Origin of the sequence: Paenibacillus sp. 102, from assembly GCF_039549175.1 — a bacterium.
Taxonomy (GTDB): Bacteria; Bacillota; Bacilli; order Bacillales; family Bacillaceae_G; genus Bacillus_A.
The window spans coordinates 57,672-115,342 of sequence record NZ_JBCGHT010000002.1; the positions used below are offsets into that span (position 1 = coordinate 57,672).

The 57,671-nt window shown below is 33.4% G+C and carries 33 protein-coding genes and 1 other annotated feature (2 of these 34 cut by a window edge); of the genes, 8 read left to right on the forward strand and 25 right to left on the reverse strand.

Features of this window, described 5'->3' with window-relative positions; genetic code table 11:
* Both AAIE21_RS06255 and AAIE21_RS06260 read left to right on the forward strand, forming a co-directional pair.
* Positions 1–154: the 3' end of a response regulator transcription factor gene (locus AAIE21_RS06255; protein ID WP_343265969.1), read on the forward strand. Its footprint begins 566 nt before the window's first position; only the last 154 of its 720 coding nucleotides appear in the window; its start codon lies off the left edge, out of view; the stop codon is at positions 152–154.
* On the forward strand, positions 151–1,242 hold the full coding sequence (locus tag AAIE21_RS06260) for a sensor histidine kinase (RefSeq protein ID WP_343265970.1): 1,092 nt from the start codon (positions 151–153) through the stop codon (positions 1,240–1,242). Before AAIE21_RS06255 ends, AAIE21_RS06260 begins: the two co-directional genes overlap by 4 nt.
* 216 nt (positions 1,243–1,458) lie before the next feature.
* On the opposite strand, the gene AAIE21_RS06265 is transcribed toward AAIE21_RS06260, so the two are convergent.
* The 7 genes from AAIE21_RS06265 to AAIE21_RS06295 form a co-directional block, all read right to left on the reverse strand.
* On the reverse strand, positions 1,459–2,268 hold the full coding sequence (locus AAIE21_RS06265; protein ID WP_343265971.1) for a DUF4097 family beta strand repeat-containing protein: 810 nt from the start codon (positions 2,266–2,268) through the stop codon (positions 1,459–1,461).
* 40 nt (positions 2,269–2,308) lie between these two features.
* Positions 2,309–3,889 carry a hypothetical protein gene (locus AAIE21_RS06270; protein WP_343265972.1) on the reverse strand — a complete coding sequence of 527 codons (1,581 nt, stop codon included), beginning with the start codon at positions 3,887–3,889 and terminating at the stop codon, positions 2,309–2,311.
* Complete coding sequence (locus AAIE21_RS06275) at positions 3,873–4,763, reverse strand: ABC transporter ATP-binding protein (protein WP_343265973.1); 891 nt, start codon at positions 4,761–4,763, stop codon at positions 3,873–3,875. Before AAIE21_RS06275 ends, AAIE21_RS06270 begins: the two co-directional genes overlap by 17 nt.
* A gap of 239 nt (positions 4,764–5,002) precedes the next feature.
* The gene (locus tag AAIE21_RS06280; RefSeq protein WP_343265974.1) at positions 5,003–5,764 is read right to left on the reverse strand and encodes a thioesterase II family protein; all 762 of its coding nucleotides are present in this window, start codon (positions 5,762–5,764) and stop codon (positions 5,003–5,005) included.
* 388 nt (positions 5,765–6,152) lie between these two features.
* The gene (locus AAIE21_RS06285; protein WP_343265975.1) at positions 6,153–13,718 is read right to left on the reverse strand and encodes an amino acid adenylation domain-containing protein; all 7,566 of its coding nucleotides are present in this window, start codon (positions 13,716–13,718) and stop codon (positions 6,153–6,155) included.
* A gap of 34 nt (positions 13,719–13,752) precedes the next feature.
* Entirely contained in the window at positions 13,753–21,399 is a 7,647-nt protein-coding gene (locus AAIE21_RS06290; protein ID WP_343265976.1) for an amino acid adenylation domain-containing protein, read from the reverse strand.
* Positions 21,400–21,546: 147 nt separating this feature from the next.
* Positions 21,547–29,040 carry an amino acid adenylation domain-containing protein gene (locus tag AAIE21_RS06295; RefSeq protein ID WP_343265977.1) on the reverse strand — a complete coding sequence of 2,498 codons (7,494 nt, stop codon included), beginning with the start codon at positions 29,038–29,040 and terminating at the stop codon, positions 21,547–21,549.
* Positions 29,041–29,719: 679 nt separating this feature from the next.
* On the opposite strand from AAIE21_RS06295, the gene AAIE21_RS06300 reads away from it, so the two are divergent.
* A complete protein-coding gene (locus AAIE21_RS06300) occupies positions 29,720–30,982 on the forward strand; it encodes an MFS transporter (protein ID WP_343265978.1) in 1,263 nt (420 codons plus the stop codon).
* A 299-nt stretch (positions 30,983–31,281) separates the two neighbouring features.
* Here the strand turns inward: AAIE21_RS06300 and cyoE are convergent, their stop codons facing one another.
* A complete protein-coding gene (gene cyoE / locus AAIE21_RS06305) occupies positions 31,282–32,199 on the reverse strand; it encodes a heme o synthase (protein WP_343265979.1) in 918 nt (305 codons plus the stop codon).
* 169 nt (positions 32,200–32,368) lie between these two features.
* On the opposite strand from cyoE, the gene AAIE21_RS06310 reads away from it, so the two are divergent.
* Positions 32,369–32,983 carry a TetR/AcrR family transcriptional regulator gene (locus tag AAIE21_RS06310; RefSeq protein WP_343265980.1) on the forward strand — a complete coding sequence of 205 codons (615 nt, stop codon included), beginning with the start codon at positions 32,369–32,371 and terminating at the stop codon, positions 32,981–32,983.
* Between the two features lie 137 nt (positions 32,984–33,120).
* On the opposite strand, the gene AAIE21_RS06315 is transcribed toward AAIE21_RS06310, so the two are convergent.
* The 3 genes from AAIE21_RS06315 to asnA all read right to left on the reverse strand — a co-directional run bounded on the left by AAIE21_RS06315 (position 33,121) and on the right by asnA (position 35,299).
* Entirely contained in the window at positions 33,121–33,279 is a 159-nt protein-coding gene (locus AAIE21_RS06315; protein WP_343265981.1) for a hypothetical protein, read from the reverse strand.
* Between the two features lie 74 nt (positions 33,280–33,353).
* Positions 33,354–34,061: a 4'-phosphopantetheinyl transferase family protein gene (locus AAIE21_RS06320; RefSeq protein WP_343265982.1), complete on the reverse strand. Its 708-nt coding sequence runs from the start codon at positions 34,059–34,061 to the stop codon at positions 33,354–33,356.
* Positions 34,062–34,315: 254 nt separating this feature from the next.
* Positions 34,316–35,299: an aspartate--ammonia ligase gene (asnA, locus tag AAIE21_RS06325; RefSeq protein WP_343265983.1), complete on the reverse strand. Its 984-nt coding sequence runs from the start codon at positions 35,297–35,299 to the stop codon at positions 34,316–34,318.
* A 71-nt stretch (positions 35,300–35,370) separates the two neighbouring features.
* Positions 35,371–35,631, reverse strand: a binding site (T-box leader).
* Between the two features lie 483 nt (positions 35,632–36,114).
* Here asnA and AAIE21_RS06330 point away from each other — a divergent pair.
* A complete protein-coding gene (locus AAIE21_RS06330; protein WP_017152329.1) occupies positions 36,115–36,249 on the forward strand; it encodes a DUF3934 family protein in 135 nt (44 codons plus the stop codon).
* Positions 36,250–36,346: 97 nt separating this feature from the next.
* Here the strand turns inward: AAIE21_RS06330 and AAIE21_RS06335 are convergent, their stop codons facing one another.
* Positions 36,347–39,562 carry an SNF2 helicase associated domain-containing protein gene (locus AAIE21_RS06335; protein WP_343265984.1) on the reverse strand — a complete coding sequence of 1,072 codons (3,216 nt, stop codon included), beginning with the start codon at positions 39,560–39,562 and terminating at the stop codon, positions 36,347–36,349.
* Positions 39,563–39,721: 159 nt separating this feature from the next.
* Entirely contained in the window at positions 39,722–41,395 is a 1,674-nt protein-coding gene (locus AAIE21_RS06340) for a ribonuclease J (protein WP_343265985.1), read from the reverse strand.
* A 247-nt stretch (positions 41,396–41,642) separates the two neighbouring features.
* On the opposite strand from AAIE21_RS06340, the gene AAIE21_RS06345 reads away from it, so the two are divergent.
* Positions 41,643–42,140, forward strand: a complete 498-nt coding sequence (locus AAIE21_RS06345) for a YndM family protein (protein WP_343265986.1) — start codon at positions 41,643–41,645, stop codon at positions 42,138–42,140.
* Positions 42,141–42,324: 184 nt separating this feature from the next.
* On the opposite strand, the gene AAIE21_RS06350 is transcribed toward AAIE21_RS06345, so the two are convergent.
* The 6 genes from AAIE21_RS06350 to AAIE21_RS06375 form a co-directional block, all read right to left on the reverse strand.
* Positions 42,325–42,660, reverse strand: coding sequence for a LysE family transporter (locus AAIE21_RS06350; RefSeq protein WP_343265987.1), 336 nt, complete (start codon positions 42,658–42,660; stop codon positions 42,325–42,327).
* Between the two features lie 135 nt (positions 42,661–42,795).
* Positions 42,796–43,728, reverse strand: a complete 933-nt coding sequence (locus AAIE21_RS06355) for a response regulator (RefSeq protein WP_343265988.1) — start codon at positions 43,726–43,728, stop codon at positions 42,796–42,798.
* 4 nt (positions 43,729–43,732) lie between these two features.
* A complete protein-coding gene (locus AAIE21_RS06360; protein ID WP_343265989.1) occupies positions 43,733–45,034 on the reverse strand; it encodes an ATP-binding protein in 1,302 nt (433 codons plus the stop codon).
* An 82-nt stretch (positions 45,035–45,116) separates the two neighbouring features.
* A complete protein-coding gene (gene malS, locus AAIE21_RS06365; RefSeq protein ID WP_343266466.1) occupies positions 45,117–46,850 on the reverse strand; it encodes an oxaloacetate-decarboxylating malate dehydrogenase in 1,734 nt (577 codons plus the stop codon).
* Positions 46,851–46,902: 52 nt separating this feature from the next.
* Positions 46,903–48,342: an aspartate ammonia-lyase gene (gene aspA / locus AAIE21_RS06370; RefSeq protein WP_343265990.1), complete on the reverse strand. Its 1,440-nt coding sequence runs from the start codon at positions 48,340–48,342 to the stop codon at positions 46,903–46,905.
* Between the two features lie 23 nt (positions 48,343–48,365).
* Positions 48,366–49,637: a cation:dicarboxylate symporter family transporter gene (locus AAIE21_RS06375; protein WP_343265991.1), complete on the reverse strand. Its 1,272-nt coding sequence runs from the start codon at positions 49,635–49,637 to the stop codon at positions 48,366–48,368.
* A 516-nt stretch (positions 49,638–50,153) separates the two neighbouring features.
* On the opposite strand from AAIE21_RS06375, the gene pyrH reads away from it, so the two are divergent.
* The gene (gene pyrH / locus AAIE21_RS06380; RefSeq protein WP_343265992.1) at positions 50,154–50,897 is read left to right on the forward strand and encodes a UMP kinase; all 744 of its coding nucleotides are present in this window, start codon (positions 50,154–50,156) and stop codon (positions 50,895–50,897) included.
* A 225-nt stretch (positions 50,898–51,122) separates the two neighbouring features.
* On the opposite strand, the gene AAIE21_RS06385 is transcribed toward pyrH, so the two are convergent.
* Positions 51,123–51,791, reverse strand: coding sequence for a nucleoside/nucleotide kinase family protein (locus tag AAIE21_RS06385; protein WP_343265993.1), 669 nt, complete (start codon positions 51,789–51,791; stop codon positions 51,123–51,125).
* 293 nt (positions 51,792–52,084) lie between these two features.
* On the opposite strand from AAIE21_RS06385, the gene AAIE21_RS06390 reads away from it, so the two are divergent.
* Entirely contained in the window at positions 52,085–52,507 is a 423-nt protein-coding gene (locus AAIE21_RS06390) for a GNAT family N-acetyltransferase (RefSeq protein ID WP_343265994.1), read from the forward strand.
* A 155-nt stretch (positions 52,508–52,662) separates the two neighbouring features.
* On the opposite strand, the gene AAIE21_RS06395 is transcribed toward AAIE21_RS06390, so the two are convergent.
* The 5 genes from AAIE21_RS06395 to AAIE21_RS06415 all read right to left on the reverse strand — a co-directional run.
* Positions 52,663–53,874, reverse strand: coding sequence for a phospholipase D-like domain-containing protein (locus AAIE21_RS06395; protein WP_343265995.1), 1,212 nt, complete (start codon positions 53,872–53,874; stop codon positions 52,663–52,665).
* A gap of 112 nt (positions 53,875–53,986) precedes the next feature.
* Complete coding sequence (locus AAIE21_RS06400; RefSeq protein ID WP_343265996.1) at positions 53,987–55,132, reverse strand: ABC transporter permease; 1,146 nt, start codon at positions 55,130–55,132, stop codon at positions 53,987–53,989.
* 1 nt (position 55,133) lies between these two features.
* Positions 55,134–56,243, reverse strand: a complete 1,110-nt coding sequence (locus AAIE21_RS06405) for an ABC transporter permease (protein WP_343265997.1) — start codon at positions 56,241–56,243, stop codon at positions 55,134–55,136.
* A 36-nt stretch (positions 56,244–56,279) separates the two neighbouring features.
* Positions 56,280–57,218: an ABC transporter ATP-binding protein gene (locus AAIE21_RS06410; RefSeq protein ID WP_343265998.1), complete on the reverse strand. Its 939-nt coding sequence runs from the start codon at positions 57,216–57,218 to the stop codon at positions 56,280–56,282.
* 133 nt (positions 57,219–57,351) lie between these two features.
* Positions 57,352–57,671 carry the 3' portion of a sensor histidine kinase gene (locus AAIE21_RS06415; RefSeq protein ID WP_343265999.1) on the reverse strand. It continues 784 nt past the right edge of the window, so 320 of the gene's 1,104 nt are visible here — the last part of the coding sequence; its start codon lies beyond the right edge, outside the window — the gene reads right to left on this strand; it ends in the stop codon at positions 57,352–57,354.

The following is a 57,671-nucleotide window of genomic DNA, read 5'->3' on the forward strand; positions in this document are numbered from 1 at the left end:
AACCTCTTCTATCGGAGATGATAAAACAGTCGTAATGCACATTTCTAAATTACGAAAAAAAATAGAAGAAGACCCAAAGCACCCAAAATTCATTCTTAATTTAAGAGGGATTGGTTACAAATTTATACCACCAAATAAGGAGCAAATAAAATGAAAATCAACATACGTCTAAGCCTTCATTTCATCCTTAGCTTGTTTATTTGCCTCATATTTATGGGCATTACTTTAATGATAACATTTGAACTCATCTTCCCCCTCGTTGGAATGACGGAAAAAAATAATGCATATGATGTAATTGTAATACTTATATTCATATGTACTCTTATTTTAGGTAGTATTGTGTATGGATGGTATATTGGAAAACCATTATTTATTATCATTTCTTGGATTTCCACCTTAGCAAAAGGACATTATGATGAAAAACCCACAAAAACGCATCATATTTATAACAAAAAATCTAACACATTAAAGGGACCTTACCGTTTGTATAAAGATGTTATTTTAAATATTGAATATTTGGCAAGCAAATTAAGAGAAATTGAAATCGAAAGAAATCGCTTGGACAATATGAAACAAGAATGGATAGCTGGAATCTCACATGACTTAAAAACACCGCTTACTTACATCACTGGATATTCCACACTTATGCTATCCCGTGAACATCAGTGGAGTGAAGAGGAAAAACAAAAATTCCTACAAGAAATTAAGGAAAAAGGAGCACATATGGAAGAATTAATTGCAGACTTAAATCTGTCTTTTCGTCTTAACGACTCTCAAATACCGCTCGTCGAAGAACAAACAAATATTGTTGAATTTACAAGAAGAATCGTGGCAGATATTACAAACAATCCCTGTTCTTCACAGTATCATTTTCATTTCCACACCGATGTAACAAATATAGTAATTCCTATTGATACAAAATTATTATACCGATCCTTACAAAACTTACTTATGAACTGTGTTTTACATAACCCTATTGGAACACATATTAAAACATCTATTTATTTAGACGAGAATGTACAGATTATAATCGAAGACAATGGTATTGGTATGGATGAAGTGACTGTTCGAAACATATTTAAGCAATACTATCGAGGAACGACGACACATGTTTCTAGTGAAGGAACTGGTTTAGGAATGACCATTGCCCACAAAATCATTAGTGCACACGGTGGCTCGATTCAGGTAGAAAGTAAAGTGAACCTAGGAACTTCTCTTTATATTACACTTCCAATTACATAATCTATACTTGTCATAGTACTAAAAAAGCCCCTTGATTTTGAATTGAATCTGAACTTGATACTTAGACATCCCGCTTCTTCTGGGGAATTTACTCTTTTCTTCAAATGAAAAACACCTCCGTTTAATCCGCATTTTTAGCACGCGAATTAAGGAGGTGTTTTTCATTGCTCATTATCACAGCCCACTTCAAGTCTCTAACGATATTTTTCTATACCTTTATTCTCCACTCTTTAAGTTAATCGTTCCTGTTGATGATTCTACTATTAATTTTGCACCATCCGATTTTTCAGATCCAATGTTCCCTTTTACTTTATTATCATTCCCTTTTTCACCAGAAGAAAGAGGATACTCGTTTTTAATTTTACCTGCCCGTGTTGAGAAATCAACCGCTAGACCTTTCGGTTCCTTTGTAAAACTAATGTCCACACTTCCTGATTCTGTTTTGATTTTACCTTCATTTTTTAAATCTTTCACCATAGATACATTAACGTCTCCAGTATTATTTTGAATATCAAAATCACTTTCAATCCCTTTAAAGGTAATTACTCCTGATTTAGAAGTACTTGTAATATTTTCACCTTTATAATTCTCAAGTGTAGTATCACCTGAATCGTTAGATAACTTCAGTTGTTTAGCACTTATATCTTCTGCCGTAACCTTTCCTGATACTGTTGTTGCTTCTATTTTATCATATGTTTTTTTAGGAACATATATATGCATTGTTGCTGTTTTGAAATTAATCCCTGCTGAAGATTCTCCTGCATCGATCTCTAATTTGTTTCCCTCTTCTTTAATTTTTGGATTCTTTATTTTCCCCGAATCCACTTTAATTTCACTTTCATTCGTAGAATGGAATTCTATATTTTGTCCGTCAGTTTTCACATAAACTTCACTAATATTTTGAGATCCAACCTTTTTACTTGCTCCTACATCTGCACCACTTTCTGCCGAATCACACGCTACCAATCCTGCAGCTAGCATACCAGTTAATGAAATTAAACATAATTTACTCTTTATATTTTTCATATAATCGCTCCTTAATATAAACTTTTAATTATCTCATTTTTCAAACTGAAAATAATTTCCCCGTTTTCTGTTGTTGTCCTATAATAGCGACACATAATAAAATAACAGATAGGGCTAAATACACCATTGGCTGTGCTGTTGATAATCCTAAAAAGTCTAAATATGGAATATCATTAACTGGACCTAAATACCACCATAACATATAAATAACTTCAAACAATTTACGGGAACCACTCCATATTCCTAGTGCCAGTGCTAAGGTTGGAATAAATACAATGCCACAAAGCCATGAGATAAGAAATTCAGTTTCCCCAGATAAGATAAACTTAACCAAAAGACCACTTGAAATCATAAAACTAACAATAATTCCCGAAATCCAAGTTGAAAAAAACTTATAAAAAGGAGAACAGCTAGAAATAATAATTTGATCGGTATGATAAAATTTTTCTCTAGTTATCATTTGTGACCAAATTGCAATTGGCCAAATCATAATTAATGGTAACCAGTTTTTTGAAATATGCAAAGGAACCAGTAAACCAAACGCAATAAGTCCAATAGCAATTACATACCACCAAATCGTAAAACCTTTCAACATAAGTAACAATTCAGCTTTCAACATTCTTAGCATACTAACGCGATTACTTCTCGTAATAGAAGTTAATATAAGTTGCTTATTGTTCTGCTTCGTTTCAAGAACTACTTCACTTCTTTTACCAAATTCATTTACCTTTGCTAATAAACCATTTTGAGAATGAGATGTATTGAATCTCTTAAATAAAAAGGCAGTAATTATGATAAATAAAATTGCTACACCAAACCACATAAAACGAGTCAACAAAATTTCACTATTCCAATCGACCCCATCCCATTGAAATGTTTGTATTTTTCCATCTACTGGATAATACCCAAAACTTCCACCTTCTTCGCTTGTCTTTAAAAATTCGTATTTACTTGCCGCATCATGAAGCATATCCGATCTTATGACATCTAAACCAAATACGTCCCAATAACTGTTTGGGCTTGCAATTGCAATAATCCCCAAAAAAACCCAAAGGAAGAAGAATACAATATTTCCAATTACTCCTTTTAATCCCGGGCAAACATCAAAGAAAGTAGTAAGTGCCGCAAGAAGAGCAAGTGAAGGAAAAACAATATAAAGGATGGGATATAAATATCCACCTATTTGGAAGGAAAGATCCTCCCCACGTATAAATTGCATGATAATAAATGCAACAATTAATACTGTCTCAATAGCAAGTAATACAACAAAATTTGAAATAGTTTTACTAAAAATGTACCGTAAATTACTAATTGGTGATGAAGCAATTAGTTGCCCTACTCCTAATCGCTGATCATCAGTAACTTGACTTCTTAGCATATAAAATCCAAATAGCCATAAAAGTAAGGAAGAAAGCATTGCTCCCATTCCGCCAAGCCAATATGAATTATATTCGCCTCTTACTCCACCAATATAAAACACTTCGTATCCTGAAGAAGCTGCTGGTACACAAGCATATCCTAAAAATATCGTTAATCCAATAACAATTAAGAAAGGATAGCTTCTCATTTGCCTTATTAAATTATTTTTAATTAAATAGTATAGATTAAATACATTGTTCAATTTGACCCTCTCCTAACGCAGAAACGTAATATAAGTATGCATCTTCAAGAGATGCAGGTATCCTACGAGCTGTAGAATGAGGTGCCTTATTTGAAACAATACGTGCATGAATACCGTCGCTACGATGAATCGCAGTACTTACCGTATATTTCTTTTGAACATGTATTAACTCTGAAACCGGTATTACCCACTCCCAAACTTTCCCTTCAACATGCTTTAAAAGCTGTTCTGGATGCATATGAGCTAGTAAGTTTCCTTTTGACAATAATGCAATGTCTGTTGCAATAGATTCAATATCTGTAACGATATGCGTAGATAAAATAACAATTCTATCAGAAGATAAGCTAGATAATAAGTTTCTGAATCTAATTCTTTCTTCAGGGTCTAATCCAACTGTTGGTTCGTCTACAATGAGCAATTTAGGATCGTTCAGTAAAGCTTGTGCGATTCCTACTCTTTGCCTCATTCCACCAGAATATCCACCTAATAAGCGCTTTCTGTCATTTGTTAAGTTCAATGCCTCGAGCAACTCATGGATACGTTTTTTGGAGGATCGTGCTGATAAGCCTTTCATTGCAGCCATATATTCTAAAAATTCCACAGCATTCATATTTGGATATACACCAAAATCTTGCGGTAAATATCCAAGTTGCGCTCGTAATTGATTTGGTTTTTTTTGAATATTAACTCCATCCCATGTTACATTACCACTCGTCGGTTGTTCAATTGTTGCTAAAATGCGCATCAATGTAGATTTTCCAGCACCATTTGGACCTAGTAAGCCCAAAACTCCTGGTTTCAAATGTAAACTACAATCATTCAGCGCTATTTTTTTATCATAAGCCTTTGTTACATGATCAATAATTAGTTCCATATCTTAACCTCCTCACCTTATAAAGCAAAGAATTGTTTCTACGATTGCATTTAATAAAGGTTTATTTGTAATCAGTATAGTCGATGAAAGTAAAATCTAAGTAAATTCCATACAAAATCCTCTTAAATTATATAAAAAAGGCCTATGAAGTAGCACTTTCATTAGTAATAGCAAACCCTCCAACTCTCTTAAATTTGAGATGGAGGTTCGCTTTTCTCTCCTATAGAAAATACATATTCCTATATGTAGTAATCTTTCACTTCATTTTCTATTGTTTGTAAGATCCCTTTTTTTTGTTTATGTAAAAAGAAATGATTTCCTGGAAACATCTCCACATTACATGATTTTATAGTCTGCTTCTTCCAGCTCGTAAGTTCATTCATAGAAACCTCCGTATCATCCATCCCCGAAAAAACAACAATTGAAGAACTTAAAGGTTGTTCTTCAATGTATTCATACGTTTCAACCGCTTGGAAGTCAGCACGAATCATAGGAAGAAAGAGTTGCATAAGTTCCTCATTTTCTAGCACTTCTTCTGGTGTTCCATTTAATTTTCTTAATTTACTTATAAATTCTTCTTCTCTTAAATTATGGATAGGTAGATTCACATTAGCGATTTGAGGAGCATGTCTTCCTGATACAAAAAGTTTTATCGGTTGCGGGCAGTTTCTACGCCTTAATTCTCTGGCCACCTCAAAACTAACAAGGGCTCCCATGCTATGTCCAAAAAAAGAAAAGGGATATTCTAATAAAGGTTCTATTTCATCAGCTATATTCCGGGCTAATTCAAACAAATCACAAATTGGTTCTTCTAATAACCGTTGTTCACGGCCTGGTAATTGGACAGGCCAGAGGCCAATTTCAGGCGACAAGCTCTCTCTCCAATTTCTATAAACTGACGTATTTCCACCAGCATAAGGAAAACAAAATAATCTTGTGCGAATTTTTGTTTTATCCTCTAGAGGAATAAACCACTTATTTTGAAGCGATACGATAGACATAAATTTTTCCTCCTTAAAATAAATAGTAATATAAAGTGGAACTTTTTAAAGTAGCGAGTTTTCTTCATCTTCTATTTCAAGCAAGCACTTGCGTATCCAGGATCTTACAAGCATTTCATTCTCGACCTAAATCCTTCACGAATTCTTAATCACGAGCATTACTATTAATTAGTACAGCATAAGAATAATTTAACTTTTATTCTTCTTTATATAAAATTTACGTGCTTTTTATTTTCATATTGTATATTTGTTCTATCTCACTTATATATAATTTATTAATCGAAACTACTATAGGTTGAGAATACTTTTGCTGCTCATTAGAGCAAGATAAAAGAATGACCTTCAACTTTAAAAAATTGAAGGCCTTGATATGGTGTGCTACTGTCAATCAATACTGTAGTAGTTCCTTATTTTCACAATGTTGAATGATTTCTTTTAAATAATATTTATAGCGCTTCACTAAATTTTCTATTGTCACGTAAGAGAATAGATGTTTATTAAATCGAAAAGTAAATTCTAGCTTACCATCTACAACATAACCATTAATATCTAATTTGTAATTCCAATTCATCATAGGATCTATTAAGTCTCCTAAAGGCATGGATGATGATTGAATTTCTTCTTGCTCTAAACCATTTTGAAATTGCCCTAGATAATTAAACATAATTTCAGGCTGTAAATTAAATTCTATTGATTCTTTTTTCTCCTGTGGAGTTAAAAATCTCAAGATACTATAACCAATACCTTTATTAGGTACTTGACGTAACGTTTCTTTTACACTTGGAATAATTTGTGATAGATTATTCGTTTCCAAGTTGAAAATGATTGGAGAAAATGATGTAAACCACCCTACAGTGCGCGTAACATCTACATTATCTATTACTTCTTCTCTTCCATGCCCCTCCATATCGAAAGAAACTTTACTACTATTCGTCCATTCTTTAATGGTAAGTGCTAAAGCAGCTAATAATATATCATTAATTTCCGTATTATACGTTGCATGAACTTGTGTAAGTAACGGTGTGGTTTCTGCTTCGGTTAACCGTAAATCAATCATGTCCATTTCTTTAAACATATGGCTGTAATCTAATGAGGCATTTTCGACTGGCAACTTGTCCACACTCTCATTTAATAATCTCTTCCAATATGGAAGTTCTTTTAAAAACATATCACTACTTGCGTATTTTTCTAACTCTCGACTCCACATTTGAAAAGATGTAGTCTTATCCGGAAGAATGTATTCTTCTTTATTAAGTTCGGCCATATATAAATTCTCGAAATCTTCCATAATTACTCGCCATGAAACAGCATCAATAACAAGATGATTAATAATAATTAGTAAATGATCCTCTTGTTTCGTTTGGAAGATTGCAGTCTTTACTAAAGGACCTTCGCTTAAATCAATACTTCTTTGTAAAAGATTTGCTTCTTGTTGAATTTTATTTTCTACATGCTCTTCATTTGTCAAATCTAAAATTTTCATCGTAAAGTGACTTCCACTTATTCCTTGATTCACTTGCGTAATACAATCTTTGCCGTTGACATATACCATTCTAAGTGCATCATGATGCTCAGTAATTTTCCGAATAGCATTTTGAACAGCTTGTATATTCCACCCTTTTTCATTCATTAACATTACTGCTTGATTCCAATGAGAGGGATTACTAGTAAGCTCAAAAACCCAATTTTGAATAGGTGTCAAAGTTGTTTCTCCTGTCACTATTTCATTTTCTGTTTGAGCATGATGCTGTTGTACATAGTGAGCTAATTCATAGATTGTTGGATATTCAAATATATTTTTAATTTGCAATTTCAAATTATATTGTTTAAGCTTTGCAGCTATTTGTATAGCTTTAATAGAATCTCCACCAATTTCAAAAAAATTATCATGGATACTAACTTGCGTTACTTCTAAAACCGCTGTCCAAATCTCTTCTAAAATTCGCTCTTCCTCTGTTGTTGGTAAAACGCACAAAGAATGATCAACAACAGGTTTTGGTAAAGCCTTCACATCTAATTTTCCATTAGCTGTTAGTGGAATATCTGCTATCTCAATAAAATAGGACGGAATCATATAGTTTGGTAAGTCCATACTTAAATATCGGCGAATTAAAGACACCGAACATGCTTTATCAAAAACAATATATGCATACAAAGACTTATTCTTATTTTCTTCCTCAACTGGAATAACTACGGCCTCTTTAATATTTTCATGCTGTAATAACCTTTCGGTAATCTCATTTATTTCAATTCGATGTCCCCTTATTTTTACTTGATTATCGATTCTACCTAAGTATTCAATATTTCCATCAGAAAGCCATCTTGCTAAATCACCTGTTTTGTACATTTTTGTCCCAGGCTCAAATGGATTATCTATAAATTGTTCCTCTGTTAATTGTGAACGATTTAAATATCCTCTAGCTAGTCCCTCTCCACTTACGCACAATTGTCCTGGTACACCAATTGGTTGCAATTGGTTGTTTTTATCTACAATATATACTTTGGTATTATGAATAGGTTTTCCAATTGAAATAGATCTTACTTCTGGGTTTAAATGTCCAAGCGTAGCACATACTGTTGTCTCAGTAGGGCCATAGGCATTTATAAAATTATACTTCCTTCCCCATACTTGGACTAAATCTAACGAACACGGTTCTCCCGCTGTGACAATTGTAACTAAATCAGGAAAATCTTCATAAGGCAAGGACCTTAATACGGATGGCGGGAGTGTTACTGTCGTAATTTTATTCTCCTTTAACCATTCAGTAAAACCTGTACCTAACAATTGCTGCTTATCTTCTATATATAGTGTAGCACCCGAGATAATAGCAGGGAATATTTCCCAAACCGATGCATCAAAACTAAATGATGCAAATTGCAATACTCGGCTATCCTTATCAATCTTTAATTCTTGTGCAATCAAGCACAGATTATTAACACTATGATGTTTGATCATTACTCCCTTAGGTTTTCCAGTCGATCCTGATGTATAAATAACGTATGCTAAATCATCAGCAGCGTTTATTGTCTCTATGTTTTCTCCGTTTTCTTCATATAGCTGCTCATTATTTACATTTATAATCTCTCCATCAAACACGGTCGGTTTAGAAGTCTGCTCTTGTACCAACAAGAATTTTGTCTTACTATCTTCTAATAAATAATGAACCCTCTTCATTGGATAAGTAGCATCAATTGGCAAATAAGCGCCCCCAGCTTTTAAAATACCAAGTACTCCGACAAGCATATCAAGTGAAGGATAGGTCATAATTGCAGCTATCTCATTTCTCTTTAAACCTTTTTTTCGTAATACACGAGCTAATTGATTTGCACGCTTGTTCAGTTCATAATACGTATATTTTTTTTCTCCACTTATAGCTGCAATACGGTGAGGCGATTTTTCTACCCGTTCTTCAAACAATTCTATAATTGTTTTTTCCTTCGCATAGTTAGCAGTTGTATTATTAAACTCCAATAATAGATTTCTTTTTTCTAAAACAGTCAACATGTCTATTTCTTTAATCGCGACACTTGGATTATCAATAATTCGCAATAAAATTTGTGTGAAATGTTCAACCATCCTCTCAATAGTCTCATCTTTAAACAAATGTTTATTATAAGTGAGATTACATCGAATTACTTCCCCGTTATCGTTTAATTCCCAAGCTAAATCAAATTTAGATGCTTGATCTTCCATTTCAAAACTGGAAATAGCTAATGCCGGTATTTCCAGACTCGCTTTTCCTCCTGTATCTTGTAGAGTAAATATTGTTTCAAATAATGGATTCCTGCTTATATCTCTTTGAATATCTAATTTTTCTAACAGTCTCTCTAATGGATATTCAGAATGTTCATATGCATTAAATAGGTTTTCCTTTATTTCAGCAATTAATTCTTTGAAGGTTGTATCTCCATCTACCTTCGTTCTTAATGGTAAAACATTCGCAAACATTCCTACTGTATTTTCTATATCCCCATTCAATCTTCCAGAAAGTGGTGATCCGATTATTACATCCTCTTGCCCTGTATATTTGGACAACAATATATTGTATGCAGCTATTAAAGATATATAAAGCGTCGTTCCAGTATCTATTGCTAATTTCTTTAAATTTACAACAACTTCTTTATCTAACTCAAACAGCAAATTACGGCCATCAAATTTTTGAATAGATGGTCTGACGTAATCAGTTGGTAAATCTAAAATTGGTAACTCTCCCGAAAATCTTTCTATCCAATAAGCTTCCACTTCTTTAAACTCTTCAGATTGAAACCATTCTTGTTGCCACATTGCATAATCAATATATTGAATTTGTAGAACTGGCAATAACTTATTTTGATAAAGTAAGGATAAGTCTTGCATAAGTATGTTAATTGAGATGCCATCAACTATAATATGATGAATATCAAATAATAAAATATGATGTTGATTACTTATTTTAACTATCCTAGCACGGAATAAACTATCTTTTGCAAAGTTAAAAGGTTTGATAAAATCATTTAACATTTCTTCAAAATTTAGATTCTGAGCTTCTATATACGGTATATTAATATCTATATCGGCATGTATTTTTTGAACTAGCTCTCCATCCATAAGATAAAAAGAAGTACAAAGAACTTGATGCCTTTCTATTAGTAAATGTATAGCATTACGCAATTGCTCTACATCTAGATCTCCTTTTACATCAAAAGCAAAAGGAACATTATAACTTAGACCTGTATTATCAAATTCTTGTATTGCATAAATTCTTTTTTGTTGAGAAGTAACAGGATAATATTCTTGTTGTATTGCTGGTCGCATTCTTTCACTTGTATGAGACTCTAATTCTTGTATATAAGCAGCCATTTCTTTTATCGTCGGACGTAAAAATACTTCTTTAAGCGGAACTGCTACCTCTAATGTTTTGTTGATTCTAGAAACTAGCATAGTAGCTTTTAAAGAGTGACCGCCTAGTTCTAAAAAGTTATCGTGGACTCCAATTTGTTCAATATCCAAAAGTTCTTGATAAATTTGCGATAATGCAAATTCAATTGCTGTTCCCGGAGCTACATATTCCACCTCTGTACTTCTATAGTTCATCGGTTCTGGTAAAGCTTTACGATTTACTTTTCCATTCGAAGTTACCGGTATCAATTGTAATTCAATGAAATAAGATGGCACCATATATTCCGGTAAATTTCCAATCATATACTGACGAATTTTTGATACATTACATGTTTCATCACTTGTAAAGTAAGCACATAAATAACTCATTCCTTTATTATCTTTACGTGCTACAACAATACCCTCTTTTATTCCTTCATATGTGAGTAATTTACCTGTAACTTCTCCTAATTCAATTCTGTGGCCACGTATTTTCACTTGATCATCTATTCTTCCTAAATACTCCATCTCTCCATTTGGCAGCCACCGTGCAAGATCTCCAGATTTATACATCCGTTCGCCCGGTAAAAATGGATTTTCAATAAAGCGCTCCCTCGTTAATTCCGATCGATTTAAATATCCCCTACCTACCCCTTCTCCACTAACATACAGTTCACCTGGTACACCAAGAGGTAGTAGTTTTTTATTTCTATCCAAAATATACGCTTTTAATGTCGGAATAGGAGTTCCTATATTGCTGACATTTCTCTCAATTTCCTTAGTATTTATTTCCTTATACGTAACATGAACCGTTGTTTCAGTTATTCCATACATATTAATTAATTTTGTTGCAGGATATTTTCCTTTCCATTCCTTCAGTTGGCTTGGAACTAATGCTTCTCCTCCAAATATAATATTTCGGACACATACATCTTTTTCATTCTCACATAACATTTCCTCATTTGATAGTACATAAAAAGCTGATGGTGTTTGATTTAAGACTGTTACTCTATGTTCTTTTAAAAGTTGAAGGAATGCTGTAGTATCTCTTGCTACATTAGGTGGAACAATAATTAATTTCCCTCCATATAATAAAGCACCGTACATTTCCCAAACAGAAAAATCGAAACACATCGAATGAAACATCGTCCAAATATCATTTGCATTAAAATCAAACAAATTATTATCATTAAATAGCAACCGTACTACATTACGATGTTCTATCATTACTCCTTTTGGATTTCCAGTAGATCCAGATGTATATATAATATAGGCTAAATCAGAAGGCTCATTCAAATTCAAAAGATTTGTAGTATTTTCCTCATCCCAGTTTATCTCTTCCATCACTATAACTTTCCCATTATAATGTTCTGGAATAATTTCACTTTTACAAACTAATAATATATCAGTTTCACTATCTTCTAATGTATATTGAATACGTTCTGTAGGATATGACGGATCAATCGGGAGATACGATCCTCCAGCTTTTAATACACCTAAAATACCAGCTATTAACTCTAAAGAGCGATCCATTAGGATTCCTACTATTACTTCTCTTCCTACCCCATTCCGTTGTAATACTCTTGCGACTTGATTAGCTCTACTATTTAATTGTTTATATGTCCAATTTTCATTGTTATATACTAATGCCACATTTTCAGGATTCTGTCTTACCTGTTCTTCAAATAGATCTTGAATAGTCTTGTCTTCTGGATAGTTCGCATCCGTTTGATTAAAGTCAATCATAAGAAGATTTTTTTCTTTCTCAGGTAAAATCTCTATATCACGAATAAGAGTATATGGATTCTCTAAAATACTAACTATTATCTTTTTCAAATGCTGAGATATATTTTCTATAAATTCTTGTGAATATACTTCCTGATTAAATTCAAAACTAACTGTTAATTTTGAATTTGGATGAACAATAACACTCAAGTCATAATTATTCGGTTCAAATGATCCCCCTTCTACAAACGAGAAGCCATTTTTCTCACTTTTCTGTTTCACTGTATCCATAGTAGATAAATAATTTTCAAACACTATAATATGATTAATGAGCTGCCCGAAGCAGTCTGAATCCACTTGAATATCAGACAAAGAAATATACTCATAATCCTTTGCCTCTATATTCATTTGATGCACTTTGTATAATAAATCAACGAATGAATCCTGTTTTTCGTTTTTCACTCGTACGGGTAGCGTATTAATAAATAATCCCACAATACTTTCAATATTATGAATTTGTGTAGGGCGCCCTGATACAACCGCACCAAAGACAACATCATCTGTTTGGTTATATTTTTGTAATAACACTCCCCATATCGTTTGAAATACGCTATTCAATGTAACTTTATGCTGCTTTGCAAATTGTTCTAACAAATATGTTATTTCTTCATCTAACTGAAATTTCACTTCACCAAATGTATATTTATGACCATTTCCTTCTATTTGTTGAGGCACTACAACGCTTTGTTCATATCCACTCAAATATCTTTTCCAAAATCCACGTCCTTGATCATAATCTTGGTTATTGAGCCATTTAATATATTCACTATAAGGCATTACACTTTGAATTTCGATTTCTTGTCCATTCATACGTTGTTGATACATGGTAAGTAAATCATCAAACACTAACCCCCAGCACCAACCATCCATTAAAATATGATGGAAGTCCCAAATCAATTGATATTGATTTGGGACGACCTTTATAAGTGATAAACGAATTAATATATCACGTGTTAAGTTAAATCCTTGTCTATAACTATTCTCTCTAAAATTTTCAAGATATTGTATTTTCTCCTCTTCCTTCAAGTGAGAAATATCTTCAAAGTGTAATGATGCTTTTCTTTCTTTTAATACAACCTGAATCGGTTTATTTAATTTCTCGTAAAGAAACACAGTACGCAAAACATCATATTTTTGTATAATTCCATTAAAGCTTTCTTCTAAAATATTAGGATCAACTACCCCATATAAATTTGCATATCCCTGTACAAAATGTGAAGGAGCCTCTTCGTCTTTTAGTGCATGAAATAACATTCCTTTTTGCATTGGAGAAAGCTCATATAAATCTTTTATATTTCTTTTATCAAACATCGGATTTCACCTCATAAAATATAAATATAGTATTTTATTTTTGTAGTGATTCGAAAATATCGTCTAGCTCTTCTAATGTAAGATCATTTACACTAAAGTCACTCGGTGTTGCCTCTGATTCCGTTTGATTCATACAATGATGTATAAAACAAAGAAGATTATTCTTAAAAGATTCGCTTAGATTTTGAATTGTTTTATTGTGATAATGTTCTTTACTGTAAGCAAAAATAATCTCCATCTCTCCATTTATAACCGCACAATTTATGTCTAATTTATATACCTCTTTAGATGAAGCACTATTGGCTTCTCCTGTTGAAATATTTGACATAATAAACTCTTCTGCTTTTTCACCCTGTTGATCAAATTCTCCTAAGTAATTAAACATAATCTCCGGTTGTAACGAAAACGTATAGTTGTCCTTTCGTTCTGCGTTAGATAAATATCTTAAAATCCCATATCCAATTCCTTTATCGGGAACCTTCCTTAATGTCTCTTTTACTGTTTTAATAACTTGTGATACACTTAATCCCTCTAAATTACATATAACAGGATACATAGAAGTAAACCAACCAACTGTTCTCGTTAAATTTACCCCTTCAATAATCTCTTCACGACCATGTCCCTCAAGCATAATTGCCATTCTCTTTTCCTTCGTCCAGTCATGGATTGTGAATGCAAGCACCGCTAATAAAATATCATTTATTTCTGTTTGATAAGCCGAATGTACTTGTGTAAGTAAAGATTTTGTATTTATTTCATCAATAACCAGCTTTACATGGTTTCCATGCCCAGTTACATCTGAATCAACCGGTAATGGAGCAATATGTGTTTGATCCATTTCTCTCCAATAAGGCAATTGACTTATTAACTTTTTACTATCCGCATACTCCTTTAATTCTCTACTCCACGCCTGATAAGACGTTGTTTTTAACGGTAAGTCAATTTCTTGTTTCCTCATAATTTGTTGATAACAATGAGAAAAATCCTCCATAATAATTCTCCAAGAAACACCGTCAACAATTAAGTGGTGAATAATAATGAGTAAATAGTCACCTTTTTGGGATTTAAAAAGCGCTAACTGAACAAGTGGCCCTTCTTCTAGCGTAAAACTTTGATGCAAACGATTTGCTTCTTGCTCAATTCGACTTTCAATATCTTCTTCGGTTGTCAAATCAAACATATGAAATAAAAAGTCCGTCTTACGTATACTACGATTTATTTGTGATCTTCCCTCTTTAGTATGCTTAAATACCATTCTTAGTGCATCATGGTGCTCCATTATTTTACAAAACGTTCTTTGAATTATATTACTATCCCATTCTTTTGGATGATGTAATAATACAGCTTGATTCCAATGATTCTCATCTATCATTTTTTGTTCAAAAAACCAGTGCTGTATAGGCGATAATGCCACTTCACCTTCTACTGAATCCTGACTTATTTTCATTTGGCTCATTCGAATAAAAGGAATTATCTCGCTAATAGTCGGGTGTTTAAATACTTTATTCATTTCTACCTTTAAACCATGTTGATTCAATTGTGCTACAACGTGAATCGCCTTAATTGAATCCCCCCCTAATTCAAAGAAATTATCTTCAACACCTATCCGCTCAAGCCCTAATACTTTTTTCCAAATTTCCGCTAGAAGAATTTCCATTTCACTATTAGGAGCAATGGATGTTTCAGATACTCTTATTTGTGTTTCAGGTGCCGGAAGCTTGCCACGATCCAGTTTTCCATTATGTGTTAACGGCATAGATTGTAACTCTACAAAATAAGAAGGAATCATATAATCCGGCAATCCTTGCGCAAAATGTTGACGCATCTCAGTAATATTCCATGTGCCACTAGAAGTAAAGTACGCACAAAGATATGAAGATTCTGAATGATCATTACGTGCTATTACAACACCATCCTTGACTTTTTCGTGTTTAAGTAATTGACCTGTTACCTCATCTAATTCAATCCTATAACCTCTTATTTTCACTTGATTATCTATTCTACCCAAATATTCAATATCCCCATCAGGCAGCCATCTTGCTAAATCTCCTGTTTTATATAATTTTTCATTTGGTACGAAAGGGTTTGTTATAAATTTTTCTTTTGTTAAATCTTCTCGTCCCATATACCCACGAGCTAAACATTTCCCACCAATACATAATTCTCCTGGAACGCCTACAGGCTGCAGCTTCCCGATAGAATCCATAATATATAACGTAACATTATGAATTGGTTTACCAATTGGAACAATGTCTAGTTCTTTGTTCATCGGACAATTAAAATAAGAAACGTCAACAGTTGCTTCCGTAGGACCATACAAATTATAAAGCAGTGTTTGGTTTACATTATTCATTGTGCTTCGAAAGCGAGAAACTTGATCAGCAGTTAATGCCTCTCCACTTGTAAAAACTCGTTTTAAGGTAGTTAATCTTTTTAATCCTTCATTTTCCTCCAGATACTCTAAAAACACATTAAACATAGATGGGACAAAATGAATTGTTGATACTTTATGCTCGTGGACCGCCTTAATAATTTGTTCAGGTGACTTTTCACCATCAGGTACTAATACATGCACGCGTGCCCCAACAAAAAACCACATAAACAACTCCCATACAGAAACATCAAATACAATTGGTGTTTTCTGCAGTAACACATCATCTTCATGAATGTCATACTCATGAACCATCCATTGAACTCTATTTAAAACAGTGTGATGCTCAATCATTACTCCCTTTGGTTTCCCGGTTGATCCTGATGTATATAATACATATGCTAAATCAGCACCTTCATTTATGTGCTCTAGATTTTCTGCACTTCCTACGATTCCATTCTTCTCATCTAAACAAATATGTTCTTCTACTAAATGATTGATATGTTGAGATAAATGTGTTTGCGTTAATATAAGATCAACATCACTATTCCTAACCATATATTGAATTCTCTCTTCAGGATAAGCTGGCGAGATTGGCATATATGCTCCGCCCGCTTTTAACACACCTAATATTCCTATCATCATTTCCAAAGAACGTTCCATAAAAATACCAACAATATGATTTCTATTAATTCCTTTATCACGCAACATATGTGCCAATTGATTAGCAAGCTTATTGACCTCTTGATATGTTAATTTATCATTACCAAACTCAATAGCTATATGATTTGGTGTCTTTTCTGCCTGTTCTTCAAATATAGAATGAATTGTTTTATATCTTGGATATTCGTGTTTAGTGTTGTTAAATACTGTTAGTATTTGTTCCTTTTCACCAACAGTTGCTAGTTCAATATCTTGTATTAACATATCAGGACTTCGCATCACCTGTGACAAAATATGAGAAAATTGATTTGTCATACGTGCTATGGTATCTTCACTAAATAAATCTGTACTATACTCTACTAAGATTTCAATTTTTTCTTCCTCTTTCACATACCATGTCAAGTCAAATTTAGAGTTTTTCCACTCCATATTATGCACTTTGTAAGTGACACCTTCAAATTCATGCTCCATTTCTTTTTGGGCATTCTCTAAAACAAACATTGTATCAAATAGAGGATTTCTACTTAAGTTACGTTGTACATTTAATCTCTCCACTAATTTCTCAAACGGATAGTTTGCATTCTCAGAAGCCTGAATCACACATTTCTTTACTTTTTCTAAGAAACCTCCAAACCGTTCTGTTCCTATTGGGTAATTGCGCAACGCTAATGTGTTAGCAAACATCCCTATAATAGGTTCTAAATCCAAGTGAAAACGCCCAGCAATTGGGGAACCAATAACTATATCCTCCTGCCTTGTATACTTAGATAAAAGCACATTGTAGGAAGCAAGCAACATCATATAAAGCGAAACGTTATTATGCTTTATAAATCGATTTAATTCTTTCCCAACTTCCTCTTGTAATGTAAAACTAAATACATCTCCCTTATATGTTTTAGTCGCAGGACGCGGATAATCTGTAGGTATTTCTAAAACAGGAATTTCTTCCTCAAACTGATTTAGCCAATATTCTTCCTGTTTTTTCATCTCATCTGTATCCATAATCTCTTTTTCCCATGCGGCGTAGTCTTTGTATTGAATTCGCAACTCTGTCAGTTGATTTCCTTTATATAGTTCTATCATTTCTCTCATCAAAATATCAGCTGACATTCCATCAGAAATAATATGATGCATATCGATTAATAATATATATTTTGTATGAGTAAGTTGAACGAGCTCCACTCTTAATAAAGGAGCGGATTCTAATCGAAACGGTTGCAAGAATGATTGCATTATGCTTTTCCATTCCAAATCAGCAGCTTTTCTATATTTTATTGTAAATGGAACTTCATCAACTATTTTTTGCACCAACTCTCCTTCCATCAAATGAAAAGAGGTACGAAAAGCCTCATGTCGTACTACTAATTGTTGAAAGACTGTTTGTAAACGCTCAATATTAAGCTCACCAGTTAATTCAAATACAAGAGGCATGTTATAAGTTGTTCCTTCTCCCTCTAATTGCTGAATCGCATACATTCGTTTTTGAGAAGATGACACAGGGTACACATCACGTTTCTCTACAAGTGAGATTGGTTTATATTCATTTTTCTCCATTCCCTTTATATAATTTGCAAGTTCTTTAATGGTAGGACGTGCGAATATTTCACGCAATGGAACTTCTATATGAAACAATTTATGAATGCGCGAATGTAGCATCATCGCTTTTAATGAATGTCCCCCTATTTGAAAAAAATGCTCTGTTGTTCCGAGCTGTGTTCTCCCGAGAACTTCCCTCCAAATTTGCAAGAGCCCCTCTTCTACATCATTTGTAGGTAGCACCAGCTGATTTTCATTTCCTTTATAATTTTGTGGTGCTGGCAATGCTTTCTTATCCACCTTTCCACTAGGTGTAAGAGGCATATAATCAACTTCTATAAAATAGGATGGTACCATATAATCTGGTAATCTAGCTGTTATATACCGTTTTATATCAGAAGCTGTATATCCTGTGTGTGTCACAAAGTATACACAAAGTTCCGTAGCATTTTGTTCATTTTGATAAGTAGTAACAATCGCTTCTTTTATAAAATCACAGTTGGATAAAGTTAACTCTATTTCCCCTAATTCAATACGATACCCTCTTATTTTCACTTGATCATCGATTCTTCCAAGGTATTCAATATTCCCATCTGGAAGAAATCTTGCTAAATCTCCTGTTTTATACATTTTTTCTCCAGGTATAAAAGGATTATCTATAAATTTTTCTTCTGTTAAATCTTGACGATTCCAATAACCTTGAGCTAATCCTTCTCCTCCGATACATAATTCACCAGCAATTCCAACTGGCTGAAGTTGTAAGTCTTCGTTGACAATGTAAGCTTTTTTATTACATATTGGTTTTCCGATATGAATTTTCTCAGTATCATTTTGAAATACTGCAACTGTCGCATCTACGGTAGTCTCAGTAGGTCCATATGCATTGACAAATGTACGGCCCTTTCCCCATTTCTCGATTAAATCTTTTGTTAATGCTTCTCCTCCTGTACGAATCGTTTGTAATTGCGGTAAGTCTTCATAAGGTAATACTCGTAGCATAGATGGAATAAATTCAATAGTTGTAATGGCCTCTTGTTTTAACCATTTCACAAACTTCTCACCAGATAGAAGAAATTCTTTTGTTATCAGATATAATGTTGCACCATTTAATAATGAACCAAAAATCTCACTTACTGATGTATCAAAACTAAAAGATGCTACTTGTACAGTACGAGCTCCAGCACTGATTCCATATAATTCTGCCATCAAACTTAGATTACATACTGATTTATGCTCAATCATTACACCCTTTGGTTTCCCGGTAGAACCTGATGTATAAATCATATAAATTAAATCTTTAGAATCATTAATATGATCTAAGTTATCAGAATCATAATCTTCTAGCGAAAGTGTATCTATTTCAATCGTTTCTCCTTTATATCCCGAAATAGACCTTAAGCCACTTTGTGTTAGCAAAATTTTAGATTTACTATCTTCCAACATATGTTCAATTCTATCTATTGGATAAGAATAATCAATAGGTACATAAGCAGCTCCAGCTTTTATAATTGCTAACACACCAACTATCATTTCAATAGACCGATCTACCATGATAGCAACAAATTCATTTCTCGTTATTCCTTTTTCTCTCAATAAATTTGCTAGCTGATTTGCCTTTTCATTTAGTTCTCGATACGTAAGCTTTGTTTCTTGAAATACTAAGGCTATATTTTCTGGAGTTTTGCTTACCTGCTCTTCAAATAATTCATGAACTGTTTTTTGCTGTGAGTAATTCTTTTCCGTATAATTAAACGTTTCTAATATTTCATTTTTTTCTAGATCAGAAATAATTTCAATATTTTGCAGACTTATATTAGGCGTAGCAGTTACTTGTTCAATAATCATTTGAAGATGACTAGCCATTCTTTGAACAAACTCTTCAGCATAAACTTCTTGATTAAAATTGAATACAACCTCTAATTTTTCACCCGGATAAATCGTGATATCAAAATCATAATTCGTCTGTTCAAAAGCCTCTATATTTACAATCTTAAATCCATGTGTAGCAGTTTTATCTAATGCTTCTAAATCTAACGGATAATTTTCGAACACTAACACATGATTTAACAATTCCTGATGTCCCAAAGCATTTCCTTGAATCTCTGATAAAGACATATAGTCATACTTATTAGATGCAATAGCAGACTGCTGCATTTCTCTTATTACATCAATAAAACAATCTGTTTTATTGGTATTTACACGTACAGGAACTGTATTAATAAATAGCCCTACCATTTCTTCGATACCTTTGATTTCTGATGGCCTTCCAGATACAACTGTACCAAATACAACATCATTTGTTCTGTTATATTTTTGGAGTAAAATACCCCAGACCACTTGAAAAGCCGTACTTAAAGTCACTTGATTTTCTTTTGCTAATTGGGATAACTTAGCAGTTAAAACCTTTCCTAAATCAAATTTATAATTTGCTCCCTTATAATTAGCATTTTGTTTTATGATATTTTGCTGTGGGACACCACATAGTTCTTCATATCCTTCTAAATAATGATTCCAATATTCACATGCCGCTTCATTATTTTGCTTTTTTAACCATTTTATATACCTACTGTATGGTAAACTTGCATCTATCGAGAGCTTTTCACCATTTTTTCTTTGGTAATAAAATGTAAATAAATCTTCTAGAATAAGGCCTAAACACCATCCATCCATCAAGATATGATGATGACTCCAAATCAGCCTATATTTTTGTTGTCCTACCTTAAATAATGAAAAACGAATTAATACATCTTGTGTTATATCAAACCCTTTATTACGATCCTCTTGCTTAAACGTTTCAATATAATTATTTATTTCGTTTTCATGTAATTGAGACAAATCTTCAAATTGAAGTGTCACTGTACGTTCTTTTAAAACTACTTGGACAGGCTGTTGAAAGTTTTTATGAATAAAAACAGTACGTAAAATATCATATTTTTGAATCAAACCATTCAAACTATCTTCCAGGTAAGAACAATTCAGCTCACCTTCAATCGTTAATTCCATTTGTTCAAAATAAGCATGCGAATCTTTGTCCTTTAAATAGTGAAACAAAATACCTTGCTGAAGCGGAGACAATTCATACAAGTCTTTAATATTCTTCTTTTGTATCATACATATATCACCTCAACTAATAAAATATTTTTAATATCAAAAACTATTTCAACTAACATTGCATATTTTATATTTAATATCTCTGTGAAGATTATTGAACAAAGCAGGGAAAGATCCCTAGCTTTGTCTCAATACCTTCTACAAACTTTAATTTAATGATTCTAAAAAGGAACCTAGTTCTTCTAAATCTATATCAGTTGTACTAAAATCACTAGGAGTCAATACTTCATCTTCTCGTCCTTCGCAATGGTGTACAATCTGTATTAAATAATGAATATACATATTTGCTATATTTTCAATCGTTTCTTTATAATACATATTGGGATTATATCGGAAAATAAAGTTTACTTCTCCATTTACAACCATCCCATTTATTTCTATTGCAGCTGTGATTTTTGTACAAGGATCCATACATTTCCCTATCGGTATAGAAGTAAAGGCTAATCCTTCCACTTCATTTTCATCATTAAATTCACCTAAATAATTAAAATTAATTTCCGGTATTTTTCCTGAGAATACTTTATTTTCATCCTTAGATACATTTGGATATTTCAATATGTTATAACCTATCCCTTTGTTAGGAACTCTCCGTAATGTTTCTTTTACTTCTTTAATCGCATTCGATAAATCTGTATTTTTCAATTCAAAAATTACTGGGTAAATTGAAGTGAACCAACCTATTGTTCTTGTGATGTTAACTTGTTCAATAATATCTTCTCGCCCATGTCCTTCTAACATAACCGATACCCTATTTATTCCCATACACTTTTGAATCGTGAGAACAAGTGCACTCAATAATAAATCATTCACTTCAGTACGATATACACGATGCACATTTGTTAAAAGAGGTTCTGTGAATTTTTGTTCTAGCATAACCGTTACTACTTCACTATCTTTTAAAGCATATTGATCAGGAGCATCCATATCTTTTTTCAACGAAGGAACAACCCGTTTATCTATATCTTTCCAATATGCTAACTCTTTTCTCATGTTCTCACTTACTCTATATTCTTGTAAACATTTACTCCATGTTAAATAAGAAGTTGTCTTAGCCGTGAAAATTGGCTCCTTACCATCGTTCACCATTTCATAACCATTATAAAAATCTTCTAAAAATATACGCCATGAAATCCCATCTATCACGAAATGGTGAATAATAATTAATAAATAATCACCATGCTTTGTATGAAATAGCCCACTTTGTACAAGAGGTCCGCTTTTTAAATTGATGCTCTTTTGAAGAAGATTGGCTTCCTTCTCAATCTTGTTTTCTATATCTTCTTCATGTTTCAAATCAAAAACATGTAATTGAAAATTTTCTTTATCTAAGCCCGCTAAAAATTGAGTTTCTTTATTCTTTCCTCTCATTCGTAAAGCATCATGATGTTCTACTATTTTCTCCAATATTTTTCTAACACTTTTTTCATTCCATCCTTGTTTATTCTTTAAAATCATTGCTTGATTCCAATGGTTATAGTTATCTATATTTTGTTTGAAAAACCACTCTTGAATAGGTGTTAGAGGACCTTCCCCAAAAACAATACCTTGTTCAACCTCCGTCTGATCTTTTTTCACTTCGGGTGCCAACTGAGCTATAGTAGGATATTCATATAAATCTTTTATATCAAGCTTATAATTATGATGGTTTAGCTTAGCTGCAATTTGAATTCCCTTTATCGAGTCTCCACCTAACTCCAAGAAATTATCATTTATCCCAATTTGCTCTATTTTAAGAACTTCAGTCCATATTTCTACAAGGAGCTGTTCCATATCATTTCTAGGTGCTACTCGTTCTATATTAGGCTGAATTATTTCCTTAGGTTTGCGCAACGCTAACATCTGTCTATCTACCTTATTATTAGGAGTTAATGGGATTCTCTCAAGCTCTACAAAATAAGAAGGAACCATATAATCTGGCAATACAGATGTTAAATACTTTCTCAACTCTAAAATTGTACATGTGTTTTGAAAAACAACATATGCACATAAATATGTTTGCTGATTTTCATCTTTCCAGTCCATGATTGCTACTTCCTTAACAGATTTATGTTTAAGAAGCACATTCATAATCTCCTCTATCTCTATTCGATGCCCTTTAACTTTCACTTGATGATCTATTCTTCCTAAAAATTCAATATTCCCATTCGGTAGCCAACGTGCTAGATCTCCTGTTCTATAAATATATTCACCTTTTTCAAACGGATTAGGGATAAACTTTTCTTTTGTTAAATCTGGACGATTCCAATATCCTCTAGCCAATCCAATTCCACCAATACATAATTCACCTGGAACACCTATTGGTTGTAACTGGTTTTGCTTGTTAATAATATAAATTTTCTTATTAGCGACAGGTTTCCCAATTGATATAACATTATTCTGATTAGATAGTGATGCAAAGGTAGCTCCAATTGTAGCTTCTGTAGGTCCATAAGCATTAATCAAATTGTATTTTTTTCCCCACAATTGAACTAATTCTTTTGTACAAGACTCCCCTGCCGTAACAATTGTTTGCAAATCAGGAAGCGAATCATATTCCATTGCTCTTAGCAGACTTGGAGGTAACGTAACAGATGTAATTCTGTTATCTTTCAGCCATTTTGTTACATTTAAAAGCAACGTTTCTTTCGACTCAACATATAAAACGGCTCCTGTAAGCAACGTATGGAATATTTCCGCTACAGAAGCATCAAAACTAAATGAAGCAAATTGTAAAACACGAGCTCCCTCTTTAATCCCGTATTCCTCAGCAACCAGGCTAAAGTTACATACTCCTTGATGCTCGATCATAACTCCTTTCGGATTACCAGTTGAGCCAGAAGTGTAAATCATATAAGCTAAATCCGACGGTTTATTAATGATTTCTAAATTACTTGTTTCTCCTTGATAGTATTGAGCAAGGTCTATTCTCAAAATTTCTCCTTCGTATTCTTCCGGAACACGAATTGACTCTTGTGTAAGTAACAATTTCGCTCCACTATCCTGTAGCATAGTATAAATACGATTTGATGGATATTTTGGATCGATTGGAATATAAGCTCCTCCAGCTTTTAATACCGCTAATACACCGACGACCATTTCAATAGATTTATTCACCATAATTCCAACAAACTGATCTCTTGCTATACCTTTTAAGCGCAAATACCTCGCCAATTGATTTGCCCTTTCATTTAATTCTTTATATGTCATATTTTGTTGTTGGAAAACAACTGCAATATGATTCGGAGTTTTCTTTACTTGTTCTTCAAACATTTGTTGGATTGTATGTTCGTTAAGGAATGATTTTTTCGTTTCATTAAATTCTACTAATAGCTGCTTTTTTTCTTGCATTGTAAGAATATTTATTTCATTTAAATTAATATTGGGATTTAAAACGATTTTCTCTAAAATATTTATAAAGTGCTGTGCCATTCTTTGAATGGTAGTATCTTCAAACAAGGATGTGCTGTACTCTACCGAAACCTGCATTGTGTCGAAATCATAAATTTCCCATGACAAATCTAATTTAGATTGCTTCCAATCTAATTCATACTGATTACATAAAGCACTTGGAATTTCCAGTTTAGAGTACTCCATATTTTGCAAAATAAACATTGTGTCAAATAGTGGATTTCTACTCACGTCTCTACGAATATTGAGTTCTTCAATAAGCTCTTCTAATGGATATTCACTATGTTCGTAAGCATCGATTACAGACTCTTTCACATTAGATAAGAATTTATTAAACGTTTGATCATCTTTAGAAATGTTCCTTAATGCAATTGTATTGACAAACATACCGAATACAGAATCCAAATCCACATGTGTTCTACCCGCAATTGGTGAACCAATTACAATTTCATTTTGTCCTGTATATCTTGCTAGTAAAACATGGTACGCTGCAAGCAACACCATATATAAAGTAGCTTCCTGCTCACTAGCTAGTTTTCTAAGCTGAGCTGATAGTTCTACTCCAATAGAAAAATTAATTTTTTTCCCCTCAAAGGTTTGCACAGGAGGACGCATATAATCTGTAGGAAGCTGTAATATAGGTAGTTCCCCATTTAATTGATTTATCCAATATTTCTTTTGCTTCTCCCATGTATTCTGCTGTACAACATTTTGTTGCCAAGCAGCATAATCTTTATATTGAATCTTTAATGGCGTTAATACTTCTCCTTGGTATAGCTGAGAGATTTCTTTGTACAACAATCCCATCGATATTCCATCAACGATAATATGATGAATATCGATCATAAAAATATACTGTTTATCTTTTAATTTAACTATTGCAGCTCTAAGTAACGGCGCTTCACTTAAAACAAATGGTTTTATAAATGAAGAAATTATCGTATGAATATCTTCTGTAGATTCATGATACAAAAGTTTAAAATCTACTTCTGATTGTACTTTTTGTACTAATTCCCCATCTATATAATGAAACGATGTTCGTAATGTTTCGTGTCTTTCAATGCAAGTATGAAGTGCATATTCTAACCTAGCTATATCTAGATCTCCTTCTATACGCCAAGCATTACAAATGTTATAACTCGTATTAGATTCCTTGATTTTTTGAATTGCATACAGCCTTTTTTGAGCTGAAGAAACTGGATAATATTCTCTTTCTTCAATACTAGTAATTTCCTTATACTCTTTCTCCTTCTCTAAACTAGCTATATATTGCGACAATTCTTTAATTGTGGGATTTGCAAAAATAGATTTTATAGAGATGTGAATCCCGAATTCTTTGAAAATAGATGCAATTAATATCATTGCCTTTAAGGAATGCCCACCTAAATGAAAGAAATTATCATTAACACCTACTGCCCCTATGTTGAGCACCGATTTCCACAGAGAGGTTAATTTTTCTTCCACTTCATTAGAAGGCGCCAAAAAGTGCGAATCTATTTGTATATCTGGATTTGGTAAAGCTTTTTTATCCACCTTCCCATTCAATGTAAGTGGCAAAGAATTTAGTTTAACAAAGTGAGAGGGAATCATATAGTTAGGTAAGATACCCGCTAAATATTCTCTTAATTTAGAGACTTCACAACTCCTGTTCATAACTAAATATGCACAAAGGTAAACTTGATTATGTGCATCATTTTTCGTTATCACAATGGCTTCCTTAATATCGCTATAATTCATTAGACATTTTTCAATTTCCCCTAGTTCAATGCGGTGTCCCCTAATCTTTACTTGATGATCCGCTCTTTCTATAAACTCTATATTCCCATCAGGCAGCCAGTACCCTAAATCTCCTGTCCTATAAATCGTATCCCCTGATATAAATGGATGAGCTACAAATTTTTCCCTTGTTAAATCTAAGCGATTTAAATATCCTTTTGCTACTCCATCTCCACTAATGCAAATCTCTCCTATAGCATATGGAGGTTGCAATTTATTATTTTTATCTAATACATATATTTTTGTATTACTAATTGGTTTTCCAATAGGAACTTTTTTATTTTTCTTCACTAGATCTGTAACTTCGTAATACGTGGCATACACAGTTGTTTCAGTTGGCCCGTACATATTTAAAATGCGACCTTCCCCAAGTAATTCAAATGCTTTTTGTACATGTTTAATAGATGCTTTTTCTCCGCCAAATAGTACTTTCTTTAAATTTTTCAAACATGCTATGTTCGTTTCTACAACAACATTAAATAAAGCTGTTGTCATAAATAAAATCGTAATGTTTTGTTTCTGAATCATATCTCCTAATTTAAATGGATTTAAAGCCGTATCTTTGGTTACCAAAACTAATTTTGCACCATTCAATAATGCACCATATATATCAAATGTAGAAGCATCAAAAGCATAATTTGATAACTGAAGTATATTATCTCTATCATTAATCTCAAGGTATTTATTATTAACAATCGTTTTAATAACATTACGATGTGATGTTAAAATCCCTTTTGGTTTCCCAGTCGATCCTGAAGTGTAAATAACATAGGCTGTATCGTCTGATGTATTTATCTCTAATACATTACTGTCATTTTCTTGAGAAAAATCTAGTTCATCTATTATTAGGCTTTCATTTTTATATTTACTTATCTTTTCTCTATATGTCCCCTCAGTCAACAACAACTGCACCTTACTATCTTCTAAAATATAACTAATACGCTCTTGAGGATATTCAGGATCAATAGGTACATACGTCCCGCCAGCTTTTAGAATACCTAAGGTTGCAACTATCATTGCAGGAGATCGATCTAATAGTACTCCTACAAAATCCCCTGGTTGTATACCGCTTCGACGTAGAATACGTGCTAATTGGTTAACCCTTTGATTTAATTCTTCATATGTCATACTGGTATCTTTATATACTAATGCTATATTTTTAGGTGTTTTATTCACTTGTTCTTCAAATAAGCAAGAAATCGTTTTATTTTTAGGATAATCAGCATCTGTGTCATTAAACTCAAACAAAATTTGATGTTTTTTCTGTAACGTAGTAAGATTCAAATCTTTCATTAAGACCATTGGGTCTTCTAAGATTTGGTTCATAACATAGTTGAAGTTCTCACACAAGTCTTCTATAAATTCTTTCGTATATACGTTTTTGTTAAATTTGAATTTCAATGCTAATCCATCATTCAGCGATACATATACATTAAAATCAAATTCTGCTATCTCTGAAATTTCATACTCTATAGTGCTTTCATCTCGAAATTGATCCAAAGAAAACGGTACTTCCTCTTTTTGAAAGAACATAGCATTTGTTATATAGCCCTCTCCTTCAAAATCAGATAATAATGGGTGATTAAAATTTCGAGATTGAATAGATTCATTATGTATCCTTTTTAACAATCCACTAAACGATTCGTCCGTCTTATTTTTAATACGCATTAACATTGTATTATATGTTTCAATTGGACCTCCTTTTACATTTGTACCAAATATTACATCATCGCAATTGTTATATTTTTGTAAAAGAATTCCCCACATGGTTTGTAATACTGTACTTATGGATATATGAGTTTCTTGTTCCATTTTTACTATTTTACGAAACAACTGTTCTTCTATTATTAAACTAACTGTCTCCCAATTGGGACTATACCCCTCTTTGCTATATTGCTTGGGTATTTCAACAATCTCTTCATAATCTGCCACATAACTTTCCCAATAAGAAAGCACATCTTGCTTTTCATTTTCTTGTATACAATCCTTCTTTTTTATTTTGATGTTCTTTTGTATACCTCTTTCAAAATAATACATGCTAAATAGCAATGTTAATATGTTTTGAATTGATTCTATTCCAATTTTCTCAAAATAAAAATTAACAACAAATTCATACTGTTCTTTATTAATTTGAAAAATCGTAAAATCTAAAAAAGAATCCTCTTCCTGATTTCTTTTTTCACAAAATATTTTCTTTTCTTGATCCCTATACTGCATTTTTTCAACTTCAAATTCACTATAAAAAGCAACTTTTATCTTCTGTCCCTCTAACAGTTTCAACTCATTTTCTTTTTCGTGAGATAAAAGATATCGCTTCCCTGCAACAATCTGATCAATTATGTTTAAAAATTGCTGAAGCTCAAATTTATCATGAAAATTGAAGCGAATTTGTTTAAAACATAAATTCCTTTCCCTTATTGGCAATTGATCTGTATTATGTTTCAACATCAACGAAGAATAGTTATTTTTCAATTCCATCGCTAAACTCCTTCCTATATTTCCATCAACTACGAATTATTTTCTAATCATACACTGTAAAAAAAAAAATTTGTAAATATAAACTTATCTACATAACTTTCTTTTGATGCTAGCACCTCTATTCTTTATTACATATAAATAAAACAAATCAAAGAAGTAATTTTTAAAAGTCATAACATAAAAGTTTACTTTTCACATTACTTATGTGGGAGGCGTTTAACTCGAAAATGGAGAAAATAACTTGATGCACTTATTTGCTAAACACTACAAACTAAAAAGAAAGAAAAAAGCAACTAAAAAAATCAACAATTCTCTCAAACAGTTAAAAATTCTTATAATTTACAATATTTGAAACTCACAACATTCATATTAAATTGAGTTCCAGAAAAATGTCAATATTCTTGTAGTTTTTTTTTTGAATTTTCGTTTTTTTTTATTTTTTTATGGCTAATTGTCATTTTATGTAGTAATCTAGTGATTGGAATATGTATACATTTTTTTATTTTTATAATTTATTAATTTAAATATAATTCTGTCCCTCTATCTTTTGATCTCTTTTATGGAAATTTATTGATATAACACACATACCTTTTCAGACCAATCCCTTATCGTATAAAAATTCCATATGAAAATTTTATCTTTTTCACAATGGTACTAATAAAATCTAGGAGGAATGTGAATGGATGCACAAACAATTACAGCGGGCAAATCTACTGAAAATCCCAATACAGTATCATTATTTAAAAATAAAAACTTTTTATTAGCATGGATTTCTAATATATTTACAGGAATCGCTTCCGCTGTTTATTTATTATCAGAGTCTTGGTACGTTGTAAAACACTTAAATTTAGGGGCTTCCTTAGGTCTTGTGTTAATGATGACAGCTATCCCTCGATTTCTATTGATGCCTTTCGGAGGAGTATTAGCAGATCGTATACAAAAAAAGCATATTATGTTCTTTTCAGATGCTACCCGTAGCCTCTTATTAGTTCTTATGATTATATGTCTTGCATACGAATCACTTTCTTTTACAGCAATGTTAATTTTCGCATTAATATTTGGTATATTAGAAGCCTTTTACTGGCCAGCTGCATCATCAATTATTCCAACAATCGTCCACGAAACACAACTAGCTCAAGCAAATTCAATTATTCAAATTACACAACAAGTCTGTTCTCTTGGTGGACCAATGATTGCAGGAATTTTTTTAACTTTAGGTTCATTTCACATGTTATTTGCAGTAATAGCCATTTTATTATTTTTTGGTGCGTTCCTAGTATTATTTCTTCAAAGATCCAATACAGTTACAGAAAACACCTTAGAAGAAAGCCCTTCTTTTCTCCAAGAATGGAATGAAGGTTTTTCCTTTGTAAAAAATAGTAGCTTTATTACAGCTTTACTTGTAACGGTTACATTGGGAGGATTTTTTTTAACAGGCCCTTTATCTGTAACTATTCCATTACTTGCAACATCCATTCTAAAAGGAAATGCATTAACACTTAGCTTCTTAGAAACTTCTATATCTGTTGGAATGTTTCTTGGAGCACTCGTTGTAGCTGGAATTAAACTCAAGAAAAAAAGAGCATTAATTGCTACAAGTAGCTTAGCTTTCTGTGGAATATTTGTATTATTACTAGGACTCACCAATCAATTAATACTGATTATGCTATTGCTCGGGTTAATTGGGATAGTTGTAACTTTTAGCAATATATTTTTCATTACTTTACTTCAAGAAAAAACACCTGTCGATAAACTCGGACGAGTAATGAGTCTTGTCACAGCTGCGACTACTGGATTGCTTCCAATATCTTATGCAGTAATAACACTCCTTTTAAACAGTGGAACTCCATTTTCTTTACTTTTATTCATATTTGGAGGAATTGTCACTCTATTCTGTTGCTGTCTTATTATCTTTGTAAAAGTCGTACGCACCACTGATTAACAAATAATACTTTTTTGTTGTATGATAAGAAATTCAAAAAAAGAAACAGTGTTACTTCATATAAAAGTAGCACTGTTTCTTTTTTGATTGAAGCAGATGAATATTTTCTCTCACAAGCATCATATAAATCATCAGGCCATACTGAAGATTTAACTTCAACGAGACGGCTTGACGTAAGAGTGGACTATGGAGAAGACTTTCTCTATAGTCCAAACATTTCCCCTTTTATACAAGAGAAATTGTTTTTTCTTGTTCTTTACAAATCAACTTATTATAAACACCTTTCATTCTCTCTATATTCAGCTTCCGAAAAAAACACCCATAAGGGAGTAAATAATAATTGTGGAAAATAAAATCGTCATATGGAAAAGCGAAAAAATAAACAATGACTTTGCCCATTTCTCTGAGTCCATTTTTTTATAACCATAAATACTTAAGGCAAGCCATAAAATACTTAAAAGAAGTGATACTAACATAAGACCAATACTTAGCGAACCCAAAAGAACACTAATTATAATTAAAATGATTAAATACACATTTGTTTGTATATATGTTCTTTTAATCCCTTTTACTACTGGGAGCATTGGAACATTTGCAGCCTTATACTCCTCATGTTTGCGAATCGCTATCGCATAGAAATGAGGCATTTGCCAAATAATCATGATAATAAAAAGACCAATAATAGCTGGATGTGTGATATTTGGATACATAGCGGCCCAACCAATGAGTGGCGGCATTGCGCCCGAAACACTTCCAATTTCTGTATTATAAATCGTTCTTCTTTTACTCCACATTGTATAAGGTACAACGTACAAAAATAAACCTAAAAATCCTAATAATGCCGCTAAATATGTAGTAAGCGCAAGAAATACTAAGCCGGAGATCGTCATCAATATTCCAAGCCATAATACAGCTTTAGGACTGATTTCTCCAGTTACAGTCGGTCTATTTTTTGTTCTCTCCATGATAGAATCAATATCACGATCATACAAGTTATTAAAAGCCCCCGCTGCACCTATTATTAAGATTGAACCGATGAAGGCAAATATAATCTCTGGAATTTTTTCAAACGGGCTAATCTTATATTTATATAAAGCCAATGTCAATCCAGCAAACATTGGGACCAAATTCGATTTAATTATGCCAGTCTTAACAGTTTGGGCTAAAATTTCCGATAACTTTCGTTTCGAATTTGTTAATTCTTTTTTCCTTCGCATAATATCTCTTCCCCCTTCTATTAGATTATCTTACTACAATAAAAAACTTTATTCCTACTTTTTATTTTCACACTATATATCGTTCACAAATTATATACTAATTTGAACTTATATACTACTCGGTATATTAATACCATATGATATACTTGTCAAGAGAAGGGGGAATACGATGAGCCGCCGAAGATTAACACAGGAACAGCGAAAACAAGAAACACGACAATTACTTTTAGAGTCCGCTTTTGAAACCTTCGCTAAACTAGGATTCCATGGAGCTTCTGTTGATAAAATTGCAGAACATGCTGGATTTAGTAAAGGTGCTGTTTATGCTCATTTTCATACAAAAGAAGATCTTTTTCTAGCTATTGTAGAACAACAAATGACTTCATATGTACAAGACATCCGTCAAGTAATAGAACAGCAGCAATCATTAGCAAGTTTTATCGAAACGATGGATGAGTATTCTCATTTAGTTAGACAGAAAACAAAAGCATGGAGCATGCTTAGCATGGAATTCCTTCTATATGCAATGCGCGAAGAATCCGTGTGTCATAAATGGTCAAATATGATAACAGAAGCAGTAGAGCAAATTTCCAAAGCTATCGACAGTTTGCTACTAAAGGAAGACTACAAATCTACTTTATCTGCAAAAGAAATAACATGGAGCATGCTTTCATTAGAAAATGGCATGTCCATATTTTATAATATGAATCAGCAACATATCCCTCTCGATTTATATAAAAAGACACTACAAAACATGCTTCTTTCCTCCAGTCAAGAAAATTAAGAAATCCTCAAATACACAAATCAAAAAAGAGAGTTATACAATAAAAAACAGGTACTAAATCGATATTTTACATCCATTTAGCACCTGCTTTTTTGTTAATAATTTTATGCCTAAATATCATTTCTTTAAAACTCTTTTTATTTATCACGCTTTAACTCAATCATTCCTGTCATAAGCTGTACTGTTAACTTCGTATCCTTTTCTTTCTCTGTTCCTATAAGCTCTTTTACTTGCTGATTATTCTCTCTTAAATCCGGTAGAAAGAGAAAATCATTGCTTATTCGCCCCGTATACATTGACTACATTTTATATACATAAAAATTTCGAGAAAAAATTAAGTTAACCAACAATTCTTAATATAAGGACGATCTTAAAATAATACATTTTTATCTAATATTTCTTGCGCTATACTAACAAAGTTAATAGGTTGAAGATAAGCAGGAAAGCTATTATGCATCGCACATACTGATAGCTTATACTGATCATCAATATCATATTGTCTAATAAAATACGGGGTTTTTTTATTATTTTTTATTATTTCAATATGGTTCGAGTCGTGTCTTTTAACTAAAAAAGAATTCAGAGGAATTGTTAATCCTTTCCCTATTGCTTTTACATAACTTTCTTTTATAGTCCAAAGATCATAAAAATAATCTAGTTGCTTTAGCGAAGCTATAGAAAGCAACTCATCATATTCCGCTACTGTACAAAAGCTTTTTGCTATATCAAATTCAATTGGTTTTATCATTTCAACATCTACACCAATCGAAAATTTATCAACAGCACAAACAATCCAATCACCTGAATGAGAAATATTAAATTCAAAATTAGAAAAACCATGTAAACAAGGCTTTCCATAAACATTAGTTTGAAATTCAATTTCTTTATTTAAAATGTTATATTTTCGCATAACCAAACTTCTAACAAGAAGATCGGCAATAAGTCCTCTATAAGCATCTTCTTTCCTATGGAAACTTTCAATCTTCTCTCGCTTTTCATTAGAAACACACTCTAATAATTGTTGAAATAATCTATTTTCTATTTTTATAGGGATTCTTACAATATATATTTCCATCATCTAACTTCGACTACCTTTTACTTTTTAGTGGATTTGAGTCAATATTTTGATCACAAAAAAGTTACATCTAAGCTACTTTTTAGCAGATCTTCTATTGCTCGAGGACTTTTAAAACCAATGCTACTATGGATTCGTTTGCAGTTATAAAATCCCTCGATATAAGTATCATACGGACACTTTCTCCTTAAAATCCATTGTAAAACCTTAAGTAAATTGTGTCCATATGACTATACTAACTCTACCATATTTCCCTCTTAAAACAAATGAATGTTTTCCTTCTTACATGCCTCACGCATTTCATCAGGCCATACAGAAGATTGAACTTCACCGATATGCGCTTTACGTAAGAAGTACATGCACATTCTTGATTGTCCAATACCACCGCCAATTGTAAGCGGAAGTACATCTTTTAAAATACCTTTATGGAAATCGTAATCACGTTTGAAATCCTCACCTGTTTTTGTTAATTGTTCGTCAAGTGATTTACTGTCAACACGGATACCCATTGACGATAATTCAAATGAGGATTGCAGTACCGGATGCCAGAATAAGATATCTCCGTTTAATTTCCAATCATCGTAGTCAGCTGCGCGTCCATCATGTTTTTCACCAGAGCGAAGCGCATCACCAATTCCAATAATAAAGACTGCACCGTGCTCTTTTGCAATCGCATGCTCGCGATCTTTCGGTGTTAACTCTGGATATTTATCTTCTAATTCTTGTGATGTAACAAATACGATATCTTCTGGTAAGTACTTTCCAAGGAACGGATATTTTTCAAATAAATGATCTTCTAACTCTTTGAATATTCCATAAATTATTCGTACTGTTTCTTGTAAGTAATCTACGGTACGCCATTCTTTTTGAACAATTTTTTCCCAATCCCATTGGTCAACGTAAATCGAATGCGTTGCATCAAGTTCCTCATCGCGGCGAATCGCGTTCATGTTTGTATATAAACCTTCACCAGCTTCGTAGCCATATTCGTGCAAGGCAAATCGTTTCCATTTCGCTAGTGAATGAACAATTTCTAACTCTTCTCCTGAATGAAGCATATCAAATTCAATTGGACGTTCTACACCGTTTAAGTGATCGTTTAAACCTGATTTTTTCGTTACGAATAATGGTGCAGATACGCGGAATAGTCCAAGACGTTTTGCTAATTGATCCTCAAAAAATGTTTTAACTTCCTTAATTGCGATTTGTGTCTCTTTTACTGTCATCAATGATTGATACATGCCTATTTCCTCCTAAAATGTTTGGATGTAGTGGAAAGAAACCAACAAAAAAAGCCCTTCTTTCCCAAAAAAACTGGGACGAAAGACTTTGGTTCCGCGGTACCACCCAAATTAGCAACAGAGGTTGCTCACTTATTCAGTACGGAGACTAGAAAAATCTCGATACTGTTCTTCTTGTAACGGCGAAGTTTCCGGCTAAGTCTACTTTCCTCTAAAGGATTTCGGTTAGCGACTCCAGGAGGTTCTTCATAACAGGCTTCGTATCAGGCTCACACCACCCCTGACTCGCTTTGACTACGTCCTACTACTACTCGTCCTTTCACAGTCGTTTTATTGTCACATCTCTGAAACATTTTATTAATGATTATTCTATACAAAAAAACGAGAAAGTCAACAAAAAGTTTGAAAATATTTTTTAATTCTTTATTTTACGGCTTTATTGATTGTTTGTAATTTATTAAAAATCCTTATCCGCTCTACCGCCCCTTTTGTTGCTTTAATTCAAAAAATGATTTACTCACTGTAACCATTATGTATATGACAAGTAGTATAATCGTCCGAAAAACAGAATCCATTGTATTTCTCATAAATTTCATCATATGTAATAACATTCTACAATTCGAATAAATCTATACAAATTTCGATAATGATTTCATAATGCATCAAATTACTTCCCATTTTATGATATAATAGAACATTCAGTTGTTTGTTCTGATCAACAACTATTAGGAACAAACATAGTCATGGATCGAGATTATATTTCAAAGACATTGACTACTATCAAAGTAGATTTTCTATAATAACGGAGTGATTATATGAGCAAAACGAAAGCTAAAGCTAAGAAAGGAACAGGCCAAGGGACAGGAAGTAAAGGATGGAACCGCTGGCAATCTAGCGCTAAGAAAAAGAAAAATGCTAAACCTTATAAAAGTAAAGGTACAAAAAAATAACTAACAAAAAAGAATGTAGTTATTACGTTCATAATGAAAAAAGCTATGCTTTCACATCTATGAAAGCATAGCTTTTTATTTCTTTAAACCCTCTATGTTAAATCATAAGAATGTCCCTGATTTCTTCTTCCGTAATGGAAGCCAACTTTTCCTGTCCAGACTCAATAATCTCAGCAATTAGATTCTTTTTGCTCTCCTGCAGCTCATGCATTTTTTCTTCAATTGTACCATGTGCTACTAATTTGATTACTTGTACAGTATTCTTTTGTCCCATTCGATAAGCACGATCTGCAGCTTGCTGTTCGACCGCAGGATTCCACCATAAATCGTATAGTATAACGGTATCAGCACCAGTTAAATTAAGCCCCGTACCACCAGCCTTTAAAGAGATGAGGAATAAATCGCCTTCCCCCTCGTTAAACCGATTGCATAATTCTACACGCTCAGCTGATGGCGTATTCCCATCTAAATAGAAATACGGTATAGCTTGACGATTCAATTCAAGTCCAATAATGGAAAGCATCTTCGTAAATTGCGAAAAAATAAGAATTCGCTTCCCTGTACTTCTGCATTCCTCCAAGATTTCGAGTAGCTGTTCAAATTTAGCCGAACTTCCTCTGTAATCATCAACAAATAAACCGGGGTGACAACAAATTTGCCGAAGCCTCGTCAAACCAGCCAAAATCCTAATTTTATTTTTACGCAATGTATCTTTATTTAAATGTTTTAACGTTTCTTCTCTCAACTTTGCTAAATAAGCCGCATAAAGCTTTTTTTGATCAGGTAATAGTTCGGATGATTGTAAGTGCTCTATTTTCTCTGGTAATTCCTTTAATACATCTTCTTTTAAGCGTCTTAGTATAAAAGGTTTTACCCGCTTCGCAATGTTTTCACGCTTTAAATCTCCAAATTCTTTTCTTCCTGGTAACAATTCTGGAAAGACTACATGAAAAATGGACCAAAGTTCTTCTAATGAATTTTCTACAGGAGTTCCAGTCAATCCAAAACGATACTCTACCTGAATTGTTTTCACTGCTTTTGCAGTTTGTGTCATATGATTTTTAAATGCCTGTGCCTCATCAAGAAATAGTGTATGAAATGGCTGGGCATATAACTTTACATCTCTTCGTAATAAAGGATACGACGTAATAATGACATCAAACTTTGTAACATCTTTTAAAATATTGCGGCGCTCTGTTTGATTCCCATCCACAATAACAGCTCGTATATTAGGCGCAAATTTCTTTAGTTCACTCAGCCAGTTATAAACTAAAGAAGAAGGAGATACAACTAATACAGGTAGTTTCTTCTCTCGAATTTCAGGCAAAACGGAAGCGATAAAAGTAATGCTTTGCAGCGTTTTGCCGAGTCCCATATCATCTGCTAAAATACCACCAAAACGATAATGTGCAAGTGTTTTCATCCATTCGAATCCATCTTTTTGATACTCTCTAAGTACCGTTTTTAAACTATCCGGTACAGTAAATTTTAGATTTCTAGGATTTTGAATGTTTTCTACCAACTCTTGAACGGATTGATCTACACTCAGAACATTTCCTTCCTGAAGTGAACTCATCCATTTCACACTGCGAATTAGTGGTACATTCACTTCCTCCCCTTGTAATATTTCTTTTCGGATACCCGATTCCTTTATAAACTGGTTGATTTCATTAAATTCCTTACTCTCTAGTGATAGCAAGGATCCGTTCGTTAATCGATAATATTTCCGTTTCTCTTCGAGTGCTACCAATACATTTTTAATATCAGCTTCAGGAATGCCTTTTATATCAAAACGGAATGATAACCAATCAATTCGCTCTTTCCTCCTTACCCTTATAATAGGTGCACTGTTTCCTCTATGGATACGCAACTTAATAGCAGTAGTCGCATAAATCTCAAGTAAACTCTTTAATTTTGGAACAACATGATATAAGAAATTATATTCAGCTTCCTCATTATGCATAAAATAGCCGCCCTCCGTCTTGGCAAAGGCACTTTCATTCATCATTTCTAAAATTTCTTGTTCTTTTTTCTCGTCGCGATTGAAGACAGAGGGTTGTCCATCCTCTTCTAACGGATTAATAACAACATTTCCATATTGGAATTCTAGTCCTGCCAGTAATCGATTCTTGACTCGATCTAAAAACAATTTGGCTTTAAGAGGTGTTTTCTCAACACGCTCCGATAGAACCTCATCAATCCGAACATTTCCAAGCTTCATTAAACCTGGTACGACCTTCGCTACAAAGTGCTCCATTTTCTCAGCAGGAATATGAAATTGATTACTTTGCGAACGATTCATCATTCTCTTTAATTCAATAAGTCTATGGCAATCCTCCGCAGCTAGACGATATAACTTTCCTCCCAAAAGAGCATAACCGTATGTATCCATTACCTGAACTTGTTGTAACCCATCAATCTGAAGTGTATATCCTCCATTTGTACCTTTATTGAACTCAAACTCTAAAGGCAGTAACCCTTTCGAGACATGTACACCATGAATTGATTGTCCATCATGTTGTAGTCTTACAAATGAAGTATTAGAAAGCAGAGAAAGCAGCTCCTTCCAAGAAGCTGGCGGAATTAAGATCATACTTTCATTTTGTTCAGAGCTCATTTGCAATGATTCTACATACATTTTTTCATTCCGATAAATTTGAATCAATTGTTGAATAACAGCGTCTGTTTCCTGTTGAAAACTGTAGACCTCTGGCGTATAGGTAAAATCATTTGAACAGATAAAAGACTCTCTCTGTTCCACTCTATTAAGAAATTCTCTAAGTTTATATACAAGGTATAACTTCTCAAGCTTCACCTGAATACCAAACAACGTTCCCCCATTTTTTGAAGCAACTGGAGTACAAATGAATTCCACATCAAGTATTTTTCGTGTATCAAATCTATGCTGCTTACTTTTAGGACGCAGTGGCTTTTCATCAAATAAATCCAACATGCCACTTGTTAGTTGCGCATCTCTAGAGTTCATGGAATCCTTTTTTGAATTAGCTTCTAATGACCCAGCACTTTGTTGAAGATTATTTATATATAGTAATGCAGCTGCAATATGTTGACAGTATGTATGAAAAGAAGCTAGTGAAGGACAGGTGCATTCTCCAACAACATCACCATTATCAGCAGTTTCTATCTTGACATAGAAATCTTCGTTTCCTTTCACTATTGCCTCGCAAATATTTCTCTGAGCATTATAATTTGTAATATCAACCTTGTTCGTCTTATAATAGGCCTCACCTTTTTTATATGAGGTTTCTCCACATAACTGTTTAATTATTGTTTTATTTAATGTAAAGCTCATTATTTTGGCCCTTCCCTAAATATAAAAATTTATCTTTCTTAACGTTATATAAAAAAAACATTAGAATACAAGCATTTCTAATGTTTTTTATCTACTCTTATACAACATTTTACATGCATACACAGTAATATCAAACAGCAATTACTTAAAACAGTCAGTTTAAACTTCAATTATTATAGGAAGAATCATTGGTTTTCTTTTTGTATGTGAGTATACAAACTTTCCAAGTACTTCTTTTATTTCTTTTTTAAGAACATTCCACCTACTTACGTTTTCTTTTTGTAAGTTATTAATGGTTGTTACAACTAATTGGTTAATGCTCTGCAAAAACTCTTCCGAATCACGAACATATACAAACCCACGAGAAATCGTATCCGGACCAGAAATAATTTTCCCTTCTGTTTTACTAAGAGTGATAACTATAACAAGCATACCATCTTCAGAAAGCTGTTTACGATCGCGTAAAATGGCGTTTCCAACATCACCAATGCCCAATCCATCTACATATACATTCCCTGCAGGTATTCGTCTAGCTTTCCAAGCGACTTGCTTCTTTATGTCAACAACATCACCATTACGAATAACAAAAATATTCTCTTTCTTAACGCCAACGGACTCTGCTAATAGGCTATGATGATGTAACATTCTAAATTCACCATGAATAGGAATGAAATATTTAGGCTTCATTAAAGTAAGCATTAATTTTAATTCTTCTTGATAGGCATGTCCAGAAACATGCATTCCCGTTGAACTGCCCGACCCATAAATCACATTGGCTCCCAATAAAAATAAATTATCTATAATACGTGAAACATTACGTTCATTTCCTGGGATAGGAGTTGCAGATAAAATGACAGTATCTTCGGGCAGAATATCTACCTGTCGATAGTTTCCACTGGCTAAACGGGATAAAGCAGCCATAGGTTCACCTTGACTTCCAGTACAAAGAATAGCTACCCTTTCTGGATCCATTTGATTGATCTCATTTGCATCTATTAACATTCCCTCAGGAATATTCAAATAACCTTGTTCTAGAGCAACAGACACTACATTTACCATACTTCTCCCAAGCAAAGCAAGCTTTCTATTCGTCTTTATAGCTGCATCTACCACTTGCTGTACACGATTAACATTAGAAGCAAAAGTAGAAATAATGACTTTTCTACGAGCTTTGATGAACACTTCTTCAATGCGCTCACCGACAGATCGTTCTGATGGAGTAAATCCAGAACGTTCTGCATTCGTACTTTCAGAGAGTAAAGCTAAAACGCCATCACTTCCGATTTTAGCCATTTTATGAATATCTGGATATTGATTATTTACAGGAGTCAAATCAAATTTGAAGTCGCCTGTATGAACTACAGTACCTTCTGGTGTATGAAAAGCAATACCAAGGCAGTCAGGAATACTATGATTCGTTTTAAAAAATGTCAAACTAATTGAACCAAACTCAATAACCGATTCAGAATCAATAACAAATAGTTGGGCCGAATTTTGAAGCCCATGTTCTTTTAATTTAATACCAATTAAACCGATTGTTAATTTTGTTGCATAGATTGGTACATTCAATTGTTTTAATAGATACGGGATACCTCCAATATGATCTTCGTGTCCATGTGTAACAACTAAACCTCGAATTTTATCCTTGTTTTCTTGCAAGTATGTAATATCCGGGATAATCAGATCAATTCCTAATAAACTTTCATCTGGAAACTTAGAACCGCAATCAATTACCACAATATCGTTTGAATATTGTATTGCATACATATTTTTTCCTATTTCATTTACTCCGCCTAAAGCAAAAATGGATAGTGTATTTTCTACTGTGCTCAAAATTAATCCCCCTTTGAGAAACGTTCAAATATATTCGAAGAAATATGGAATTCTTTTTTTATGATTAACCTATCTAACCAAAGATTATTCTGATTTATAGCCCAATACATATTTTTTCATGGGAGTATTACATCGATTTTATGTTTATAATTTCCTGTATTTTTTTAAAGTATCAACACAACCTAATATAGAGTATGTTGATAAATATTTTATCCTTACTTACAAAGTAAAAAATGGAGGGACACTAATGAAACATGTTGTGGCCTTATTAATTAAATATACTGCAGTTAGTGCTGTACTACTTATGATATTAGGTATTTTTCAAGATATCTCAATCCCTAGGATATTGTTTATTTCTTTAGTAATTACAGGGGCAGCCTATTTAATAGGAGACTTATTTATTTTACCTAAGTATGGAAATACGGTTGCTACAATTGTAGATTTTGGGTTGAGTTTTTTAGGAATCTGGGTGTTAATTTATCTTCTTACAAATATAGATTTAACTCGTAATATTACAGCATCTTCCTTTTGGGCAGCTCTTCTCATTGGTATAGTAGAAATATTTTTTCATATTTACATGAAAAGAATGGTTTTACATGAAAATGAAGATTTACGTCCGTCATCTAACATACATCATCGTGATAAGTATGCTATGGAATTTTCAGATGAATATGTGGATCATTCTAAAATACAAAAAGTGCATTCATCTGAAAAAATGGAAAATACAAATGATAAACTAAAATAAAAAAAGGTCTTTTGCCATCCCAAAAAGACCTAATCCAATTATATTTTCAAAAGGATAGCTAATAATTATTTTCTACCTTGGCTATCCTCCTCTTATTCTTTACATAATGTACAACATTTTTATAAATGCCCTCTTTTATCAAGTGATTTATAAATTTAATACAACCTCACAACGCAACCCTCTCTTATATGAGATCCCCAATTCCTTTAATTGCTTCATATCCAAAATACATCCCAAATCCAACTAAAACAATTCCCGCAAAAATAACAATCCATTTCATCATACGGTTATTTACAAACTTTCTTCCAAAATGAATGGAAGTCGCCATAAACAAATCCCAAATCATAATCCCAACAAATATTATAATGCTGTACAATAGCGCTTGCTCTTTACCTACTGTACTAATCGCACTTAAAAAACCATTTTTTATTCCTTTATTAATTTGAGCAACATTGATTGGTCCGACAGGTGCTGATAGAGAAATTCCAAGCAACAAGTAACTAAAAATAGTGCTTATCATTTTTCATTTCACATCCTTATATATGTACTCCAAAACAAATTTATATTTAATTGTACCCTTTTATCATCGCAAAACAAAGAAAATTCAGAATTTTACTAACGAAAAGAGGATGCTCATTTTGAAGCATCCTCTTTTTTATTCTATCTCCATTAACCGCTTGGCCTCAAAATACAACACTTGAATAAACTTCTTCGTATTAATTCTCGTATGTCCAGGAGTTGCTAGCTCTTCCTTCGTCATTTCTGTCATACGCTTACGAACAATGGTAAAATCAAAAAATTTCGGAGCGTAACTTTCAAATTTAGGGTTCGAAAAGTCTGTTAGTCCAAGGGAAGCTAAATGATTTAATGACTGATAAATCGCTCGGCGCACCCTTTGTTCCGACGCTTTTCTTTCTTTATCAATTTCTACTTCCGACGCACTTTCTCCTAATTTCTTGACTGTGATATGGTGGAAAATATCTTTCAAAACCGGAAATCCGTATTCAAACGTTTTTTCTTTCTCTTGGCCAAATAAATATTCGAGCATACTAAGTAAATCTTTACTTCCATTCTCTCCAGCGATTCCGAGCTCCGATAATAAATAACGACCTGAATCCGCTATTTTTTTCTCTTCTTGCACTGCTTCATTTCGAACTTGTGGTTGTTCCCATTGAAATACGTTATTCAATGATTTTTGAATATCTTGTATCGATCGTTCTAACCGAATGCGTTCCATCACTTTTCGTACAACAGATACGACCTCAATTTTATTCAATGGTTTTGTAATATAATATTCAACACCAAAAGAATAAGCTTCTCCAATTAATTGTTTCGACTCAACTTGAGAAATCATAATCACTTTTCCTGTAAACGCCGGTAGAATATGACGTACTGTTTCAATTCCATCCCGAATTGGCATTAATAAATCAATAAATAAAATGTCTACCTTTTTAAAATTCAACTGATCTGCTTCAACAAAAGCACCATCTTCCGCTTCTCCTACTACTTCTCCAAGATCCTCATCTTCAATAATTTGAGATAGCATAGAGCGGAATACTTCGTCATCATCTACGATGTAATAAAACATCCCATCACCCTTCCCTGGTTAAACTAGACACAGGTAAACGCACGACAAACTTACATCCTCTTTCATTTTCTCCGTCCTGAAGGTTCACTTCTCCTCCTAGTTCTGTAACCATCTCTTTTATGTAGGACAGACCTATTCCTGTTGATGGTGTCCCTGTTTGATCATACTTTGAAGTAAATCCCGGCTTAAATACTAACTCTTTATATTTTTGTGCAATACCAGGACCATTATCTATTACTTCAAATATTACATTTTCTTCTTGTTTATGAGCATTTATTATAATTGCACCAACACCATCTATTGCCTCTACAGCATTTGCCACTAAGTTATTTAAGATCGACAATATAGTGTACACATGATACTCATTGTGCTCACCTTCTATGTTTTTAGAAAATAATATCTCTTTCCCTAGTAGCTGAGCATACTTCTCATTTATCCTGACAATCATTTCCGCCAACTCATGACCTTCTATGTATTCAGAAAGATTTTTATCTAATAGAAGTTTTGATAATCCTGCAAAAATCCTTTGATTATCTTTTTTGATTTCGTGTACTTCTCCAGCAATTTTCAGTACTTTTTTACTATGTATTTCTATGCTACTTGCATCATTAGTAGCTTGTAAATTCCGATATAATTGATATGCTTCTTGTGTAATTAATTCTGCATTTTGAAGTGTCTTTTTTAAATGAACCGATTCCACATACAAATTCGAAAGATGCATCAGCATTTTTTCATTTTCTTTCCGGACTTGTGCTTCTTTTAATTTTGTTTCGTATAAACTCATCATATTTAAGAATCCAAGGGCAAAGAAACTTCGAAAAACAGCGATAATAATCAGTTTATTTACTTCTGAAACCGTGATCATTGTACCAAGTATCAAAAAGTGATTAAAAGCAAGTTCTGCCATACTTGATATAATTTCAATTGAAATACCAAAACATCCTATGATAAACGGTTTTTGGTGAAATCTATTTACTCTACATAACGAAAACAGACTTCCATAAATAAAATAATAAAAGAAGACTGGATAACGCAAATAAAAAGACTCTGCAAAACCAAAGGTTCCTTGCAACATCCAATCAAGGCTAATGCGAAATATGGCGACGGATAACCCAACGAGTAAACCTGCTACAGCACCTGGTATTTCCCTTAAAAATAATAACAAAAAGAAAAAAATTGGTGTTCCAAAACTCACACGAAATGTATCATTAAACGGATGAAAATTCAGCTCTCCAGCTATTGGAACAATTAATACTAAAATGATTAAAAGGGACATATCTTTCTTCCACAATTGATTCCAATTCAAAGATGCCACTTCCTATTTATGAAATATATTTTTCAAAAATTGAACAAGGAAAGCCCGCTTATCATATAAACGGGCTTTATTTCTATAGTGTTACCTGTTTAGCTGCTTTTACTTGTCGATATACAGGCTGCCATATTGCTTCTTTCACAGCTTTTCTGATATCGTTATCACTGAGTTCCTCTCGAGCAACACCTTCAATAACTGCTGCTTTTGCTACTTCAATTGCTACTATTTCTGAGATGTTACGCAGTTCTTCTACTTCTGGAAGAATAGGTGCTCCTGGCTGACTTGTATCTACCATGCTTGCTACCGCTTCTGCCGCTGCTGCAAACATACCATCTGTCATTACACTCGCACGAACAACAATTGTTCCAAGACCAAGACCTGGGAAAATAAGCGCATTATTTGATTGTCCGATTACATACGTTACACCATTATATGTAACTGGTTCAAACGGGCTTCCTGTTGCCACTAGTGCTCGTCCTTCTGTCCAATGGATTAAATCTACTGGTTTTGCTTCTGCAAGCGGTGTTGGATTAGACATTGGTAAAATAATTGGTCTTTCTACATGAGAAGCCATTTCCTTTACAATTTCCTCTGTAAAAGCACCAGCTACTGTTGATGTACCAATTAAAATAGTTGGCCTTACATGTTTCACAACTTCTGCAAGTCCAATCATACCACCTTGTTTCCATTCATTCACTTCAGATTCCTTACGGACGTATGGGACTTGGAAATCAAGAAGTTCTTTCATGTTGTCTGTAAGTAAACCATTGCGGTCAATACACCAAAAACGCTCGTTTGCTTCTTTCTCTGATAAACCTGTACGAACCATCGCATCTCGCACTTGATCTGCAATTCCAATTCCAGCTGTACCAGAGCCAAATACCACAACGCGATGTTCACATAAAGGAACACTAGAAGCTTTCACTGCTGATAATACAGCGGCTAGTGAAACAGCACCTGTTCCTTGAATATCATCGTTAAATGTACATATATGATCACGATATTTATCTAAAATTTTGCGTGCATTACGTGAACTAAAGTCTTCCCAATGTAGTAACGCTTTTGGAAACTTGTTACTTACAGCTTTTACAAAGGTATCGATAAATGCATCGTAAGCCTCACCTGTTATACGTGGATGACGGTTCCCGATATAAAACGGATTATTTAGTAGATCCTCTCGATTTGTTCCTACATCTAAAATAACAGGTAATACACGACTAGGATCGATTCCAATCGCCGCCGTATAAACAGCTAGCTTTCCGATAGCGATATTAATACCACCAACGCCCCAGTCACCAATCCCCAATATCCCTTCACCATCTGTTACAACGACTAAGTCGATATTTTCAGCTGTTGCACCAATATTAGAAAATGCTTCCTCAATACCAGAAGGATCATTAATGGATAAATAAATTCCACGCGGTTTACGATACTCATGACTATATCTTTGAATCGCAACACCAACAGTTGGCGTATATACAATTGGAAGCATTTCTCGCAAATGATCTGTCAGTAGACGATAAAATAATACTTCATTTCGATCATGGAGTGCTGTTAAGTATACATTCTTTAATAAGTCATCTGGCTGTGAACTAAATTGTTCATATGCGCGGCGTGCTTGCTCATCTAATGTTAATACCGCAGGCGGTAATAACCCTGTTAATCCTAATTCTTCTCTTTCTTCTTTCGTGAAAGCGACACCTTTATTTAAAAGCGGTGTTGCTAATACTTCTACTCCTCTTAATGTTGTTTCTAATGTCCCATCAGAGGAAACTGTAAATTTACTCATACCATCCCTACCTTTATTAATATATGCCATTTCTATATTGTAAACAAAAAAGAGGGGAATGTCCCCTCTTCTTTTAATTTTTCTTTAGAAGAGTTGCTCCTGCAATCCCCGGATGTGTCATTTCATATGGATCTAAAATTAAGTCTAATTCTTCTTGTGATAATACACCATTTTTCACACAAAGGTCTCTGACAGACTGTCCAGTTGCAATCGCTTCTTTCGCAACGCGAGCCGCTGCTTCATACCCAATATGTGGGTTAACAGCCGTAATAATCCCTACACTTTTCTCAACGTATTCTTTCAAGTGTCCTTCATTCGCTTCAATTCCTTTTAAACAATTATCTGTAAAGGCACGGAAACCGTTATTCATAATGCTAATCGATTGAAGTAAGTTGAAAACAAGTACCGGCTCCATAACGTTTAGTTCTAATTGACCAGCTTCTGAAGCAAGACAAATCGTATGATCATTCCCGATTACTTGGAACGCAATTTGGTTAATCACTTCTGGCATAACAGGGTTTACTTTCCCAGGCATAATAGATGAACCAGGTTGACGTGCTGGAAGCATAATTTCCGCTAATCCAACACGTGGACCAGATGCCATTAAGCGAAGATCATTTGCAATTTTAGACATATTCATCATACATACTTTCAGCGCTGCTGATACTTCCGTATATGCATCTGTATTTTGCGTTGCATCCACTAAGTCTTCCGCTCCAACAAGAGGTAGCTCACTAATAGAAGCTAAATGTTTCACTACAGCTTCAATATACTCTGGATCAGCATTTAGTCCTGTACCAACCGCTGTCGCCCCCATGTTCACTTCATATAAATGTTGACGAGATTGCTGAATTCGTTTCATATCACGTTCAAGGACACGAGCGTACGCTTTAAATTCTTGTCCAAGACGAATTGGCACAGCGTCTTGTAAATGTGTACGTCCCATTTTAATCACATGGTCAAATTGATCTGCTTTTAATTCAAATACATCGTGCATATAGCCCATCGTTTGTAATAATACTTCTAACGCATTTAACGTAGCAATGTGAATGGCTGTTGGGAATGCATCGTTTGTTGATTGTGCCATATTCACGTGGCTATTTGGACTAATATAATGATAGTCTCCCTTTTCCATCCCTAATAATTCAAGAGCACGGTTGGCAATGACTTCATTTGTATTCATATTCATAGAAGTCCCTGCTCCGCCCTGAATCGGATCAACGATAAAATGATCATGCCATTTCCCATCAAGAATTTCTTGCGCTGCTTCTGCAATCGCACCGCCTTTTTTCAATTCCAATCTACCTACATCAGTGTTCGCAAGTGCCGCTGCTTTTTTTACAATTGCCAAAGCTTTAATTAATCCTTCATGGATCTTATACCCTGTAATTGGAAAGTTCTCTACAGCACGCATTGTTTGCACTCCGTAATAAGCATGCATTGGCACTTCTTTTTCACCTAAAAAATCTTTTTCAATTCGTACATTTTTTATAGTTTCAGTTAATGTTGCCACCATTACCACTCCTTATCTATTTCTTATGCTGCTTCTGTTTGTTTGACTGTTTCCACATATTGCTTCGCTTTCTCATGATCAAATTCGCCTTCCCACTTCGACATAACAATGGCTGCTAATGCGTTCCCTAATACATTGACAGATGAGCGAATCATATCTAAAATGCGGTCAATACCAGCAATTAACGCTATACCTTCTAAAGGCAATCCCATTGAACCTAATGTCGCAAGTACAACAACAAATGAAGCACCAGGAACCCCTGCCATACCTTTTGACGTTAACATTAAAACGAATAATAATGTTACTTGCTCCGTTAAAGACATGTGTACACCATACATTTGTGCGACAAATAATGCTGCTAACGCCTGATAAATAGCTGATCCGGTTAAGTTAAATGTGTAACCCGTTGGAATAACGAAAGATGCAACTGCCTTCGGACAACCGAACTCTTCCATTTTTCTCATTATATTCGGTAAAACAGCTTCTGAACTCGCTGTCGTGAATGAAAGTATAAGCTCTTCCTTTAAAATTTTCATTAATGTGAAGATGTTTACTCCTACCATCCTTGCATTAATACCTAATACAACAATAACGAATAGTATAACAGTTATATACACAGCTAGCACTAATTTTCCTAAAGGAAGTAGTGTTGCCACACCAAATTTTGCAACCGTGACAGCGATCAGTGCAAATACGCCCAACGGAGCAAATTTCATAACTTGGTTTGTGACCCAAAACATCGCTTCGAGTACACCTTCAAAGAAATTAAAAACTGGCTTTCCTTTCTCACCAATTGCTGCAACTCCTAAACCAAATAGTACCGAAAAGAAAATAATCGGTAATAAATCACCTTGTGTCAGTGATTCAAATACGTTTGTCGGTACAATATGAACAATTGTTTCTGCAAAGCCTTTTTTCTCTGTTGCATCAGCTGTTTCTTTGTATGATGAAATGTCACTTTGTTGTAAGTTACTCATATCAATGCCTGTTCCTGGTTGGAACACGTTCGCTGCGATTAATCCCATCAAAATTGCAATTGTCGTGATAATTTCAAAATAGAGAATTGTTTTTCCGCCTAGCTTCCCAAGCTTTTTCATATCCCCTACACCAGCTACCGCAACAATCAATGCTGAAATAACAATCGGTACCACAATCATCTTAATTAAATGAATAAATATATCTCCAATTGGTGTGATATAAGAAATCGCTGCTTTATTACCATAAAAGATTGCCCCTACTACAATCCCTAAAACAAGCGCTACAAAAATTTGTGTTGCCAATCCGAATTTTTTCATATATTTTCATCCCCTTCATGCGAACGCTTTCAATTTATATTTATAAAAGCTTACTCACATGATATAGGCAAACCTACAAAATCATACAAAAACCTACAGGTTCGTCACAAAAGATTCGAATTTTTTTCTCTAAATATTCATTGACACCCATTGACGATAAAAAAATAAAAATAACATTGGTAAATTATCTGATTTCTCTGTATAATCTAAAAGGTAAGTTTATTTGAACATAAATAAGATGAAAAGGAGTGGATGTTATGAAGAACCACACGAAAGATTTCATTATAACTCTTCCTTTTCTATTTCATTTTCTCTTAAAGGAGCAAAGGCGAGTGCCTTTGCTCCTTTTTTATTGCAACTTGATACGCTACTAACATACAGAATTTTTTTACATGAGCAATACAATTAGATTAGGAATAAACTGCCTATAAGAACCAAATATGATGAGGACTAATTCTCAGTAATGGTTACGGACTCCACTAAAAAACTTTGCTTTATAAATAAGGAGTGATGATATTGAAGCCATACAAGCGTGTTTTAATTAAACTCAGCGGCGGTGCTCTCGCTGATCAAGATGGAAATAGTTTTGGTTCCAAACGTTTAGAACATATCGCAACTGAAATTTTATCAATTGTAGATTTAGGTATTGAAGTTTCTCTTGTCGTTGGCGGGGGGAACATTTTCAGAGGCAATTTAGCTGAGGAATGGGGGATTGATCGCGTTGAAGCAGACAATATAGGAACATTAGGTACAATTATGAATAGTTTAATGCTACGAGGCGTACTCACAAGTAAGACAGATAAAGAAGTGCGCGTTATGACATCTATTACTTTTACAGCGGTAGCAGAGCCCTATATTCGGTTACGAGCCGTTCACCATTTAGAAAAAGGATATATCGTCATCTTTGGCGGTGGGAATGGGCAACCATTCGTTACAACAGATTATCCAAGCGTGCAGCGAGCAATTGAAATGAATAGCGATGCGATTTTAGTCGCAAAACAAGGTGTAGATGGCGTTTTCACAAGTGACCCAAAACGAAATAAGTCAGCAAAAATGTATCGTCATTTAAATTATAATGATGTTGTTCAAAACAACATCAAAGTGATGGACCAATCAGCCTTATTACTTGCTCGTGACTATCATTTACCAGCTCATGTTTTTAACTTCGATGAACCAGGAGTTATGAAGAAAATATGCTTAGGTGAGCATATTGGCACGCTAATTAATCATGAGTTATCAGAACTCGTAGAAGAAAAGTAATTTTCCCAAAAATTATTCGAATGCAATACTGTGTTATAGGTGTGGTATTTCAGCACACCTATACACTTTCTAAAAAAGTAGTATGGTAACGGCATGTAAAAGAATAACGCCCCTATTATCCACAATTCATGAAATACTCTTATACTAACTGCTACCAATACATTAGCAAAAATCACACATTCTGAAATACTCTTATACTAACTGCTACCAATACATTAGCAAAAATCACACATTCTGAAATACAACCCTCGGAGATTCAATATCATTATTCATAAAAACTACATTTGCACATTGCTTTGGTGCATGCTCTTCCAGATACATATGACAAGCCGCATGGTATCTTTGTAAAAACATTCCCTCTGCCTTCTCTTTGTTCCCAAAGGCTTTCGCTTCTCGATTTGAACCACGTTCTCTCGCAATTTCAAAATCTGTTTCTACAAATATCTTGTAATCAAATAAATGTTGAAGTCCTTTTTTTAATACAAAAGTACCATCTATTATAAATATCATATCTTTTGAAGCGAGTATGGGGTCTGTTTTCATATACATATCCGTTTCTAGATCATGTGATTTCATCATATATCGCATATCTCCATCAGGTCCTAACGGAATCAATAATCGCTCAGCAAATGATCTATAATCATGAGCATCTTCATAATATCCTTTAGCTGATTCTTTTCCTTGTGAATATCTAATCGTCCTTGGATTGTGAAAATTATCTATACTCGTCCGAACGATTTTTCTTCCTTGTAAATGAATTTCTTTTTGTAACTCATTTGCAAATGTTGTTTTCCCAGATGCTGTTATACCGCTAACACCGACTCTTAATGGATGGTCTAGTTTAAACATGAGTATGCGTTCTACAATCTCTCGAATAGCAATTTGACGATTCAATGTCAATCCTCCTTCAAAAGATATTTTAATGGAAAAACACGTTTCAGAGTGTGAAATTTCATAGAGTTTATTCTTGCTTTTTAATTGTTATGTGGTTTGAACAATTAAAATAACACTCCAAATAGTATTCCTTTCAACACATCAACAATAGATTTTGAATACCTAGATCGAAGGCTAGTTTCAGTTGTTATTTCCGATATTTAAAAACAGAATATTAGGACATTTATGTTAGAATAAGTATATCGAGATGATGGCGATATTTATTCTAGAAAAGTTGTAGGGGGAAGAAATGAATGAACTTACATATTACGAAAGAATTAAGTGGAACTAATAAAAATCACATTAACAATCAGCTTTACGAATATAATTTAAAGCATTTCCCAGTAGATTTAAGAGGTAGATACCAAGAGATTCATTTATTTCTTAAAGATGAAAACAGAAAGATTCGCGGAGGGATATTAGGTGAAATTTGCTGGAATTGGTTAGAGATCCATACTTTTATAATTGATGAAGACATACGTAAACTAGGGTACGGAACTAAACTTTTATTAGAAATCGAACAAATAGCTTTAGAAAAGAATTGTGATTTCATAAAAGTAGATACTTTAAGTTTTCAGGCATTAGATTTTTATAAAAAGCACGGTTATCAAGAATTTGGTGTCCTTGATAATGTCGGCAGAGACTTTAAGCATTACTATTTAAAAAAAGACTTATAGATGGTTTATTTTTTAAGAATGTGAATTAGAAATAAAACGCTCTGAGTTTATTCTCTGAGCGTTTTTGAATGCTAATTCCTTCGTTATTTCATTTACTATTTGAAATCCCCTCCCAACAATGGGGATTTCCTACATTAATCCTCAATCCATTTTTATTATAAATAGTAATTAAACAGCCCTGCTATTTTTTCTTTACACTTCTCTAAAAATGATAACTTATCAAAAAAGGATGAAGTGATTTCTTTCGAATCTTGAAAATCCTGCTCTAACGCTTGATTCACTTGTTGAATCATCGAACCACCATATATATAGAAATCCATTTCATCATTAATATGAAAACCACGCGAAGTAAAATTTGTTGTTCCGATAACTATCATTTCATTATCAATAAACATTAATTTACCATGAAACATTCCTTTTTTATATCCATATACAGCAATCCCATTCTGCAATGACTGACGGATATATGGATACGCTGCTTCTTTTATAAGTGGAATATCCGGTTTGTAAGACCAAAGTACCTTTACCGATACACCGCGTTTTCTTGCCTGAATTAAAGCATTCATGAGTTCTTTATCTCTCGGTATAAAATAAGATGTGGCAATCACAATAGAATGCTTTGCTTGTTTTATTAATTCCATATACTTCGCAACAACTTTATGTCCATTATAACTAGACATCGTATGTAGCGTTTTTCCTTTGACATTTGGTCGAGCTGCTCTCGTAATGTCTTCTGAAGTATCTCGTTTCCAATCTAACGCAAACTGTTCTTCTAAATCATTCACTCCTTCTCCTTGCAAGCGCACATGATAATCTCGCCAATATCCAAAGCGCTTGTCCTTCCCTAAATATTCATTGCCTATATTAAATCCGCCACTATACCCTATTTTCCCATCTATCGTTGTAATACGGCGATGATTGCGATGATGGAGCGAATAAAAAAAGAATGGGAACTCTGGTTTCCTGCTATATGTAAAATGGACACCGCTTGCTTGCAATTCATTTTTATATTTTCTTTCGAAGGATAAATCATTGATCCAATCGACCGATAAGTATACTTGTACCCCTTCTTCTGCTTTTTCTTTTAACAAATTTAAGAAAGTATGGCTACTTTTATCATTCGAAATAATATAGAAATAAGTAAAAATAGAACGCTTTGCTTCTTTTATATCAGAAAATAATTGACGATATAGAGGTTTCCCCTCTACATATAATTGAAAATCACTATAATGAGGAGCATACTCTCTCGGTTGATTTTTCTTAGCCTCTATGTTTCTCCCCATAGTTACATCAATATGCATCCAAATAAAGAGAAAAATTACTATGCTCATGATAATAAAAATAATACGTAATATCTTTTTCACCATTTTGTTTTCCTTCCGTACAAAATAATTGTCTTTGGATAGTATTGCAATAGAGATTATATTTTATGAACAATTTCAAAAAAAGGATGCGGCATTATACCGCATCCTCTTTCTATTAAATAAAATTCCTCGCATCATTATTTCTGCCAAACTTATAGATGGCAATTAAGAAGAAAGCAATCGCAAATGCGAATAAAATTAAAAGATTTAAATATAACTCGGAAAAAGGAATACCTTGCTGTAGTTTTGCTATCGTGTCTAATAACCAGCGTTGCGGAAGGAAATTTGCTATTTTTTGTACTGTTTTCGGCATTATATCATATGGAAAATAGCATCCAGCGAGCAAACATGTTGGTACAATAACTATATTTTGCATCGCATTTGCAGAAGTTGAATTTTTCGCAAAAGACACAATGACTAATGACATACCAACTGCTATGAAAGCAAATACCATTAATACGCTAACCATGACGATAAATGGCATATTGATATTCATATGAAAGACACTTGTCATAAATAATACTGCAATGACTATTTGCACTGTTAATATAATCATATTCACCGCGACATTAGATGCTATAAATTTTTTCCCATCAATCGGTGTTGATAATAATCTAAAATACGTTCTATTCTCTTTTTCTTTTAAAATAAATCCCGATAAGTTAACTGCTGAAAATAGCATAAACACTATAAGGAATCCCATAGTTTGATTTGTCATATCTTTATTTTTTGAAGTATCTTCAAGTGTCTCTGCTTTTACTTTAAATGAACTTTTTTGATAGCCTGCATACATATTATCAAATGTACTTTGATTCGTCCCTGCCATTTTACTAATCGCAGCTACATTATCAATATAGTTATATAAATATGATTTTATAAATCCTGTTACTTGATCGCCTTTAATTGATGAAATTTCAATGTGACTCGGTTTTCCTTCTCGAACACTTTCCGAAAAACCAGACTCTAGTGTAATAACACCATCAAGTTTTTTTGAAGTGAGTTTATCTTCCACTTCAGACTCCTTAATTTTACTTATATTTACATGATTTAAGCCTTCTAAAAATTTCACCGTATCATTTGCTATAGGCTGATTTTCTTTATTTATCACCCCGAGATTTAACGTTCCTTGCCCTACATTTCCATATATCGAAAAGGAGATAAGCGTCCCTATTATCGGCAAGCTAATAATTATTAATAACCCTTTTTTATTTTTCAAAAGTACAGATAACGTTTTTTGTATGAGCCATAAAATATCTTTCATACTATAGCCCCTCCCGTCTACGTAATGCAATAATCGCAAGTAATAAAAAAAGTGCTGATATTCCAAGATTTAAAGAGATTACCGGTAATGCCGCTCCTATGTCATTCGCATAAATAATTTTCATAATGGCTGTATTCGCCCATGTTAATGGTGATAAATTCGTAACGACATTTTCTTCAACTACAAAATATGCCCCGCCAAAAATAGAAGCTAATTGTACAACAACCATAATAATCGCTCTAGATGATTCCCCTGTTTTTGTAATATATCCGATCCCTAAACCGAAGCTAATTGCTAGAAAAACCTCTGTTAATAAGATAAGAAATATGATTCCAAGATGGTCGCCCCAATTTGCTTGAAAAACAAATTTACTAAATAAAACAACGAGTAATAGACAAAGTGCATTCGCTACAAGACTGCCGAGTATTTTTCCAATGAAAATTTCAGCTTTACTTATAGGTGCCGCAATTAGACGATCTCCTGTTTTACGTAACCGTTCCCCTCTTATTAAATAACTCGCACCCATTGCAGCATACAGCGCAATCATCGTTGTCATTACAACTGCATAGTAATCCATCGAACCTGGTTTTTTAGCAGCTTGTAAAGACGTTTCTTTAATATAATCATTATGATTTCCGTTTGAAATAACTGCGTTAACCTTACTAGGATCTACTTTCGCAACTTCAACTGCGACATTGTACTTATCAACAAATGTTGTAAGCATTCCTTCAACAATACTTCCTTCGATACTACTTCTGTCACTTCCGTAAAATTTTGCACCATCTTTATTTAATTCCACATAAGCAGCATATTTATTTTGCTTCACTTCTTCTTTTCCATCTATACCTTCGGAAGCTTTCTTAAAGTGAATACCCGATTTACTTACTTCTTTCGTAAACGTTTCAAATGATTGAGAAAATGTACTACTCGCTTCATCTTTGTATAGCACCTGTATATCTTTAATAGAATGACTATCGCTATTAAATGCATTACTTAACGCTGTTCCTAACACAAGCATAAGCACAATTGGAAATGCTAACATAAAAACTAAAGTTCTTACGTCCCTGAAATCTCTTTTAATGTGCATAATTGCAATATTGAAGATGTTCAATTCATGAACCTCCCTTTTTCTTTTCTTGATTCAACTTTATTTATCTCGTAAGTTTCTTCCAGTCAATGTAAGGAATACTGTTTCTAAGTTCGGCGCCTGCTCCTCTAACGAGCGAATTTCAATGTCATGATTAATAAAATGCCCTATAATTTTGTTTAAATTGTTCAATCCTGCATCAGAATTTACTTTAATTACGTTCTCCTCAATTTGAACAGCTTTCACCCCATTTATCTCTTTTAATTTTTCTACGTCTAGATTTTCTACCGACTTCACTTCAATCCAAATATCTTTCGTATCGGTAATAATCGCTTTTAATTGTTCTTTCGTGCCTTCTGCAATCACTTTACCGTGATCTACAATCGCAATTTTTGTACAAATTTCTTCTACTTCTTCCATATAATGACTCGTATAAATAATCGTACTTCCCATTTCATTTAATTTTCGGACAGACTGAAGAATATAATTTCTTGACTGCGGATCAATTCCAACTGTCGGCTCATCCATAATAATTAACTTCGGTCTATGCGCAATTGCACAAGCGATATTCAGCCTTCTTTTCATCCCGCCAGAAAAGTTTTTCGGATAACTTTTCTGTTTATCACTAAGCCCTACAAATTGAAGTGCTTCCTCTACTCTCGCTTTTAGTTCAGCACTTCTTAGTCCGTACAATCCAGCAAAAAATTTCACATTTTCATAGGCAGTTAGCTCCTCGTATATTGCTATATCTTGTGGAACAATGCCAATGTTCATTTTCGCAAATCGATTATGTTTCTTTATATTTTTTCCTAGTATGCTAATTTCACCTTCATTACTTCTTAACAAGCCAGCAATCATATTAATTGTTGTACTCTTACCAGCACCATTCGATCCTAAGAATCCAAATATTTCTCCTTCTTTAATTGATAAGGACATATTATCTACTGCGATGAAGTCCCCAAATTTTTTCGTTAAATTTTTAATTTCCAATGTATTCATCATTTCACCCCTATTTCAGTTTCTCTGCTGTTATTATAAACAAAAAGAATGAACCTGCTCAGTGCAGAAGTTCATTCTTTTCACATGAGATTATTCACTTTTTTCATATGAGATCATTCATTACAATCTTCATTTAGGAAATCGGTAATAGCGTCGTTATCGAGAAACCATCCGTTCCATCTACAATTATCTTCCCGTTAATTGATGCTGTTCTCTCTTCCATCCCAATAATACCAAGCCCTTTTTTTACAAGAGATGCCCCTTTCCCATTATCTTTCACCTGCACTTTAATGACCTTATTAAGAACATGCAAATCAATTGAAATGACCGTTGCATCTGCATACTTCATCGCATTTGTTAACGCCTCTGTAACATTTTCACCGATGATTTTCCACTGAATCGGGGAAATCATATCTAAATTCCCTTTATATACGAAAGGAATCTTTACATCAT

Excerpts from the sequence above, each read along its gene's own strand:
- AAIE21_RS06350 (WP_343265987.1), bottom strand. The coding sequence starts at position 42,660 with ATGATAAGCACTATTTTTAGTTACTTGTTGCTTGGAATTTCTCTATCA.
- AAIE21_RS06400 (WP_343265996.1), bottom strand. The coding sequence starts at position 55,132 with ATGAAAGATATTTTATGGCTCATACAAAAAACGTTATCTGTACTTTTG.
- AAIE21_RS06280 (WP_343265974.1), bottom strand. The coding sequence starts at position 5,764 with ATGTCTATCGTATCGCTTCAAAATAAGTGGTTTATTCCTCTAGAGGAT.
- AAIE21_RS06395 (WP_343265995.1), bottom strand. The coding sequence starts at position 53,874 with ATGGTGAAAAAGATATTACGTATTATTTTTATTATCATGAGCATAGTA.
- cyoE (WP_343265979.1), bottom strand. The coding sequence starts at position 32,199 with ATGCGAAGGAAAAAAGAATTAACAAATTCGAAACGAAAGTTATCGGAA.
- AAIE21_RS06260 (WP_343265970.1), top strand. The coding sequence starts at position 151 with ATGAAAATCAACATACGTCTAAGCCTTCATTTCATCCTTAGCTTGTTT.
- AAIE21_RS06345 (WP_343265986.1), top strand. The coding sequence starts at position 41,643 with ATGAAACATGTTGTGGCCTTATTAATTAAATATACTGCAGTTAGTGCT.
- AAIE21_RS06355 (WP_343265988.1), bottom strand. The coding sequence starts at position 43,728 with ATGTTTTATTACATCGTAGATGATGACGAAGTATTCCGCTCTATGCTA.
- AAIE21_RS06315 (WP_343265981.1), bottom strand. The coding sequence starts at position 33,279 with ATGTATACGGGGCGAATAAGCAATGATTTTCTCTTTCTACCGGATTTA.
- AAIE21_RS06375 (WP_343265991.1), bottom strand. The coding sequence starts at position 49,637 with ATGAAAAAATTCGGATTGGCAACACAAATTTTTGTAGCGCTTGTTTTA.
- AAIE21_RS06335 (WP_343265984.1), bottom strand. The coding sequence starts at position 39,562 with ATGAGCTTTACATTAAATAAAACAATAATTAAACAGTTATGTGGAGAA.
- AAIE21_RS06290 (WP_343265976.1), bottom strand. The coding sequence starts at position 21,399 with ATGATACAAAAGAAGAATATTAAAGACTTGTATGAATTGTCTCCGCTT.
- AAIE21_RS06300 (WP_343265978.1), top strand. The coding sequence starts at position 29,720 with ATGGATGCACAAACAATTACAGCGGGCAAATCTACTGAAAATCCCAAT.
- AAIE21_RS06265 (WP_343265971.1), bottom strand. The coding sequence starts at position 2,268 with ATGAAAAATATAAAGAGTAAATTATGTTTAATTTCATTAACTGGTATG.
- AAIE21_RS06310 (WP_343265980.1), top strand. The coding sequence starts at position 32,369 with ATGAGCCGCCGAAGATTAACACAGGAACAGCGAAAACAAGAAACACGA.
- AAIE21_RS06295 (WP_343265977.1), bottom strand. The coding sequence starts at position 29,040 with ATGGAATTGAAAAATAACTATTCTTCGTTGATGTTGAAACATAATACA.
- asnA (WP_343265983.1), bottom strand. The coding sequence starts at position 35,299 with ATGTATCAATCATTGATGACAGTAAAAGAGACACAAATCGCAATTAAG.
- AAIE21_RS06285 (WP_343265975.1), bottom strand. The coding sequence starts at position 13,718 with ATGTTTGATAAAAGAAATATAAAAGATTTATATGAGCTTTCTCCAATG.
- AAIE21_RS06410 (WP_343265998.1), bottom strand. The coding sequence starts at position 57,218 with ATGAATACATTGGAAATTAAAAATTTAACGAAAAAATTTGGGGACTTC.
- AAIE21_RS06330 (WP_017152329.1), top strand. The coding sequence starts at position 36,115 with ATGAGCAAAACGAAAGCTAAAGCTAAGAAAGGAACAGGCCAAGGGACA.
- AAIE21_RS06390 (WP_343265994.1), top strand. The coding sequence starts at position 52,085 with ATGAACTTACATATTACGAAAGAATTAAGTGGAACTAATAAAAATCAC.
- AAIE21_RS06320 (WP_343265982.1), bottom strand. The coding sequence starts at position 34,061 with ATGATGGAAATATATATTGTAAGAATCCCTATAAAAATAGAAAATAGA.
- AAIE21_RS06275 (WP_343265973.1), bottom strand. The coding sequence starts at position 4,763 with ATGGAACTAATTATTGATCATGTAACAAAGGCTTATGATAAAAAAATA.